General features: G+C 69.1%; 51 protein-coding genes (1 of these 51 running past the window's edge). 30 read left to right on the top strand and 21 right to left on the bottom strand.

The genetic code is table 11. From position 1 onward, the window contains the following. On the bottom strand, positions 1–418 hold the start of the coding sequence (locus AC3EGR_RS19535) for a PAS domain S-box protein (RefSeq protein WP_488548187.1). Its footprint begins 2213 nt before the window's first position; the window shows 418 of its 2631 coding nt (coding positions 1–418); its start codon is at positions 416–418; its stop codon lies off the left edge, out of view. A gap of 337 nt (positions 419–755) precedes the next feature. On the opposite strand from AC3EGR_RS19535, the gene AC3EGR_RS19530 reads away from it, so the two are divergent. From AC3EGR_RS19530 to AC3EGR_RS19520, 3 genes are all read left to right on the top strand, one after another. Beyond that, a complete protein-coding gene (locus AC3EGR_RS19530) occupies positions 756–2786 on the top strand; it encodes a hypothetical protein (RefSeq protein ID WP_488548186.1) in 2031 nt (676 codons plus the stop codon). Beyond that, a complete protein-coding gene (locus tag AC3EGR_RS19525) occupies positions 2783–4132 on the top strand; it encodes an MFS transporter (RefSeq protein WP_488548185.1) in 1350 nt (449 codons plus the stop codon). Before AC3EGR_RS19530 ends, AC3EGR_RS19525 begins: the two co-directional genes overlap by 4 nt. A 145-nt stretch (positions 4133–4277) precedes the next feature. Beyond that, entirely contained in the window at positions 4278–4688 is a 411-nt protein-coding gene (locus tag AC3EGR_RS19520; RefSeq protein ID WP_488548184.1) for a bactofilin family protein, read from the top strand. Between the two features lie 8 nt (positions 4689–4696). Here the strand turns inward: AC3EGR_RS19520 and AC3EGR_RS19515 are convergent, their stop codons facing one another. From AC3EGR_RS19515 to AC3EGR_RS19485, 7 genes are all read right to left on the bottom strand, one after another. Beyond that, a complete protein-coding gene (locus AC3EGR_RS19515) occupies positions 4697–5914 on the bottom strand; it encodes a PQQ-dependent sugar dehydrogenase (protein ID WP_488548183.1) in 1218 nt (405 codons plus the stop codon). A gap of 111 nt (positions 5915–6025) precedes the next feature. Then, positions 6026–7210, bottom strand: a complete 1185-nt coding sequence (locus AC3EGR_RS19510; RefSeq protein ID WP_488548182.1) for a serine hydrolase domain-containing protein — start codon at positions 7208–7210, stop codon at positions 6026–6028. 19 nt (positions 7211–7229) lie between these two features. Beyond that, the gene (locus AC3EGR_RS19505; protein WP_488548181.1) at positions 7230–7970 is read right to left on the bottom strand and encodes an ABC transporter ATP-binding protein; all 741 of its coding nucleotides are present in this window, start codon (positions 7968–7970) and stop codon (positions 7230–7232) included. Further along, positions 7967–8719 carry an ABC transporter ATP-binding protein gene (locus AC3EGR_RS19500; protein WP_488548180.1) on the bottom strand — a complete coding sequence of 251 codons (753 nt, stop codon included), beginning with the start codon at positions 8717–8719 and terminating at the stop codon, positions 7967–7969. Before AC3EGR_RS19500 ends, AC3EGR_RS19505 begins: the two co-directional genes overlap by 4 nt. Then, positions 8716–9666 (bottom strand): branched-chain amino acid ABC transporter permease, encoded by a 951-nt coding sequence (locus AC3EGR_RS19495; protein WP_488548179.1) that lies wholly within the window; start codon positions 9664–9666, stop codon positions 8716–8718. The genes AC3EGR_RS19500 and AC3EGR_RS19495 overlap by 4 nt, the downstream gene beginning before the upstream one ends. Continuing rightward, positions 9663–10559, bottom strand: coding sequence for a branched-chain amino acid ABC transporter permease (locus AC3EGR_RS19490; protein ID WP_488548178.1), 897 nt, complete (start codon positions 10557–10559; stop codon positions 9663–9665). Before AC3EGR_RS19490 ends, AC3EGR_RS19495 begins: the two co-directional genes overlap by 4 nt. A gap of 59 nt (positions 10560–10618) precedes the next feature. Beyond that, positions 10619–11833, bottom strand: coding sequence for an ABC transporter substrate-binding protein (locus tag AC3EGR_RS19485; RefSeq protein ID WP_488548177.1), 1215 nt, complete (start codon positions 11831–11833; stop codon positions 10619–10621). Positions 11834–12001: 168 nt separating this feature from the next. Between AC3EGR_RS19485 and AC3EGR_RS19480 the strand changes: the two genes are divergently transcribed. The 10 genes from AC3EGR_RS19480 (at position 12002) to AC3EGR_RS19435 (ending at position 21444) form a co-directional block, all read left to right on the top strand. Next, positions 12002–12529, top strand: a complete 528-nt coding sequence (locus AC3EGR_RS19480; RefSeq protein WP_488548176.1) for an ureidoglycolate lyase — start codon at positions 12002–12004, stop codon at positions 12527–12529. Between the two features lie 47 nt (positions 12530–12576). Further along, positions 12577–13512 (top strand): LysR family transcriptional regulator, encoded by a 936-nt coding sequence (locus AC3EGR_RS19475; RefSeq protein WP_488548175.1) that lies wholly within the window; start codon positions 12577–12579, stop codon positions 13510–13512. Positions 13513–13613: 101 nt separating this feature from the next. Next, the gene (locus AC3EGR_RS19470; RefSeq protein WP_488548174.1) at positions 13614–14123 is read left to right on the top strand and encodes a GAF domain-containing protein; all 510 of its coding nucleotides are present in this window, start codon (positions 13614–13616) and stop codon (positions 14121–14123) included. Between the two features lie 5 nt (positions 14124–14128). Further along, positions 14129–15103, top strand: coding sequence for a Bug family tripartite tricarboxylate transporter substrate binding protein (locus AC3EGR_RS19465; protein WP_488548173.1), 975 nt, complete (start codon positions 14129–14131; stop codon positions 15101–15103). Positions 15104–15149: 46 nt separating this feature from the next. After that, complete coding sequence (locus AC3EGR_RS19460; protein ID WP_488548172.1) at positions 15150–16127, top strand: Bug family tripartite tricarboxylate transporter substrate binding protein; 978 nt, start codon at positions 15150–15152, stop codon at positions 16125–16127. An 11-nt stretch (positions 16128–16138) separates the two neighbouring features. Further along, positions 16139–17329: a M24 family metallopeptidase gene (locus AC3EGR_RS19455; protein WP_488548171.1), complete on the top strand. Its 1191-nt coding sequence runs from the start codon at positions 16139–16141 to the stop codon at positions 17327–17329. Positions 17330–17435: 106 nt separating this feature from the next. Then, complete coding sequence (locus AC3EGR_RS19450) at positions 17436–18542, top strand: cyclase family protein (protein WP_488548170.1); 1107 nt, start codon at positions 17436–17438, stop codon at positions 18540–18542. An 87-nt stretch (positions 18543–18629) separates the two neighbouring features. Continuing rightward, a complete protein-coding gene (gene dctP, locus AC3EGR_RS19445) occupies positions 18630–19601 on the top strand; it encodes a TRAP transporter substrate-binding protein DctP (RefSeq protein WP_488548169.1) in 972 nt (323 codons plus the stop codon). Next, positions 19598–20128 (top strand): TRAP transporter small permease, encoded by a 531-nt coding sequence (locus AC3EGR_RS19440; RefSeq protein WP_488548168.1) that lies wholly within the window; start codon positions 19598–19600, stop codon positions 20126–20128. The genes dctP and AC3EGR_RS19440 overlap by 4 nt, the downstream gene beginning before the upstream one ends. Next, positions 20125–21444, top strand: a complete 1320-nt coding sequence (locus tag AC3EGR_RS19435) for a TRAP transporter large permease (protein WP_488548167.1) — start codon at positions 20125–20127, stop codon at positions 21442–21444. Before AC3EGR_RS19440 ends, AC3EGR_RS19435 begins: the two co-directional genes overlap by 4 nt. Positions 21445–21490: 46 nt before the next feature. Here the strand turns inward: AC3EGR_RS19435 and AC3EGR_RS19430 are convergent, their stop codons facing one another. Continuing rightward, entirely contained in the window at positions 21491–22210 is a 720-nt protein-coding gene (locus AC3EGR_RS19430) for a hypothetical protein (protein ID WP_488548166.1), read from the bottom strand. A gap of 220 nt (positions 22211–22430) precedes the next feature. On the opposite strand from AC3EGR_RS19430, the gene AC3EGR_RS19425 reads away from it, so the two are divergent. After that, positions 22431–24305 carry a hybrid sensor histidine kinase/response regulator gene (locus AC3EGR_RS19425; protein ID WP_488548165.1) on the top strand — a complete coding sequence of 625 codons (1875 nt, stop codon included), beginning with the start codon at positions 22431–22433 and terminating at the stop codon, positions 24303–24305. A gap of 43 nt (positions 24306–24348) precedes the next feature. Here the strand turns inward: AC3EGR_RS19425 and AC3EGR_RS19420 are convergent, their stop codons facing one another. From AC3EGR_RS19420 to AC3EGR_RS19395, 6 genes are all read right to left on the bottom strand, one after another. Continuing rightward, complete coding sequence (locus AC3EGR_RS19420) at positions 24349–25182, bottom strand: isocitrate lyase/PEP mutase family protein (protein ID WP_488548164.1); 834 nt, start codon at positions 25180–25182, stop codon at positions 24349–24351. Positions 25183–25249: 67 nt separating this feature from the next. Next, positions 25250–25519 carry a hypothetical protein gene (locus AC3EGR_RS19415; RefSeq protein WP_488548163.1) on the bottom strand — a complete coding sequence of 90 codons (270 nt, stop codon included), beginning with the start codon at positions 25517–25519 and terminating at the stop codon, positions 25250–25252. 241 nt (positions 25520–25760) lie between these two features. Further along, positions 25761–26444 carry an SCO family protein gene (locus tag AC3EGR_RS19410; RefSeq protein ID WP_488548162.1) on the bottom strand — a complete coding sequence of 228 codons (684 nt, stop codon included), beginning with the start codon at positions 26442–26444 and terminating at the stop codon, positions 25761–25763. After that, positions 26428–28146, bottom strand: coding sequence for a multicopper oxidase family protein (locus AC3EGR_RS19405; RefSeq protein ID WP_488548161.1), 1719 nt, complete (start codon positions 28144–28146; stop codon positions 26428–26430). Before AC3EGR_RS19405 ends, AC3EGR_RS19410 begins: the two co-directional genes overlap by 17 nt. 469 nt (positions 28147–28615) lie before the next feature. After that, the gene (locus tag AC3EGR_RS19400; protein WP_488548160.1) at positions 28616–30100 is read right to left on the bottom strand and encodes a response regulator; all 1485 of its coding nucleotides are present in this window, start codon (positions 30098–30100) and stop codon (positions 28616–28618) included. Next, entirely contained in the window at positions 30100–31602 is a 1503-nt protein-coding gene (locus AC3EGR_RS19395; RefSeq protein ID WP_488548159.1) for an ATPase domain-containing protein, read from the bottom strand. The genes AC3EGR_RS19400 and AC3EGR_RS19395 overlap by 1 nt, the downstream gene beginning before the upstream one ends. Before the next feature lie 324 nt (positions 31603–31926). Here AC3EGR_RS19395 and AC3EGR_RS19390 point away from each other — a divergent pair, with 324 nt between their 5' ends. The 5 genes from AC3EGR_RS19390 (at position 31927) to AC3EGR_RS19370 (ending at position 36109) form a co-directional block, all read left to right on the top strand. Continuing rightward, entirely contained in the window at positions 31927–32211 is a 285-nt protein-coding gene (locus AC3EGR_RS19390; protein ID WP_488548158.1) for an HU family DNA-binding protein, read from the top strand. Positions 32212–32334: 123 nt separating this feature from the next. Continuing rightward, a complete protein-coding gene (locus tag AC3EGR_RS19385) occupies positions 32335–33171 on the top strand; it encodes a serine hydrolase (RefSeq protein WP_488548157.1) in 837 nt (278 codons plus the stop codon). Next, positions 33168–33776: a hypothetical protein gene (locus AC3EGR_RS19380; protein ID WP_488548156.1), complete on the top strand. Its 609-nt coding sequence runs from the start codon at positions 33168–33170 to the stop codon at positions 33774–33776. The genes AC3EGR_RS19385 and AC3EGR_RS19380 overlap by 4 nt, the downstream gene beginning before the upstream one ends. Next, positions 33777–34982 (top strand): hypothetical protein, encoded by a 1206-nt coding sequence (locus AC3EGR_RS19375; RefSeq protein ID WP_488548155.1) that lies wholly within the window; start codon positions 33777–33779, stop codon positions 34980–34982. A gap of 143 nt (positions 34983–35125) precedes the next feature. Beyond that, on the top strand, positions 35126–36109 hold the full coding sequence (locus AC3EGR_RS19370; RefSeq protein ID WP_488548154.1) for a VTT domain-containing protein: 984 nt from the start codon (positions 35126–35128) through the stop codon (positions 36107–36109). 36 nt (positions 36110–36145) lie between these two features. Here AC3EGR_RS19370 and AC3EGR_RS19365 read toward each other — a convergent pair whose 3' ends face one another. Together AC3EGR_RS19365 and AC3EGR_RS19360 are read right to left on the bottom strand one after the other, a co-directional pair. Then, entirely contained in the window at positions 36146–38335 is a 2190-nt protein-coding gene (locus AC3EGR_RS19365) for an FUSC family protein (RefSeq protein ID WP_488548153.1), read from the bottom strand. Between the two features lie 474 nt (positions 38336–38809). Next, the gene (locus AC3EGR_RS19360) at positions 38810–39769 is read right to left on the bottom strand and encodes a Gfo/Idh/MocA family protein (RefSeq protein ID WP_488548152.1); all 960 of its coding nucleotides are present in this window, start codon (positions 39767–39769) and stop codon (positions 38810–38812) included. Between the two features lie 105 nt (positions 39770–39874). Here AC3EGR_RS19360 and AC3EGR_RS19355 point away from each other — a divergent pair, with 105 nt between their 5' ends. Genes AC3EGR_RS19355 through AC3EGR_RS19345 form a run of 3 tightly spaced genes read left to right on the top strand, consistent with a single transcriptional unit; the run spans position 39875 to position 41848 of the window. Beyond that, the gene (locus AC3EGR_RS19355) at positions 39875–40618 is read left to right on the top strand and encodes a glutathione peroxidase (RefSeq protein ID WP_488548151.1); all 744 of its coding nucleotides are present in this window, start codon (positions 39875–39877) and stop codon (positions 40616–40618) included. A 26-nt stretch (positions 40619–40644) separates the two neighbouring features. Then, positions 40645–41460 carry a HipA family kinase gene (locus tag AC3EGR_RS19350; RefSeq protein WP_488548150.1) on the top strand — a complete coding sequence of 272 codons (816 nt, stop codon included), beginning with the start codon at positions 40645–40647 and terminating at the stop codon, positions 41458–41460. Next, positions 41438–41848, top strand: coding sequence for a DUF3037 domain-containing protein (locus AC3EGR_RS19345; RefSeq protein ID WP_488548149.1), 411 nt, complete (start codon positions 41438–41440; stop codon positions 41846–41848). The genes AC3EGR_RS19350 and AC3EGR_RS19345 overlap by 23 nt, the downstream gene beginning before the upstream one ends. Before the next feature lie 7 nt (positions 41849–41855). Here the strand turns inward: AC3EGR_RS19345 and AC3EGR_RS19340 are convergent, their stop codons facing one another. The 3 genes from AC3EGR_RS19340 to AC3EGR_RS19330 all read right to left on the bottom strand — a co-directional run bounded on the left by AC3EGR_RS19340 (position 41856) and on the right by AC3EGR_RS19330 (position 45463). Next, positions 41856–42872, bottom strand: a complete 1017-nt coding sequence (locus tag AC3EGR_RS19340; protein ID WP_488548148.1) for a hypothetical protein — start codon at positions 42870–42872, stop codon at positions 41856–41858. A gap of 67 nt (positions 42873–42939) precedes the next feature. Beyond that, complete coding sequence (locus AC3EGR_RS19335) at positions 42940–44337, bottom strand: iron-containing redox enzyme family protein (protein ID WP_488548147.1); 1398 nt, start codon at positions 44335–44337, stop codon at positions 42940–42942. Between the two features lie 124 nt (positions 44338–44461). After that, on the bottom strand, positions 44462–45463 hold the full coding sequence (locus AC3EGR_RS19330; RefSeq protein ID WP_488548146.1) for a methyltransferase: 1002 nt from the start codon (positions 45461–45463) through the stop codon (positions 44462–44464). Between the two features lie 159 nt (positions 45464–45622). Between AC3EGR_RS19330 and AC3EGR_RS19325 the strand changes: the two genes are divergently transcribed. Both AC3EGR_RS19325 and AC3EGR_RS19320 read left to right on the top strand, forming a co-directional pair. Continuing rightward, positions 45623–46432, top strand: coding sequence for a Crp/Fnr family transcriptional regulator (locus AC3EGR_RS19325; RefSeq protein ID WP_488548145.1), 810 nt, complete (start codon positions 45623–45625; stop codon positions 46430–46432). 393 nt (positions 46433–46825) lie between these two features. Continuing rightward, positions 46826–47086 (top strand): HNH endonuclease signature motif containing protein, encoded by a 261-nt coding sequence (locus tag AC3EGR_RS19320; protein ID WP_488548144.1) that lies wholly within the window; start codon positions 46826–46828, stop codon positions 47084–47086. Positions 47087–47354: 268 nt separating this feature from the next. On the opposite strand, the gene AC3EGR_RS19315 is transcribed toward AC3EGR_RS19320, so the two are convergent. Further along, positions 47355–48617: an MFS transporter gene (locus tag AC3EGR_RS19315; protein ID WP_488548143.1), complete on the bottom strand. Its 1263-nt coding sequence runs from the start codon at positions 48615–48617 to the stop codon at positions 47355–47357. 329 nt (positions 48618–48946) lie between these two features. Here AC3EGR_RS19315 and AC3EGR_RS19310 point away from each other — a divergent pair, with 329 nt between their 5' ends. The 6 genes from AC3EGR_RS19310 (at position 48947) to AC3EGR_RS19285 (ending at position 56550) form a co-directional block, all read left to right on the top strand. Next, positions 48947–49705 carry a FadR/GntR family transcriptional regulator gene (locus AC3EGR_RS19310; RefSeq protein ID WP_488548142.1) on the top strand — a complete coding sequence of 253 codons (759 nt, stop codon included), beginning with the start codon at positions 48947–48949 and terminating at the stop codon, positions 49703–49705. Between the two features lie 61 nt (positions 49706–49766). Then, a complete protein-coding gene (locus tag AC3EGR_RS19305; RefSeq protein ID WP_488548141.1) occupies positions 49767–50963 on the top strand; it encodes a fumarylacetoacetate hydrolase family protein in 1197 nt (398 codons plus the stop codon). Beyond that, positions 50963–52522, top strand: coding sequence for a UxaA family hydrolase (locus AC3EGR_RS19300; protein WP_488548140.1), 1560 nt, complete (start codon positions 50963–50965; stop codon positions 52520–52522). Before AC3EGR_RS19305 ends, AC3EGR_RS19300 begins: the two co-directional genes overlap by 1 nt. Positions 52523–52569: 47 nt before the next feature. Next, entirely contained in the window at positions 52570–53532 is a 963-nt protein-coding gene (locus AC3EGR_RS19295) for a Bug family tripartite tricarboxylate transporter substrate binding protein (RefSeq protein WP_488548139.1), read from the top strand. After that, a complete protein-coding gene (locus tag AC3EGR_RS19290) occupies positions 53532–54599 on the top strand; it encodes an Ldh family oxidoreductase (RefSeq protein ID WP_488548138.1) in 1068 nt (355 codons plus the stop codon). Before AC3EGR_RS19295 ends, AC3EGR_RS19290 begins: the two co-directional genes overlap by 1 nt. Positions 54600–54762: 163 nt before the next feature. After that, entirely contained in the window at positions 54763–56550 is a 1788-nt protein-coding gene (locus AC3EGR_RS19285) for a UGSC family (seleno)protein (RefSeq protein ID WP_488548137.1), read from the top strand. The last annotated feature ends 122 nt before the right edge of the window (positions 56551–56672 follow it).

The raw sequence follows: 56672 nt of genomic DNA, 5'->3' as shown, positions 1-56672 counted from the left end.
CCGTGGAGTCGCCGAGGTCGAGGACGGTGCCGGCAACGACGACGGGCGCGCCGCGCTCGTCCAGCGAAACCACTTCGCCGTCGCTCTTCAACCTCCTGCGGGCGCCGCCAGGGTTGGTGAAGGCGTATTCAAAGCTGAAGGTACGCTGCCCGCCGCGCACCGCTTCCTCCAGCGCGGGCAGTTTCCCCGCATCTGCGGGATCGACGCCACGCAGCCACGACTCGAACGTCAACTGCGGCCCGGGTCCTCCCAGGATTCTTTCAGCCTCCGCGGAGAGTTCCATCACCCCGGTCGACAGGTTCCAGGTCCAGCAGCCGAGCCCCGCGATCCGCAGCGCGCTTTTCAGGAGAGTGTGGGTCGTGGGATCGCCGGACGCCTGTGGAGTGGCGCCCGACCGAGGTGTCGGGTGGTTGCGCATCGTCGTGATTCTTGGCCGGCTGGCTGCGCGTGGGTCGAGCCGTCCAACAATTCTGGTCGCGGCCGCGCGCTCCTCCGGCCGCAGGTGCCCCTCGGTTGATGCGCAGGAGGTGCCGGAAGGGCCCACATCATAGTCCGGTCGGATACGACGCGCGCCTCGAGGTGCTCGAGCCGAAGTGTGCGCTGGCCAGGGTGTCCTGGAAAGGAGCAGATCCTGCAAAGAGGACCGGATCAGATGGCCCGGCGAGGTGACTGCCGCGACGTCCGACCGGCCAATCAGGCAAATTCTGTGAACTTCGGGTCGGCGGCGCTGCAGGCTCTGTTGCTACAGTCGGACCATGCACCGCCTGCCGGCCGCCATCCTGATCGCACTCGCACTCGCAGGGCCTGCCGGCGCGCAGACGCCGCTCCGGCCGCCGCTGCCGGAGCTGCTGGAGCGGGCCGGAGCCGCGACCAGCCGCGGCGCCCCCGACCTGACGGGGCTCGACGCCTCCCCGGCGCGCGACCAGCAGCTGCCGTTCTTTCGTGCGGTGATGGCAGCGCCGCTCGATGCGCCGTACCGCGCCGGCGTGCTGGGTGACTCCTTCCGGGGCGCGGTCGGCTCGCCGCATGAACTGATCGGCTGGGCTGGAGCGCTCGCGGGCGTGCGGCTGCAGCGTCCGCTCGATTTCGGAATGGCGGCCATCGAAGCGCGGTTGCGCGATGCGCCAGACCCGCTGGCGGCCGGCCTTGCCTGGATGGCTTCGACGAAAGCCGGTGCCGGCTGGGTGCCGGTGTTGCCCGATCAGGCACAACTGCCCAACCCCCTGCGCTACGAGCTCGCGCGCGTTCTCGCCGCCATGGCGCAGTCGCACGAATTCCTGCAACGCGCGTTCGAGCGCTTTCCGCCGGGCGTGACGCCGCAACTGCTGCGCCGGCAGGCGCTCGAAGGCCGGCTCATCCCGTTCGAGAAACCGGACTATCGCCAGCTGCTGCCGCTGGTCGAGCGCGAAGCCGTCCTCGGCGGCATGTTCGACCTGGTGGGCGCCGTCGAACACCTGCAACGTTTCGTGAAGGCCGAAGCGGCGCTGCCTTCGGTGGCGTGGTCGCTGCAGACGCCTTTCGGCTGGATCGTCGTCGACACGACCCGCCGCAACAACCGCCACCAGCTGAAGGATCCATTGCTGGTGCTCGATGTCGGCGGCGACGACGAATACGAGTTCCTGGCGCCAAGCGACACGCACACGATCAGCGTGCTCCTGGACCATCGCGGCAACGACCGGTATGCGACGGCCGCAGCCGGCGCGGACCCCTCGAGCGCGACGCTCGGCTACGGCATCCTCTGGGATACCGAAGGCGACGACCGCTACCAGGGCACCGAGCAAGCGCAGGCCTCCGCGCTGTTCGGCGCGGCGTTGCTGGTCGATGGCGGCGGCAGCAACCGGTTCGAGGCCAGCAGCCGTTCGCAGGCGCACGCGATCGGCGGCGTCGCGCTGTTGGTCAGTGGCGGCGGCGACGACGAGTACATCGCCCAAACCTACTCGCAGGCGACCGGCGGGCCGCAGGGCGTCGCGGTGCTGGTCGACACCGGCGGCAACGATCACTATGCGCTGACCAATGCGCCGCTGGTCCGGCCCTCTCCGCAACTGCCGGACCGCAACACGTCGATGGGGCAGGGCGCCGGCTACGGAATGCGCGGAGTGTTCTTCGACGGCCGTTCCACCTCCGGCGGGATCGGCATGTTGCTGGACCTGGCGGGGAACGATCGCTACGAGGCGCAGCTCATGGCGCAGGGCTTCGGCTACTACGAGGGCCTGGGCATGTTGCTGGACGACGGCGGCAACGACCGTTTCGAAGCGGCCTGGTACGCGATGGGCGCCGGAGTCCACTCCGCCGCGGGGGTCCTCCTCAAGCGCGGCGTCGGCAACGACAGCTACCGCTCGACCCACGAGATCGCGCTGGGCTCCGCGAACGACCTGTCGGTCGGCGTGTTCGTGGACGAGGGCGGGGACGACGAGTACGCAGTTGGCCAGCTGAGCCTGGGGGCAGCGCACGCGAACAGCACCGGCATCTTCGTCGACGCGGCGGGGAATGATCGCTACACCGTCGCCTCGACGACCTGCCGCGCGCTTGGCGGCGCGTACCTGCACGAGTGGGGCACCGCGCGCGAGAACGTGCCTGGCCTCGGCCTCTTCATGGATCTCGGCGGTGTCGACAGCTACCCGGCGCATTGCGCGCGCGCGGGGAACAACAGCTTCTGGGCCGGCCCGCGCGCGTGGCCGCTGCTCGAGCTGCGCAGCGAGACAGGCGCCGGAGTGGACGGTGAATGGCCGCTTCCGTTCGCACTGCGCCTGCTGACGCGGCCCATCACACCTGCCGCAGCCCGATGAGCACGTCCGCGGTCGGAGGTCGCCTGATCGAGAAGCTCGCTCGGCGCCTGCCGTTCTTCTACGGGTGGATCGTGGTCGGCGTCGTTTTCGTGACGATGGCCATCTGCGTCAACGCACGCACGGCGTTCTCGCTGCTGTTCCCCCCTATCCTGGACGAGTTCGGATGGGAGCGTGGCGTGACCGCCGGCGCGTTCTCCTTCGGGTTCATCGTCTCCGCCGTGCTGAGCCCGCTGCTCGGGCGGCTCATGGACCGCCATGGGCCGCGCTTCGTCATGGAGATCGGCATCGCCGCCACGGCCGCGGGCCTGCTGCTCGCGACCTTCGCGGGCGAGCCTTGGCACATCTACATCACGCTGGGCATGCTGGTTGGCGCCGGCTCCACGTTCACGGGCTACACCGGCCAGGCTCTGTTCCTGCCGAACTGGTTCGTGCGGCGCCGGGGGCTCGCGATCAGCATCGCGTTCGCCGGCGTGGGCTTCGGCTCGATCGTGATGCTTCCCGCCCTGCAGACGTTCGTGGAGCGAAGCGGCTGGCGTGCCGCGTGCACGCTGCTCGGCGTGACGGTGCTCGCCGTCCTGGTGCCGCTGAACCTGCTGCTGCGGCGCCGGCCCGAGGAGATCGGCCTGGCCCCGGACGGCGACCCCGACACGCCCGCGGCGGCGCAGGCGCGCCGGGTGAACGTGGTCGACGCTGCGTGGGCTGCCGTCGACTGGACGCTCGCACGCGCGCTGCGCACGGCACGGTTCTGGTGGCTCGCGGTGGCGTACTTCACTGCGCTCTTTTCCTGGTACGCGGTGCAGGTGCACCAGACCAAGTACCTGGTGGAGACCGGCTTCAGCGCGCAGGAGGCGGCCTGGGCCCTCGGTGCCGTGAGCCTGGCGGGCGTGCCGGGACAGATCGCGCTGGGCTGGCTCTCCGACCGGATAGGACGCGAGACCGTGTGGGCGATCGGCAACCTGGGGTTCTGCCTGACCTATGCCGCGCTGCTCGCATTGCCTGCGTACCCCGGGGTCCCGCTGCTGTACGCGATGGTGATCGCCCAGGGCGCGCTCGGCTACGGCCTGACGTCGGTCGTCGGCGCCATCCCCGCCGAGATCTTCGAAGGCAAGCACTATGGCCCCATCTTCGGGACCGTGATGCTCGGTGCCCTGGCTGGCGGCGCGGTCGGCCCGTGGTTCATGGGCTTCGTGCACGACCGCACCGGCAGCTACACGCTGGCGTTCTGGGTCGCGATCGGCTGTTCCCTCGTGTCGTCGTTCGCGATCTGGCGTGCCGCGCCCGGCGGCGTGCGCGCGGTTGCCGGGCGGGTGGGGCGGCGCAAGGCTGAGCCTGGGCCGGCGGAGTGAGGCTTCCGCGGTTGGCGGACTGCGGCCAGGCAGGGAGCCGTCCGACATGAACTTGCACGACTGCCGACCGCGCGAGCCGCGCCGGTGCCGCAGCATTCTCCCCATCTGCCTGCCCGCGCAGGCCACACCATTCGAGGAGCATCCCATGTTCGGCAAGAAGGACCACTCTGCCATCAAGACCCTGATCGCCCAGGGCACGCGTATCTCCGGCGACCTGAAATTCGAGGACGGGCTGAGGGTCGACGGCGAGGTCTACGGCTCGATCGAGGCCAGCTCCGAAAGCCGCAGCCTGTTGGTCATCTCCGAGGGCGCGGTGGCCGATGGCGGCATCAAGGCGGACCACGTCATCATCAACGGCACCGTCAAGGGGCCCGTGGAAGCGCGCGAGGTGCTGGAGTTGCAGCCCAAGGCCAGGATCGAGGGCGACGTGCAGTACGCGGCGCTGGAGATGCACCAGGGCGCCACCATCTCCGGGCAGTTGCGGCCCCTGGGGTCGGCAGCCGCCGCTTCCGCGGATGAAAAGCCCGTCGTCCGGCTGGCGGCGAAGAGTGCCTGAACCCGGCGCTACTGCGATGCGCGGTTGATCCGCAGCACCTGTCCTGCCGCGGTGAGGACGTACAGCTCGCCCTGGCCGTCCTCCCCGAACGAAAGCACCGTGCCCATGTTGGCGATGAACTGTCGCGGGTCGCTTGCAGCGCTGCCGCTGAGCACGAAGCTGCGCAGCCAGCCGCTGCAGAGGTCGGAGTAGAAGTACCGTCCCTGGATCTCGGGGATGGCACTGCCGCGGTAGACGAAGCCGCCGATGACCGAGCATCCGCCGCTCGCGTCGTGCCCATACTCCAGCACGGGCAGGGTGACGCCGGCCTGGTTGCAGGAAGCTGCGCCAAAGCATGACGTGCCTTCGGTGACGTTCCAGCCGTAGTCGAGCCCCGCGCGGTCCGCGGCGTTCGCGTCCACTTCTTCGAAGCGATCCTGCCCGACGTCGCCGATGTACAGGCGGTTGGTGGGAGCATCGAATGCATAGCGCCACGGGTTGCGCAAGCCGTACGCCCAGATCTCGGCGCGCCGGTTCGGCTGGCCCACGAAGGGATTGGTGGCGGGGATGGCATAAGGTGCCGCGGCGCTGGCGTTGCTCACGTCGATGCGCAGGAGCTTTCCCAGCAGCGAACTCAGGTTCTGTCCGTTGCCGAGTGGGTCGCCGCCGCCGCCGCCATCCCCTGTCCCGAGGTAGAGAAAGCCATCGGGTCCGAACCGGACCAGTCCGCCCTTGTGGTTGGCGAACGTGCGGTGGGGGATCGTCAGGATGCGAAGCGGCGCGGGGTCGGCGACATCGGGGTCTGTCGCGGAGACCCGGAAGCGCTCGATCGCGACGTCGCCGCCGGCGACGGTGAAATAGACATAGAAGAATCCGTTGCGCGCATATTGCGGGTCGAACGCCATCGAAAGCAGCCCGCCTTCGCCGGTCGTGTCGACCCGCGCCGAAATGTCCAGGAAGGGCGTGGCCGACCTGGCGCTGCCCCGGGCGACGACGATGCGGCCGGCGCGCTCGACAACGAAGAGGCGTGCGTCACCTGCGGGCGCCGTGGCGAAGACGGGTTCGCTCAAGCCCGTCAGTGCCACGGACGTGGCGAGCGCAAGGGGCGGCAGGGAGGGCTGGGGGGACGGCGCCGGCGCTGGTGGAGGGGAAGGATTGCCGCTCCCACCCACGCCAATGCCACCGCCGCCACCGCCACCGCCGCACGCGGCCAGCATCGCGCCCAGGAGCAAAGGGGCCAGTTTCATCACAACCTCCGCGGTCGACGGCGGGCGGGGCCGCTCACGGGAGGAGCGGACGCCGCTCCCTCGCTTTGTACGCCATCTGCCAACGCAGAGTTGGCGGTGGGAGAGGGTCCTTCACCCGAACATCGCGCGCAGCCTCTCGACGCCGGCGAGCGTCACCGACAGGAACGACGGGTCCAGCGGGAGCGGTTGCGAGGAGCATTTCGCAAGCACGAGGTCGGCTGCCGGATCGATGAACACGTGCTGGCCGAAGACCCCCACCCCGAAGACCATGGGCCGCTGGCCGCGCAGGACGTACCACTGGCTTCGGTAGTGCATCTGCGCGCGCTCGAAGAGGTCGAAGAAGTCGCCGGCGTTCCAGGCCGCGACGCCGTCGAAGCCGACGATGTCACGGATCCAGCTTTCCGGCACGACCTGCGCGCCGCCGTGGCGGCCTCCGGTCACGAACAGACGGCCGATCCGGGCCATGTCGCGCGGGGTGGCACAGAAGCCTCCCGCGCAGCGCGGCGCGCCGAAGCGGTCGACCGTGATGTAGGCGTCCCGCTCTGCCTGGATCGGTTGCCAGAGCGTCTCGCTCACGAGGTCGGCATACCGCGTTCCGGTCGCCCGCTCCAGGACCCAGCCCAGGAGGTCCGTGTTGGGCGACACGTAGTGGAAGCGGCCGCCGTGTTCTCCATCGCGGTCGCCCAGGGTGAGCAGGAAGCTTCTGAGGTCCGTGGGAGGCTCGCCGACCGGCACCGGATCCCATAGATGGGACTTCCTGTACTCGATGATGGCGCCGCCGGTGGCGTGGTAGTCCTCGTCGAAGCGGATGCCCACGCGCATGTCGAGCGCGTCGCGCACGGTCGCGCCCCCGAACGCCGTTCCCGCCAGCTCGGGAACCAGTTGCGTCAGGGGGGCACGGACGTCCAGCTGGCCGCGCCCGGCGACGATCCCCGCAACCAGTCCCAGGATGGACTTGGACACCGACATCCAGATGTGGGGGATGGCGGGACCCTGGCCTTCTGCATAGGTCTCGAAGACGAGCTTCCCCTCCTTCAGCACGACGAGGGAATCCGTGCAGGTGGCATCCAGCCAGTCGTCGAAGCCGTAGCTGCGACCGCCATGGGACAGCCGGAAGTCAGCCAGGCTGCGGCCATCGGCTTGCAGCAGCGGCGCGCCCGGCGCCGACCGGACGAATGCGCAGGGAACGAGTTCGCTGACGTGGTGGAACGCCCATCGATTGAAGGGAGGCGTTCGCCAGTTCGCAAGCGTCACCAGCCTGTCCGGTGGCGGCGGGAATCCCGTCATCAGCTCCATTGGGTCCCTCCGGGGCGGGCTAGAAGTGCAACCCCAACCACTGCTGCACCTGCTGGTGCAGGTCCCCCTGGAAGTCGGCCGCCGCGCCTTGCGCGGTGATCCGCCCCAGGCTGAGCACGCAGACACTGTCCGACATGCGCACCACGCGCCGGACGTTGTGGTCGATGAGCAGGATGCCCATGCCGGCGGCCGCGAACTTCTCGATCCAGGTGAAGATCTCTTCCGAGACGCGCGGCGACAGCCCGATGCTCGGCTCGTCGATCAGGCAGACCTTGGGCTGCTGCAGCCAGGCCTTGCCGAATTCGAGCTGCTTCTGCTGGCCGCCGGAGAGGCTGCCGGCGGCGTCCGAACGCTTTTCGTGCAAGGCGGGAAACTGCGCGAAGACCTCCTTGAGGCGTTCCCGCAGCACGCCGGCGAAGCGCGCCCGGCGCCCGAGCAGCGGCAGGGTCAGGTTGTCCTCGACCGACAGGTGCGGGAACAGGCTCGATTCCTGCGGGATGCAGCAGATGCCCAGGTCGATCAGCCGGTGCGGGGCGATGCCCGAGATGTCCGCCGACTCGAAGGTGACGCTTCCCAGCTTGGGCGGCAGGAAGCCGCAGATGGTCTTGACCAGCGTGGACTTTCCCGCGCCGTTCAACCCGACCAGTCCCGTGATCTCGCCGGCGTGCACGCGCAGTGACACGTCGCGCAGCACGTCGATGTCCTGCGCATAGCCGGCCGTGACCGACCGCAACTCGAGCAGCGGCGCCTTGTCGCTCACGCGGGCACCTCCAGCGTCGGCGGCTCGTCGCCCGCGGGCGTCTCGCCCAGGTAGGCCTCGATGACTTCGTGGTTGCGCAGCACGTCGTGCACGCCCCCCACCGCGATCACGCGGCCGGCATTCATGCAGACGGCGCGCTGGCACAGGTCCACCACGATGGGCATGTCGTGGCTGACCAGCAGGAAGGTGGCGCCCTGCGCATGCCGGGCGCGGATGAATTGCGCCATGACTTCGCGCATGACGGGGTGGACGGCGGCGAAAGGCTCGTCCAGCATCGCGACGCGCGGCGCCTCGATGAAGCACATGCCGAATTCCAGCAGCTTGCGCTGGCCGCCCGAGAGCTGGCCGGCATCCAGGTGCTGCACGGGACCCAGCGTGAGCTCTTCGATCAGCGACTCCGCGCGCCGGGTCGATTCGGCCTCGCTCAGGCCGCGGGCCATCCCCGCCGTGAGCAGGTTGTCGAAGGCGCTGGTGCGCGTGAACACGCGCGTCATCTGGAACATCCGCAGGATGCCCGCTTGCGCGAGCGCCGCAGGCGGCATGCGCGTGACGTCCCGCTCGCCCATCAGGATGCGGCCTGCGTCCGGCGGCAGGAAGCCGGACAGCATGTTCAGGACGGTGGTCTTGCCGGATCCGTTCGGGCCGATCAGCCCGAGGATCTCGCCCTCGCGCACCTCGAAGCCCACGCGATCCACGGCGGCCACGCCGCCGAAGCGTTTCGACAATCCGTCGACGACCAGCAGGTTCATGCTTTCCTGCGTCCGATCCGCGCAACCGCCGCGCTCCACAGGCCGCCCGGCACCCAGCGCGCGAACAGGATCACGAGCAGCGCGAAGACGATCACCTGCACGTTGCCCAGGCCGCGCAGCCATTCCGAGCCCAGGTAGACCAGCAATGCGCCGACCACCGACCCCGTCAGCGAGCCCATCCCGCCGATCACCACCATGGCCAGCACCAGGCCCGTCTGCTGGAGCAGTCCGAGCTCCGGGCTGACCAGCTGGCTGAAGGTGCCGTAGAGCGACCCCGCCAGGCCGCAGATGCCGCACGAGGTGCAGAACACGATCATCTTCACGCGCACCACGTCGATGCCGCGGCTCTCCGCGCCGATGGCGTCGTCGCGCACGGCCGTCATGAAGCGGCCGAGCCGGCCCCGCAACATGAAGTACAGCACCGCGAGCACCAGCACCAGTGCCGCCAGGAAGATGTAGTAGTAGGCCAGCCGGCTTTCGGTGAGCGTGGCCACGTGCATGCCCTGGTCGCCGCGGGTGAACTCGTGCGAATTGCCGATCACCACGCGCGCGATTTCCGCGAAGGCGAGCGTGGTGAGCGACAGGTAAGGGCCGCTCAGGTTCAGCACGAGCTTGCCCAGCAAGGCCCCGAGGAGGGCGGTCGACACGATGGCCGCGGGGATGGCGATCGCGAGCGGCACGTGCCAGTAGAAGTCGAGCAGCGCCGTGGTGTACCCGCCCAGCATCGCGAACGCCGCCGGGGCGAGCGAAAACTGGCCCGTGTAGCCGGCGAGCGCGTTCCACGCCAGCGAGAGGATGGCGAAATACATGCTCACGAGGAGGATGCCTTGCGCGTACGGCCCGGTGACCAGCAGGGGGAGGGCGGCCAGGCCGGCGCAGAGCAGGGCGGCCGCGCGCGCGTCGAAAGCAAGGCGGTCGCGCCAGAGGGTGGCCTTGCCGGCGCTCATACGTCGCGGCCCTTCTGTCCGAGCAGGCCCTGCGGGCGCAGCAGCAGCACGAGCACCAGGATGGCCAGGCCGAACGCGTCGCGGTAGTCGTAGGAGCCGTACACGGAAAAGAACGCCTCGCTCACGCCCACGATCAGCGCGGCGATCATGGCGCCCCACACCGACCCCATCCCCCCGAGCACGACGATCACGTAGGACTTGATGGCGGGGAAGGAGCCGACGTCCGGCGAGGGGTTCACCAGCGGCGCCAGCAAGGCGCCCGAGAGCGCCGCCAGCATGCCGGAGATCGCGAAGATGAGGCTGGTCGTGCGCGTGGCGTCGATGCCGGCCAGGGACGCGCCCAGGCGGTTCTGCGCGACCGCCTGGATCTGCTTGCCCCAGACGGACTTCTTCAGGAACAGGGCCAGCGCGATCATGATGAACACCGCCACGACGGTGGCGATGGCCTTCTGGCCGGTGAGCATGACGGGCCCGAGGGCAAAGCGGCTGGTCTCGATCAGGGCCGGGCCTTTGTACGAGTAAGGCCCCACCACCTTGTCGACCAGGTTCACCAGCAGCAGCGACAGGCCGAAGGTGACGACGACCGCGTACTCGTCCTTCATGAAACCCCAGCTCGCATAGCCGGCGTACAGCGGCCGCATGAGCAGCCGCTCCACGATCCAGCCGAGCGCGGCGCCCGCGATGGCGGCGCTCGGCAGGGCGAGCCACGGCGAGACCGAGAAGTGCAGGGCGACCAGCACGTAGGTGTACGCGCCGATCATGAAGAACTCGCCGTGGGCGAAGTTCACGATCTTCAGCACGCCGAAGATCATGGCCAGGCCCACGGCCATCAGCGCATAGAAGCAGCCGTAGATCAGCCCGTTGGCGAGCAGGTCCAGCGAGAGCAGCAGCACCTCGGAGTCCAGTCAAGGGGGACGGAGCAGTCGCTGCGCGCCGGGTCCATCCCTGGAAATTATTTGGGGCGGACGATCTTGGCGGGGTCGAACTTCTGTCCCGGCGCCTGGATCAGCACCGTTTGCGCCACGGGTTGCTTCTCGGCGGTCAGTTCGTAGTTGACGAACGGGATGTCGAGCCACTGCTGGTAGCCGTAGCCCGGCTGCGAGGAGAAGTTGGAGACGCCGCGCAGGCTCTCGAACTTCATCGTGCGCATCGCCGCGGCGACCTTCTCGGGTTCGTCGCTCTTGGCCTGCCGGATGCCCTCGACGACCAGGTGCAGCGAGTCGGCGGCCTGCAGCACCAGGCGGTTGACGTCGTTGCCGGTGCGCTTCTTGTATTCGGCCGCGACGTCCCTGGCCAGCTGGGTCTGCGGCATCGCCGGGTGGTACAGCGCGAACGACAGCAGGTACTTGCCGCCTTCCTTCACGTTCTGCCAGAAGTCGGGGTAGTCGGCGAGCCCGCCGCCGTCGTACAGGATGGTCTTCGCGCTCGGGGCGAGCCCTTGTTCGTACACCTGGTTCATGACGATGTAGGCGGCCGGCGGCAGCATCGACATGACGATCACGTCCGGCGGGTTCGCCCGCAGCGGCAGGATGGCGGCCGTGAAGTCCTTGCTGGAGCGGTCCAGCGTCTCGTACTTGTATTCGATGTTCGGCGCCTTCTGCTTGAGCAGCTCGCCGGTGAGCTTGGCCTGGCCGATGCCGTAGTCGGTGTTCTCCGCGAAGGCGACGACGCGCTTGACGCCCATGGTCGCGAGCGTGGTGGCCATCGACGAGGACACCAGGGTGTTGTACGGCGAGGTGTTGAACACCTCGGGGTAGCCGCGCTTGCGCACGTCGTCCGACCAGCAGTTGGTGTTGACGTAGGGCACCTTGTAGCGGTGCGCCACTTCGATTTCCGCCAGGCACACCGAGCTCTGGTGGCCGCCCGCGAGGGCGACGACCTTGTCCTTCGAGATCAGTTTCTCGGTGGCCGCGCGCCCCTTTTCCGGGATGCCCTGGTTGTCCTCGTACAGGACCTTGATCTGCCGGCCGAGCACGCCGCCCTTGGCGTTGACCATGTCTTTGAGGATCTCCATCCCGTCCTTGACCTGCGTGCCCTGCACGACGGACCCGGGCGGCGATTGCGTGATGCTGGCGCCGATGAGGATGGGGTCTGCCGCGAACGCGGGCAGCGAGCTCAGCGTGGCGCCCAGGCAGGCGATGCCGGTGGCAATCTGGCGGAACTTCATGGCGTGCTCCTGTGGAAAGCAGGATGCAATGTAGCCGCACACGGTGGCGCCGCACGCCCCATGAACGCCCGGGGAAACCCGAGCCCGCCACCGGCCGAAACGCTTTTAGCATGCCAACGTATTCATTCCGGCCGGTCGCTGCGCGATGGCTCGGAGCAGACTCTGTCCATGACATCCACCGCAAGGTCCTCCCGCCACTGGTTGCCCGTCGAGCCGCTGGAGGCGCACGCCTTCGCGCCGTTCGGCGACGTCATCGAAGCCGGCGGATCGGCTCGACACTGGACCATCAACGAAGGTTTCGCCGAGCGCTTCGACGATCTCGCGCGACTGGACACGCTGCGCCAACAGGGCCGGCCCGTCCTCAGCCTGTTCCGCGCCCGTCCACGCACGCTGCCCTTGCAGTTGCGCCTGGTCGAACGCCACCTCCTCGGCAGCCAGGCCTTCGTGCCCCTGCTGCCCCAGCGCTTCCTGGTGGTGGTCGCGGCTGCCGGCCCGGCGCCCACCGCCGACGGACTGCGCTGCTTCATCACCCGGCCGGGCCAGGGCGTGAACTACGCCGCGGGGACCTGGCACCACCCGCTGATCGCCCTGGACGCAGGCGGCGACTTCCTCGTCATCGACAGGGCCGGCCCGGACGCGAGCGAGGACTGCGAGGAGCAATCGCTGCTGGAAGCGGACGTGTGGGTGCGGGGATGAGCCTGGTGCGACGACGCGGCCTTTACCCATCCATTTAGGATCCGCCCATGGATCCGGATCTCAAGCGCGTCCCCTGGGCGCGGCGATTGAAGCTGCGCCACCTGGAGACCTTCCTCGTGCTCGATGGCGCGGGGAGCATCACGGCGGCTGCGGAGCGGATGCACATGACGCAGCCCGCCGTCTCCCACTGGCTCGCCGACATCGAGGAGGTGATCGGTTCCCCCTTGTTCGTTCGAGGCCGCAAGCTCAAGCTGACGCCTGCGGGCGAGATCCTTCGACGCCACGCCGAGCGCATGCTGGGGGATGTCCAGCGGGTCGACGAGGAATTGAAGGCGCTGCGGTCGGGCCTGGTCGGCCGGCTGCAGATCGGTTGCATCCATTCGGCGGCATTGACGATGGTGCCGCGCGCCATCGCTGACTTGCAGGAGAGGCACCCGAACATCGTCGTCCATGTCGAGGAAGGCACGATGGTCGACCTGCTCGATCGGCTGGGCAAGCGCGCGTTCGACCTCGTGGTGGGAACGATCGATGTTCGCGCGCACCAATACGGCTTCACGACCGAGGTGCTGATGGAAGATGTCGTGCGCATCGTCTGCAGGCCGGAACACCCCCTCGCGCGCAAGCGCAAGCCGACCTGGCAGGAAGCTGCCGCGTATCCGTGGGTGCTGCCGCCGGCCAACAGCTTGAGCCGCGTGCGCGTGGAAGAGGCTTTCGCGCAGCAGAGGGTTGCACTTCCCAGGCCGCGGGTGGAAACGGTTTCCGTGGCCGCGATCCAGGCGCACCTGCGCGAGACGGATTGCCTTGCGCCCCTGTCTGGCCTGGTCGCCGACTTCCATACATCGCTCAAGCTGCTGTCCCGCGTTGCACTGACGCCCGTCAGCCGCTTTGCGGAGCTGGGCATGGTCTGGTCCCAGGCCAGTTCCAACGGGTTGCTCTGCGAATTTCTCGCTTCCCTGAGGAAGCATCCCAGGCGGCCCGCCTGACCTGGTCTCCAGGGGCAAGTCGCCGAACATGAGCGATTCCTGATGGATCTCCCGGTTTTTTTTCATTTGCGCTTATCCCTGCGCGCTCCCCAGAATCGGGAATGTTCATTTCCAGCGCCGCCCCGCTCGTGCTCACGGCCTCGTCTCTGGGCGAGGAGGACCAGCCCGACGCGGCGCTGCGCGCCCTGGACCAGGCGCTGCAACAGCAACCCGGCCACAAGTTGTTCACCGTCCTGGCGATCGATGCGCAGCGACAGGAGAACAGGCGGATCTATTCGAGTGCGCCAGAGGCGTACCCCTGCGAGGGCACGAAGCCCCTGCGGCGCGACAGCGCCTTCTATCGGACGGTCTTCCTCGCCGGCGAGCCCAGGGTCTGCCGTGACAAGGAGGAATGCCGGGCGGCCTTTCCGGACCACGCGTCCATCGAGGCCCTGGGGTGCGAATCGGCGGTCAACGTCCCTGTGCGCTGGAACGGGGTCACCCTCGGCTCGCTGAACCTGCTCCATGAGCGGGGGTGGTACGACGCATCTTCCCTGCCGATCCTCGCCGTCTATGCGGGCCTGGCCGTGCCGGTCCTGCTGCACGCCATCAACACCTCCCGCCACCCCTGAACGCCATGAATACCATCACGCGACGCAAGCTGCTCGCCGGACTCGCCCTGGGCGCCACCGCGGGTGGACTGCGGGCTGCGGCCACCTACCCCGAAAAGCCGATCACCATCATCTACCCGTACGCCGGCGGCAGCGCGTCGGACGTGATGACGCGGCAATTTGGCGAGATTCTCTCCAGGGCCCTCGGCCAGCCGGTCGTGGTGGAATCCAAGCCGGGCGCCGGCGGGTCCACGGCCCTGGAGCAGGTCACGCGGGCGCCCGCGGACGGACACACCCTCGTGCTCACCGCCAGCGGAACGATGAGCGTGAACCCGCACATCTACAACCTCAAGTACAGCCCGGTCGACGATCTCGCATCGATCGCCATCCTGGTGGACATCCCGTTCATCGCCGTGTCCAACCTGGCGTTCCCGGCGAAGAACCTCAAGGAGTTCATCGCGGTGGCGAAGGCGCGCCCCGGGGGTGTGTCGTTCGCCAACGCCGGCACCGGCACGCAGGCCCACCTCACGCAGGTGATGTTCATGAAGGCCGCCGGCATCGCCGCGAACATCGTTCCGTACAAGGGCGGGGCGCCGATGACCACCGACCTCCTGGGCGGCCACATCGACGCTGCGTTCGACAACGCGGCCGCGCAGGTGGCGAACGTGCAGGCCGGGAAGGTCCGCCCGCTGTTCGTCACGACGCAGACGCGCAGTCCGACCCTGCCCGACGTGCCAACGGCGGAGGAGGCGGGACTGCCAGGCTTCGTCGCATCCGGCTGGTTCGGCCTGGCAGCTCCGAAGGGAACGCCGCAGCCGATCATCGAGAAGTTGAACCGGATTGTCGTGGCCGCCATGAAGGAGCCCGCCACCCGCCGCAAGCTGCTGGAGGCCGGGTGGATGCCGGTGGGGAGCTCGCCGGAAGAGGCAGCGGCGCGCGCCCGTGCCGACCTCGTGAGCTTCGGTGCCATCGTCAGCCAGCTCGGCCTGAAGCCGAATTGAGCAAACCGCAGAAATCCCCGTGGCACTCACTCTCGAAAACACCCTCATGAATCGTCGAATCGTGACCGCGCTGGCGGCCTCCTTGCTGGCAGCAGCCTCGCTGCCGGTTGCCTCCCAGACGGCAGGCTGGCCCGCCAAGCCCATCACGCTGGTGGTGCCGCAGGCTGCCGGCGGCGGCACCGACGTCCTCGGCCGGCTCTGGGCCGACTACGTCGGCAAGTCCCTGAAGACCACCATCGTGGTGGAAAACAAGGGTGGGGCCAACGGCGTCGTCGCCTCCAGTCATGTCGCCAAGCTGCCGGGGGACGGGTACACGTTCATGGTCGCCGGCATTTCGTACCTCGCCTTCAACCCGTTCACGTACAAGTCGCTGCCGTACGACCCGGAGAAGGACTTCGAAGGCGTGGCCCTGCTCGTCAACACGCCCTTCCTCCTGGTGGCGAGTCCCGACTCCGGCATCAAGTCGCTGGAGGACCTGGCGGCGCAGGGCAAGGCGAAGCCGGGCCAGCTGAATTTCTCGTCGGCAGGGAAGGGCAACTCCACGCACCTCATCATGGAGATGCTGGGGGAGCGACTGGGCGTGAAGCTCACGCATGTTCCGTACAACGGCGCGGCCAAGGGGCTCACCGCGGTGATGGCAGGCGAAGTCCAGCTGATGTCCGACGTGCTGAATACGGGGGCGGTGCAGGCCAAAGCCGGAAAGGTGACGCCGATTGCCGCCGTCGCGTCGAAGCGGGCTGCCGGCCTGCCTGAGGTGCCGACGATCGCCGAGGCAGGGCTCAAGGATTTTCCCCAACCCGGCTGGTACGCGCTCGTCGCGCCCGCGGGCACGCCGCGGCCCATCGTGGAGCGCGTGAATGCCGAGACGCAGAAGTTCTTCGCCGACCCCGCCGTGCGGGCCAGGCTCGATGCCCTGAACTACGAGCCGCTGCCTGCGGGCCCGGAGGCCGTGAAGGCCTGGATGCGCCGCGATGCGAAGTTGTGGGGGCCCGTGATCTCCCGCCTGGGCATTTCGAACGACTGAGGACACAGACCATGCCCAAGCTCACCCAGACCACCTGGAAGTACCGCCGCGACAGGATGCAGCGCCTGATGGACACGCTGCAGCTGGACGCACTCGTCTTCACCTCGGCGGATTTCTTCCAGTTCGCCACCAACTTCCACACGGACGTCCAACCTTGGGAGCGGCCGATCTTCGCGGTATTTCCGCGCAACGGCGATCCGTTCCTGATCATGAACGAGCTGTCGACCAACCATGTCCGCTTCTCCATCGAGAAGGCGAAGCTGTGGGTGAGCGACATCAGCTTCTACGCGGAGCATCCGAAGGTGAGCAATCGCCTGCCGCTGTACACGCAGATCCATGAGCTGCTCGCCGCGCGCCTGGGCGCGGCCGGGCTGGCGCGCGCACGCATCGGCGTGGAAGGCACCAGCGCGATTCTGGCGGCGGTGAACCGCATGTTGCCGGAACTGCAACTGCGCCCCTGCACGCCCGAGATGCGTTCGCTTCGCTGGCAGAAGAACGACGAGGAGCTGCAGATCATGCAGGCTGCGGCGAGCATCGCCGACTGGCTGCAGGATCGGTACCGCGAGAACATCCGTCCGGGACGCCTCGTGCAGGAGCTGGATTTCGCGATGGGGGCGCTGTTCGTGCAGGAGGCTGCGGAACGGTTCCCGGGAGAGCACTTCGAAGTCATCCGGACGTGGACCTTGAGCGGCCCCGCCTCCGCCTCGCCCCACGGTGACGGCGCGTCGTGCGGCCAGCGCATCCAGGAAGGCGATGTGCTGGTGAACATCGTCATCCCGCGCCTGAATGGCCTTGCCATCGAGAACGAGCGCACCTGGTTCTGCGGCAAGCCAAGCCGGGAGCAGGCGGCGCTCTGGACGGCTGCCAAGGACGCCAACGAAGCGGCCGTGGCGGCCGCCAGGACCGGCAACCCCGTCAGCGCGATCGACGCGGCCGCCCAGGCCGTGATCGAACGGGCCGGATACGCGGAGTACGTCAAGCATCGCACCGGCCACGCCATCGGTGTCATCCACCACGAGTATCCCGAGGACATGGCCTTCTCGTTCCGGCCCTTGCTGGACAACGAGGTGTATTCCGCGGAGCCGGGACTGTACGTGTACGGGATCGGCGGCTTTCGGCTCGACGACACCGTGGTGGTGGGCCCGCAGCCACGCACGCTGACACGGACGCCGCGCACCCTCGAATACGCGACGGTGGGCTAGTGCGGGCGAGGGCCGCCAATCGGCGCCCCGCCAGTCGCATGGGCCGGACAGGCGCATCCACTGCCGCTACCATTCCTTGCCGAAACGAGGCATCGGGAGGACAGCGGTGAGACCATCCATCTTCCAGCACGCACCCCTGGTTGCTGCCGCCATGCTGGCATTGGCTGCGCCCCTGGCGAGCCAGGCTTTCGAGCCGGTCGACATGCGAACCGAGGCAGCCCGCACGCCGGCGCCACCGTGGCCCGCGGGGGACGAGCGCGGCATGGCCAACGTGCTCGGTGCCGCAACGACCCGCCGCTGCGGCTGGCACATGTCCCGGCCCGGTGCGCGCACCTACGAGGCCTCGTTCGAGCGGTCGAACACCATGCCGAAGTCGCCGTTCGCGCCGCCCTCCCTGAGCAAGCCGAAGCCGACCGCGGGCGTGCCGTTCTCGGCGCATGCCTTCAACAGCGAGGCCTTCGAGGCCGGCGCCGAACCGCAGCAGCAGGGCACGCAGATCGATGCCCTGGGCCACTTCGCCTCGATCAAGGCGCCCTGGGACCCGAAGAACCCCTTCGCGGCCGACTACGCCAGCTACTACGGCGGCTACAAGCAGCAGGACGTCAAGCCCACGCCCGACTCCCCCTTGCTCAAGCTGGGCATCGAGAAGATCCCGCCGCTGGTGACCACCGCCGTCCTGCTGGACGCCAGGGCCCATGTCGGCAAGGGCAGGGCGATGGCCGACGGGCAGCTGGTCACGGCGGCCGACATCGAGGCCATGCTCAGGGCGCAGGGGCTCGCCAGGCGCGGCCTGCTGCCCGGCGACATGGTCTGGATCTACACCGGCTGGAGCGAGAACTGGAAGGACCCGGCCGACCCGAACAGCCCGTACTACGCGATGGCCCCGGGACTGTCGGTGGACGCGGCCAGGATGCTGGCCGGCAAGCGCATCGTCGCCATCGGCCTGGACGCGCCCTTCATCGATCCGGTGCCCAACGGCATGCTGCAGGGCAAGGCGCCCCCGGCGGCCGGCACCGACCCCGGCCTGCCGTTCTCCATCCATCACTACATGTTGTCGGTCTTCGGCATCCACCACCTCGAGAACCTGAACCTCGCTGCCATGGCCGCCGACAAGGTGTGGACCTCGTGCGCCATGGTGCTGCCCTCGCGCGACAAGGGCGCTGCCGGCGCGGTGGTCCGGCCGGTGGCGATCGGGGTGCCGAACCAGCGCTGAGGCCCCCGGGGCAGGTGTCTGCCTGAATTGACCCTCCTGCACGAACCCCGTATGTTCGGTCCCCACGCATCAAGTGGAGACCGGAACATGAAGCTGACCACCCTTCGCAAGGCGGCCGTGATGATGATCGCCCTGGGCGCGGCCGCGGGTGCCGCGGCGCAGGAGACGACCCTGCGCCTGGTGAGCGCCTTCGCCGAGAACGGCATCTACGTGCAGCGCCTGCAGCCGTGGATCCAGAAGTTCAACGCCGAGGGCAAGGGCGTGCTGCAGATCAACTTCATCGGCGGCCCCAAGGCCATGCCGCCCTTCGAGGTGGGCAACGCGGTGAAGACCGGCGTGGTCGACATGGCGATGGCCACCGGCGCGTTCTACACCAACGTGATGCCCGAGGCCGACTTCCTCAAGCTCACGCAGGTGCCCGTGGCGGAGCAGCGCAGGAACGGCGCCTTCGACGCGATCAACAAGGTGTGGAACGAGAAGGCCAACATGCAGTACCTGGCCCGCATGGTGGAGAACCAGCCGTTCCACATCTACACCAACAAGAAGGTGGACAAGCCGGACCTCTCGGGCCAGAAGATCCGCATCACGCCGGTGTACCGCGACTTCTTCCAGGCGCTCAATGCCACGGTGATCACCACCGCGCCGGGTGAGGTGTACACCGCGCTGGAGCGTGGCGTGGTCGACGGCTACGGCTGGCCCATCGGCGGGATCTTCGACCTCAAGTGGGACGAGAAGACCAAGTTCCGCATCGACCCCGGCTTCTACGACGCCGAGGTCTCGCTGGTCATGAACCTGCCCGCGTACAACAAGCTGACCAAGGCGCAGCACGACTACCTGCAAAAGCAATTGCTGGCGCTGGAGGCGGAGAACACCTTCTGGGCGAAGTACACGGCCGATGAAGTCGCCCGGCAGCAGAAGGCCGGCATCGAGGCCATCAGGTTCGACGCGGCGACCACCAAGGCCTTCACCGAGAAGGCCTACCAGGTGGGCTGGGCCAGCGCCGAAAAGCAGAGCCCGGACATCGCCAGGCGCTTCAAGCCGCTGTTCGCGCCCAAGTGACGGGGCGCCTTTCCGGCGCCTACGCGGGGCTGCTCGCCGGCCTCGCGCTGGGCGGCTGCGCGGTCATGTTCGCGATGATGCTGGTCATCGTGGGCGACGTGGCCTTGCGCAACATCGCCGTCCCCGGCCTGCCGCGCGGCCTGGCCTGGAGCAACGAGGTGTCGGAGCTGATGCTGTACCTCACCACGGTGCTGGTCGCGCCCTGGCTGCTGCGCCGGGGCCAGCACATCCGCGTCGACATCCTGCTGACCGCCATGCCGCCGCGGCTGGCGTGGTACTTCGAGTGGCTGGGCGACATCATCGGCTTCGCCTGCTGCGTGTTCATGGCGTGGTACGCCACGCGCGCCGCCTGGGCGAGCTACACGGCCGGCGCGCTGAACATCAAGACGCTGGTGACGCCGGAGTGGTGGTCGCTGGCGCCCTTGCCCGCGATGTTCGTGCTGCTGGCCATCGAGATGGTGTTCCGCATGCACAGGCTGCAAAGCGGCGAACGGGCGCCGCGGCAGGATGCGGTGAGCGCGTCATGAGCAGTTGGGCCATTGCGGCGTGGCTGATGCTCGGCGGCTCCACGGTGCTGCTGTTCATCGGCATGCCGGTGGCGCTGACCTTCATCACCGTCAACATCATCGGCGCTTTCCTCTACATGGGCGGCGAGGTCGGGCTGGCGCAGCTGGCGCGCAGCAGCGTGGGGTCGGTGACGTCGTTCTCGCTCACGCCCATTCCCCTGTTCGTGCTGATGGGGGAGATCCTCTTCCACACCGGCCTGGCGCTGAAGGTGATCGAGGGCATCGAGCGCCTGATCCGGCGCGTGCCGGGGCGGCTCGCCGTGGTGGCGGTGGTCGCCGGCACGGTGTTCTCCGCGATCTCGGGCTCCACCATCGCCACCACGGCGATGCTGGGCTCGCTGCTGCTGCCCGTCATGCTGTCCAAGGGCTACCACCCGACGCTGGCCGCCGGGCCCATCATGGCCATAGGCGCGGTGGACATGTTGATCCCGCCCTCGGCGCTGACCGTGCTGCTCGGGTCGCTTTCGGGCATCTCCATTTCCAAGCTGCTGATCGGCGGAGTGCTGCCGGGCGTCATCCTGTCGGTGGCCTTCGTGCTGTGGATCGTGCTGCGCGTGCGCATCACGCCTTCGCTGGCACCGGCCGCCGAGGAACAGCAGCCGTACACCGGCTGGCAGCGCTGGCAGCCGTTCTTCGCCTACGTGCTGCCCACTCTGTCGATCTTCGGGGTGGTGGTGGGCGCGCTGGCGGCGGGCTGGGCGACGCCGACCGAATGCGCGGCGCTGGGGGCCTTCGCGACGCTCTTGCTGGCGCTGCTCTACCGGGCGCTCAGCTTCGATGCGCTGCTCAAGGCGCTCAAGGGAACGGCGGGCATCTCGGGAATGATCCTGTTCATCATCCTCGGCGCCACCACCTTCGCGCAGATCCTGTCCTTCTCGGGCGCCAGCAACGGGCTGGTGCAGATGATCACGGGCAAGGGCTGGTCCCCCGGCATGATCGTCGCCGGCATGATGCTGGTGCTGATCTTCCTGGGCATCTTCGTCGACCAGGTCAGCATGATGATGATCACGCTGCCGATCTTCATGCCCGTGGTCCAGAGCCTGGGCATCGACGTGGTCTGGTTCGGCGTGATGTTCCTGATCTGCATGCAGATGGGCCTGCTGCTGCCGCCGCACGGGCTGCTGCTCATGACCATGCGCGGTGTCGCGCCACCCAGCGTGACCATGGGCCACATCTTCCAGGCCGTGGTGCCTTACGTGGCGATGAGCCTGCTGCTGCTGGCCGCGGTGTTCTGGATCCCGGCCATCGCGACGGCCTTGCCGCGGTGGATGGGATGAGTGCGCTGCGAGCCGGCCGCGGCAGGCCGCGGCCGGCCCGTGGGCATCAGCGGTTGCCGCCGCGGTCCAGTTGCGCCATGACGCGCTGGTCGCCCGTGCGCAGCACCGCCCGCGCATCGGCGAAGGCCTGCGTGTCGTCCTGGCGGCGGATCGTGTAGCTGCCGACGTAGTGGCCGGGGCGTTCCTCGCGCAGTTCCAGCCGGTCGACCACGCCCGGCACGCGCACGGATGCGCGCGCATTCGGCGTGCCTTCCAGGCGGAAGTGCACCACGCGGCCAGGCTCCAGGCGCTCGCCGCGCGGCCACATGGAGAAGTTGTTCACTTCGGCGTTGGCCATCGCGGCGGCATTGCCCATGGCGCGGGCCTGGAACGCAGGCGGATAGCTGTACGCGGCGACCACCGGGGCTTCGCTCCAGGCCGCGCGCAGCTTCATGTCGCGAGTCGGGTCGATCCGGTCGCTGCGACGGATCACGTACGAGCCCACGTACTCGCCGGGCGAACGCTCGCGCAGCGGGACGCGCACGTCGTCGGCCAACGCCAGGTTGGCCCAGCGTGCGCCCGGCGTGGCGCGGACCGAGATGCGCAGGGTGGAGCCAGGGCGCAGGCCGGAGTCGGAGTCGATCGTCATGCCGTTGATGGTGCCCTGGCGGGTCTCCGCCACGCGGTACTGGGGCTGCTGCGCGGACGCGGGTTGAGCCACCATCGCACCGAGGGGCGCGAGCAGCAGGACCGCGGCGGCCACCTTGCCTTGAAGAGTTCGTTTCATGCCATGCTCCTTAGTTCGACATGCCCACAGGCTAGGCGCTTCCGGATGAACCGGCGCTGAACGCGCTTGGCACTGAAGGTAGGACGAGAGCCATAGTCCAAGCGGGACACGACCGGCTCTGCCGGGCGCGATGTAAACAAGGCAACACCGGCCACGCGGCAAAACCGTGCCATCGATAATCGGGGTCTCGAACCAAGTGACAGCGGCTGGCTGGAGCGCATTGAATTCTTCCCACGAAGCAGAACGGCTTCGGCTTTTCATCTCCCGGATCACCGACTACGCGATCTACATGCTGGCGCCGGACGGCACCGTCGCCAGCTGGAACGCGGGGGCACAGAGGTTCAAGGGCTATGCCGCCGATGAAATCATCGGCCAGCATTTTTCGCGCTTCTACACACCCGAGGACCGCGCTGCCGGTATCCCGGAGAAGGCGCTGAGGCTCGCGCGCGAGACGGGCAAGTTCGAGGCGGAAGGCTGGCGCGTGCGCAAGGACGGGACCGAGTTCTGGGCGAGCGTCGTCATCGACCCGATCCGGGACGAATCCGGCGAATTGGTCGGGTTCGCCAAGATCACCCGCGACATCTCGGAAAAGCGCGCGGCGCAGGAAGCCTTGCGCGAGAGCGAGGAGCGCTTCCGCTTCCTCGTCCAGGGTGTCACCGACTACGCCATCTACATGCTCTCCCCGACGGGCGAGATCACCAACTGGAACGCCGGGGCCCGCCGGATCAAGCAGTACGAGCAGGAGGAGGTGCTGGGCACGCACTTTTCGCGCTTCTACACCGAAGAAGACCGGGCGCGCGGCATGCCGGCGCACGCCCTGGCGGAAGCGACGGCCAATGGCCGCTACGAGGTCGAAGGCGTGCGCGTGCGCAAGGACGGGACCCGGTTCCTGGCCCATGTGGTGATCGACGCGATCCGCAACGAAGCCGGCGAGCTGATGGGGTTCGCCAAGATCACGCGCGACATCACGGAGCGCCAGCAGGCGGCGCAGGCGCTGGAACAGGCGCGCGAGGTCCTGTTCCAGTCGCAGAAGCTGGAAGCGATCGGAAAGCTCACCGGGGGCGTGGCGCACGACTTCAACAACCTGCTGAGCGTGATCACGAACGGGCTGGACCTGCTGCGTCCCGCCCTGAAGGATCCCGAGGCGCTGGGCCTGGTCGAAAGCATGGAGAAGGCGGCCATGCGCGGCGCCTCGCTCACCAACCAGCTGCTCACCTTCGCGCGCCAGCAGCCGGTCACGCCGGAGCCACGGGAGTTGAACCGGGTGATCACGGGGTTCGAACCCGTCCTGAGGCGGGCGACCAGGAGCTCGGTGAAGTTCGAGGTCGAGACCAGCGGCGAATTGCCGGCGGTGATGATCGACATGGCCTTGTTCGAAAGCGCGCTGCTGAATCTGGTGGTCAACGCCAACGACGCGACCCTGGACGGCGGGAGCATCCGGGTCACCACGCACGTGAGCGAGGTCGACGCCGGCCAGATCGGCACCCTGGCCAAGGGAAGGTACGTCGTCGTCTCCGTGCAGGACACGGGCTCGGGCATGAGCGACGAAGTCATCGCCCGCGCGGTCGAGCCTTTCTTCACCACCAAGGCGATGGGGAAGGGGACCGGCCTCGGCCTGAGCCAGGTCTACGGGATGGTGCAGCAGTTCGGCGGCGAGCTGAAGATCACGTCCCAGCTGGCCCAGGGCACCACCATCTCGCTGTACTTCCCTGTTTCGTCGAAAGAGGCGATCCACGAAGCTGCGCCGCCTCCCAGCGACAAGGTCCTGATCGTCGACGACCAGCCCGATGTCCTCGACATGGCGTCGGAGATGTTCCGCACGCTCGGCTTCCACGTCATCACCGCGACCTCGGGGCGGCAGGCGCTGGAGATCCTCTCCCGGATGCACGACATCCACCTGCTGTTCTCCGATGTCGTGATGCCCGGCCTGAGCGGGGTGGAACTGGGCAAGAAGGCCCAGGAAGTCTCGCCGCACACCCGCGTCCTGCTCGCCTCCGGCTACACCACGCCCGCGGGCAGCCTCAAGGGCTTCGAGTTCCTCCCCAAGCCCTACCGGATGGCGGACATCCTCAAGAAGTTGCGCGCCCTCGGTTAGCGGGCGCCATCCCCTCGGGACCGAGGCCGGCCCGGCAGGGGCGTCACGGCTGGGTCCGGAACAGCGCGTTGAGCTCTGCGCCGGAGGCGGCATGGGCGAAACCGTCGAAGCGTCCCCCCGACGCGATCTGCTGCGCGGCGGCCATGAAAGCGCCCCACGCCGTGCGCGCCAGCGCACCTCCCACGCTGACCCGACGCACGCCCATCGCCGCGATGTCCTGCAGGGTGAATTCCGATGCCGCGCCCACCAGCAGGTTCACCGGCTTGGGCGCCACCGCGGCCACCACGGCCTCGATCTGCGCACGGGTGCGGATGCCCGGCGCATAGAGGCAATCGGCGCCTGCTTCGGCGTAGGCCCGCAGGCGCCGGATGGTGTCCTCCAGGTCCGGCCGCCCCGCGAAGAAGTTCTCGGCGCGGCCCACCAGCAGGGTGTCGCCGCCCGCTGCGTCGATGGCGTGCCGTGCTGCGCGCATGCGCTCCGCGGCCTGCGGGATGTCGCGCAGGGGCGCATCGGGATTGCCGGTCGAATCCTCGATGGACAGCCCCGCCACGCCGGTCGCGACCGCCAGCGCAACGTTGCGTGCGACGCCGGCGGCGTCGTCCGCGAAGCCGGCTTCGAAATCCGCGTTCACCGGCAACTGCGTGGCCGCGACCATCTCGCGCAGGTGCAGCAGCACTTCTTCGAGCGTCATCAGGCCGTCCGCCTTGCCCTGGCGCCACGCGGCCCCCGAACTGGTGGTGGCCAGGGCCTGGAAACCCAGTCGTTCCAGGTAAAGGGCGCTGCCCGGATCCCAGGGATTGGGGATCACGAAGCAGCCCGAAGCGTGCAGCTGGCGGAAGGTCCGCCGTCGGGCGCTGGCGTCGTGGGATGCGGACATGGGAACTCCGACAGGAGAAGGACGGCCGGGCGGCCGTCCCGCCGCCCGGGGCGGGCGGGTGGTCCCGCTACTTGGCCGAGGTGGAGACCAGGGGCACGTGCTTGGTCTGCACTTTCACGATCGGCGTCACGGGGCTTGCAGCGGCCCTGAGTTCGGCCTGGTCCGCGCCCACGGTGCGGTTGAACCGGTACACACCCGCGGCGGCCAGCAGCGCCAGCACCAGCAGGTAGCGTTTCTCGGACTTGCTGTTGCCGCTGAAAAGCGCCAGCAGCACGCAACCCGCAATGCCGACAACGAGCATCTTCAGGTCCAGCGGGAGTGAATTGAAGAAGTCCATGTTGGGAGCGATAGGGCAGGAGCTCCCACTTTAACGAAGCTCGACAGATGCGGCCAGCGTTCGACGGTTTGCCGGGCCGCCAGTGTTGCTCCGCCGCCGCCCCGCCACGAGAACGTCTTGTTACCTGTTGACGCGCGGGGGGACGGGTTGGCACCTTGCCGCTTCTTCCCGGTGCAGCGCAGGAACGGCAAGGCTCCCGAGGCAATGGACGCAGCGACGGCGCGCTGCCTTCCGCCGTGGCCTAGCCGACCGGCGTCGGGAGCGCCTCGCGCGATTCCGGATCGATGCCGCGCAGCCTGTCCAGCAGCCGCTCCGGCCTGAGCAGCGCCGGCGACATGCTCCAACGGTCCAGGGCGGCGTTTCCGATGCGCACCAGCCCGGTGTGCTGCGTGATGTCGCTGTCCACGGCCGGATCCCGGTCGTAGAAGCCCAGGGCCCAGCGCAGCTTCTCCACCTCCGCCCTGGCCCCGGTCAGGAAGGTCCAGCCAGGCAGGTCGGCTCCTTGTTGGCGCATGTACGCCCGCAGGTCCTGCGGCCGGTCGAACTCCGGCTGCAGGCTGATGGAGTACAGGAAGACGTCGCGCCCGGGACGGTCTCCGAGCAGGGCGTGCAGCTGCTTGAGGTTCTGGGTCATCGGCGGGCACCGGTTGGTGCACTGGGCATACATCATGTTGATGAACACGATGCGCCCGCGCACCAGGTCGGTGTAGAACCGGACCGGCTTCCCTTCGTGCGTGAGCAGCGATACATCGGGGATGCCGTAGGCCGCAGCCCCGGGCTCGGCGGGGGAGAGTCGCTCGCGCGTCGCGAACGCGGCAGCGGCGACACCCACGGCTGCCGCCGCGGGGCCGAAGATCCAGGCGCGGCGCGCCTGCACGTTCCGTGGATCGGCGGCCACGGTCCGGGTGTCATTCGTCGATGTCATAGCGAATCATCATTCCGTGGTCTTCGTGGATGGTGTTGTGGCAGTGCATGACATAGCAGCCCGTGAAATCGCGGAAGCGCAGGAACACGCTGACGTTCTCGTTCGGGCCCAGGAAGTACACGTCCTTGCGGCCGCGCTCCCAGGGCGGCGGGGTGGCGCCATTGCGCTTGAGGATGCGCCCCTCCTCGAAATGGATGTGGACCGGGTGCGCCCATCCGCCGCTCTCGTTGCGCAGGTTCCAGATCTCCGCGCTGCCTTTCTTGACCACGACCTCCCGCTTGTTCTCGAACAGCTTGCCGTTGACCGTCCATGCGCCCCCGTCCCGGGCAAACGAGAAGGTGCGCGTCTTCTTCACCTCGGACAGGTCGATCTCCGGCTGCTTGCGCAGCCAGTCGCGCACGCGGCTGTTGTCCGCGTACCGGAGCGGCTTGTCCACGATGAACTTGAGCAGCTGCACGGGCGTCGCCAGGAACTCCCGCTCCGGCTTGCGGCCGTCCAGGTGCGCCAGGCGATTGGTGAGGAACAGCTCCGCGCCGGCCGGAAACTTCGAGAAGTCGACCACGATGTCGGCGCGTTCGGCGGCACCGAGTTGCACGTTGGGTCGCAGGATCGGCTCGGCGAACACGTTCCCGTCGGCGGAGATCTGGGTCAGGGTCTGGACCTTGTCCTGGTAGCGCAGCTGCAGGTCGAAGACGCGCGACGTCGACGCGACCAGGAGCCGGAAGCGGTACTTCCGGGGCGCGACATGGAAGTAGGGCTGGATCTTGCCGTTGACGAGGAACTTGTCGCCGATGAACCCGTCGTTGTCGAACTGGTTGAACACCAGATAGCCGCTGCTGTCGAATTGCTTGTCGCCGATCATCAGCGGCACGTCGAACTCGCCGCTGGGCAGCCTCAAGGCCTCCTCGTTCTTGTCGTTCTCGTCGCCGGAGTCGATGTCGTCGAAGGCCAGGAAGAACCCCGCCATGCCGCCATAGACGTTTCCGGCCGTGAAGTCCTCGCGGTGGTCGTGGTACCAGAGCGTCCCGAGTGCCTCGCGGGGATCGCCGTTGGGCGAGTACTTGTCGAGCCCGGCATAGACCATCGGGTAGTGATGGTCCTTGTAGCGGCCGGGGCGGGTCAGCGAGCCGCCGACGGCATAGGCGCTCCACCAGTCCACCGGAAAGCCGTCGCTTTCGGAAGGCGTATGCATGTTGTGCAGGTGCATCGACACCTCGGGCGAGCCGTAGCCGCGTTTGAGCCTGGGCAGGTTGTTGCGCAGTCGCACGAGAACTGGCGTGCCGTAGCGCGCGTGGAACAGCGGTCCCGGGATCTGGCCGTTGTAGGCATACACCTCCTGGCGGGGCAGTTCAGGATGGAACTCGTGCCAGCCCCTGGACACGTCGATCTCGTAGAAGTCCTTGGGGGCGAAGTCGTCGAACGCCGGATGCGTGGCGCGTCCGCATTCCTCCCGGTCGTCCTTCCTGATGTCGCGTACCGCTTCCGGGGTCAGGCTGGAGGCCGGTTTCAATGGCATCTGCACCGGCAGCGGCTGCGCCCAGGGCGTCGTGTACGGACTTTTTACGGCGGCAAGCTGCGCGCCTGCGTTGCGCGTCACGCCCAGGGTGGCCGCAGCGGCGGTCCCGGCAGCCTTCATCAGCGATCGGCGCGTCGGACTCGATGGTTCCGCGGCGCCGGTCGCGTCTCTGTCGACAGATTGCATGGCAACTCCTTCAGGAAGCAGTCACGTGGAAAAAAAAGCGATTGCCGCTCGCGCAGGCACGCCACGGGTCGTCGTGCAACGACCCTGCATGCAGAACGGATGGAGCGCGACTAGCTCAGGTCACGACCTTGCGGCCACGACCGGCGCCGATCTGGCGGTACGGATGCGGAAGGCTGGACCGTCAACGGTCCCGGGCCGGGCCCGAGGTGGAAGGTCGAGGCTAGGCAGGACTCGCGCGCGCGAGTTCGGAAGAGCACGGGAGGGAGGGCGAGCAGGCGCCAGGCTCGTCGTCGAGGTCAGCGGTCTTGTTCGTCATGGCGGCACTCCCGGCGACGCTTACCACTTCCTCGAACTGCTTGCACTGGATGCTGGTTGTTCTCAGATTGAGAATCAGTTTCGTATCACTTGTTGGTGATTGCAAGTTCTTTTTATTGCAGCGCTGCGCCGGACCGCATGTTCACGCGAGGCCCTACGCGCGCAGCACGCCGATGATCGTCGCCAGGTCGACCGGTTTGACGAAGTGGTGGTCGAAGCCCGCCTGCTGCGCCTTGACCTTGTCGAGGGCCTGGCCCCAGCCCGTCAGGGCGATCAGGCGCACCGGCCGTCCCGCCGCACGCACCTGGCGTGCCGCTTCGTAGCCGTCCATGCGCGGCATGCCGATGTCCATCAGCACCACATCGGGCGCGTGCGTGTGCACCTTCTCCAGCGCCGCGGCGCCGTCGTAAGCCACGGCGACGCTGAAGCCTTCCATCGTGAGAAACGCCTCCAGCGTGTCGGCGGCGTCCCGGTTGTCGTCGACGACCAGCACCCGGCGGCCGGCGGCGCCGTCGAGGGCGGCTTGCGAGCCGCTGCCGGTCTCCGGCTGTTCCACACCCACCACCACCGGCAGCGTCAGGATGAACTCGCTGCCCTGGCCCAGGCCCTTGCTGGTTGCAGTGATGGAGCCGCCGTGCATCTCGGCGAACTTGCGCGCCAGGTTCAGCCCGATGCCCAGCCCGCTGAGCGGCTCGTCGGGAGACTTGGCCTGGGCAAACAGTTCGAAGATGCGCGTCAGCGATTCCGGCGCCAGCCCGCGGCCGTCGTCGCGCACGCGGAAGGTCACCACGCCGCCTTCGACCGAGGCGGTCAGCCAGATGTGCCCGTGCGGCGCCGTGTACTTGGCGGCGTTGACCAGCAGGTTCGCCACGCTCTGGACGATCCGCGCGTGGTCCGCGTCCAGCGCGAAGTCCTGGGGCGGCTGCACCACCTGGAGCTCGTGCGCCTTCTCCTGCACCGAGGACGCCGCGATTTCCAGCGCATGGGTGATGACCGCGGACAAGCTGGTGTGCGTCGGGTTCAGGGCCACCTTGCCGGTGGTGATGCGCGCCACGTCGAGCAGGTCGTCCACCAGCCGCGTGAGATGGACGACCTGGCGGTCCACGATGTCGGTCAGTTTCAGGACCTCGTCCGACGGCTGCCGGCGGCGGAGGATCGACATCGAGGTGCGGATGGGCGCCAGCGGGTTGCGCAGTTCGTGCGCCAGCGTCGCCAGGAATTCGTCCTTGCGCTGGTCCGCCAGGCGCACCTGGTATTGCCGGTCGCGGGCCCGCAGCGCCGAATGCACGGCACTGACCAGGGCGATGGTGCGCACCGGCCGCTCCAGCAGCGTCACGTTGCCCAGGTGCTCCACGGCGCGTTGCGCCTCCACCGAGTCGGCGCCGCGCCGGGTCAGCACCAGGATGGGGAGATCCGACCAACCGGGCTGCGCATCGACGAAGCGCTTGAGCGGCTGGATCGCGGAGCCGGCGATGACTTCTTCCACCACGAGCAAGGCGCCCGCGCCTTCGGCGAGGGCCGACAGCACCGCCTCGCTGCCGCTGCAGACCAGCGACTCGAACCCGACGGAGGCCAGGACCTTGCTGGCGAGGAGCCCGTCCTGCGCCACCGCCGGATAGATCAGGATGCGGTGTTCCACTACCGGACCTTCTGCGGCTCGTCCTGGTTCGCGGGCGTGGCCCTCGGCACCGGCACCCCGGTCAGGATGCCGCGGTAGCCGCGCAGCACCTCGCCGACCTCGATGCCCGCCTTGGACATGGTGAACCGGCGGATGGTGCGTTCGTGGATGCTGCCGCGCTTCTTGAAGACGGACACGGCCTGCCTGACTTCGCCGTCGTCCTCGTAGTAGCGCAGCATGAGCACGTTGTCGGCCAGGTAGCTGGCATCCATGGCGCTGGACATGGCGCCGCCCAGCATGCCTTGCTGGATGCCCACCAGGATGGTGACGACCCCGCGCTGGCCCAGGTAGGTCAGCAACTCGTGCATGTGGGTGGTGAGGAAGCGCTCGTCGGGCACCGCGTTCAGGTAGCCGTTGAGGCTGTCGATCACCACGATGCTGGCGCCGTCGTGCACCGCGTGGATCACCGCGGCGGCGAACTGGCCGGGCGACAGCTCCGCGGGATCGACCTGCTGGATGGTGAGCCTGCCCGCGGCCATGGCGCCCCGCAGGTCCATGTTCAGGCCGTCCGCGCGATTGAGCAGGTTGCTCTTGGACTCCTCGAACAGGAACATCGCGGCCTTGCCGCCCGCCTTGTTCACGGCCGAGACGAACTGGGCGGCCAGGGAGGACTTGCCGGTGCCCGGCGGGCCGACGATCAGCGTGCTGGAGCCCTGTTCGAGGCCGCCGCCCAGGAGGGTGTCCAGCGGCTCGAGACCGCTCGTGAGCTGGTCGGACGGCCGGAGCTCGCGCGACGCGGCGGCGACCAGGCGGGGGTGCACGACGATGCCGCCGTGGGTGATGTTGTAGTCGTGCATGCCCCCGATGGCATTGCGGCCCCGGTACTTGATGACGCGCACGCGGCGACGCTCCGCGCCGTAGTCCTTGACCGCCAGGTCGAACTGGATCACCGCATGGGCGATGCTGCGCACCTGGAGATCGGCCGACGCAGCCGTGCGGTCGTCCAGCAGCATCACGGTGCAATTGCGCTTGGCGAAGAACTGCTTGAGCGCCAGCACCTGGCGGCGGTAGCGCAGCGCGGAGTCGGCCAGCAGCTGCAGCTCGGACAGCGAATCGAGCACGACCCGCGTGGGCTTGTTCACGTCGATGGCGGAGAGAATGAGGTGGATGGTGTTGGCCATCTCCACCTCGGACGGATGGAACATCGTGTACTGCTGGTCGTCCCTGAGCAGGTCCTCGGTGGGAAGGACCTCGTGCAGCTGGATGCCTTCGAGCGTCCAGCCGTGGGACTCGGCAACCGCGCGCAACTCCTCGCCGGATTCGGCCAGCGTGATGTAGACCACCGTCTCGCCGCGGGCAACGCCCTCGCGCAGGAAATGCAGCCCGGTGGTCGTCTTGCCCGTGCCGGGCTCGCCTTCGATGAGATAGATGCGGTTCGGGCTGAGGCCCCCACCCAGGACGACGTCGAGGCCGGGAATGCCGGTCGACAGGAGTTCATTGGACGAGTGCGTTGTCTGGCTCATGCTCCATCTCTCCAAACGCGGGACTGAAATGCCGCACCCGGACCGGCATGCTGCGCGAGACGGAATCGTAGGGAGGGTGGCTGCGGCGGGTTCGCCCGCCAATGGCTGAGCCCGGAGTAGGAGAGCTTTGACATGGAATGCGGGCCGGTGAAGATTCGCCCTGTCCCTCGCAGGCCCCATGCGTCGGATGCAATCGTGCGCTCGCGTCAGCCGGTTCCTACGAAAAGCCCGGCGCCCGCGTCCGTCGTCGTGCGGCACCCGCCGGGACCCAGCGCCGATTTGCGCCGCCTACACTCGGGGCCTTTCCGATACCCACGACCACAGATGAACAAGACCGAGCTCATGCAGTCCCTCGCGGCTGCCACCGACCAGTCCCAATCCGCCGCCTCGAGAAGCCTCGACGCCTTCATCAGGATCGTTTCGGAGGAACTCGCCAAGGGCGGGGAGGTGGTGATCCCCGGCTTCGGCAGCTTCAAGATCGCGGACCGCGCGGAACGGTCCGGCCGCAATCCGCAGACCGGCGAGGCGATCACCATCGCCGCGTCCACGACCGTCAGGTTCGTGCCCGGCTCGGCCCTCAAGGCGGCGGTGAACTCCAGGAGCAAGTGATCCCCTAGCCCGCGCCGCGCAGCCGCCGGAAGCTCGAGCGAACCGGGCGCGTCCGCGGTCTTGCCGCCACTTTGGCCCTAGTCCGACGCGGCGCGTGCGGGTCTTGCCGCACCATGGGCCCGCATGACCGACGCATCGCTGCGCGAAACCGTCCTCAGGATTGGCGAAGAAGCCGGGGCCTCCGCCGTTGCCGTGGCGGCCTACGACTTCGAGCACCACACGACGTGGTCGCTCAATCCCGCCCGCTGGTTCCACGCCGCCAGCACCATCAAGGTGCCGGTGCTGCTCGGCGTGTACGAGGCCATCGCGCAGGGGCGTCTCGAGCCGTACTCGCGCGTGCACGTGCGCAACCGCTTCCTCAGCGTCGTCGACGGCAAGCCGTATCGCGTGGCGCAGGAGCGCGAGGCGAACGCGCAGGTGCACGCGGCCCTCGGACGCATGCTCACGGTCCATGAGCTGGCCGAGCACATGATCGTGACCAGCAGCAACCTGGCCACCAACGTGCTGCTCGATCTGGTCGGCGTGGAGGCAGTGCGGTCTTCGCTGGCGCGCCTGCACCTGGGCGGCATCGACCTGCAGCGCGGCGTGGAGGACGAGGCGGCGTGGGAGGCGGGCCTGAACAATCGCGTGACGGCCGCGGGCCTGTGCGATGCGATGCGCCTGATCGAAGAGGGCAAGGCCATCTCGCCCGAGGCGTCGAAGGCCATGCTGGACATCCTGCACCAGCAGCGCTTTCGCAGCGGCATTCCCGCCGGCCTGCCCGAGGACGCGCGCGTCGCCCACAAGACCGGGGAGATATCCACCGTCGCCCACGATGCGGGCATCGTGTATCTCGACGGCCGCGACGCGTACGTGGTGGTCATCCTCACCGAGTGGGCGCCGGATGCCGGCGGCCGGCAGGAAACGATCGCGCGCATCTCGCGCGCCGTGTACGAGTACATGACAGGGGGGAAGCGATGAGCATGCCTCTGCCCGTCGTCCTGCCCGAGGCGCTGCCGCGCGAGGTGCGGCAGGTGCTGCGACCGGGGGAGACGCTGCGGGATCGCTCGGGCGCGGCGCGCGTGCTGCCCTCCGCGTTCCTGCGGGTCGACTCCTGGAACCAGGCGCGCGAGACGCTCCTGACGCCGCATTTCTCCCTGTGGGAACTCATTGGCGTGGACGTGCGCGAGGCCGCGCTTGCCCGCGCCTTCCCGCGCTACGTGCCCTGCGCGTTGGTGCTGCTGGCGGCGGGGCTGGAGCTGTTCCGGCTCGAGGTCGGCACCCTCGTGCACGTCGCCGCCAACGGCGGCTACCGTTCGCCGGGGCACGCCCTGACGCGCCATGCCTCGCGCCACTGCTGGGGCACGGCCGCCAACATCTACCGCATCGGCGACACCTATCTCGACACCCGGGAAGAGATCGAGAAATACGCGGCCATCGCCCGCCGCGTCATCCCCGGCGCCTGGGTGCGGCCCTTCGGGCCGGGCGACGGCGAGGCGGACGACCACCTGCACATCGACATCGGCTACACCGTGCTCGACCCGGTGGGCGAGCAGGACGGCAGCAACGCGAGGGAAGCAGGCTGAATGGCGGACCGCAAGAAGCTGGAACGACCGTCCGCCCCCGGGCGCCTGCGCCTGGCCGCCATGGGGCTGGAGGCAGAGTGCTCCCTCGTGCTCGACGACGAGCCCACGCGGCCGGAGGACCTGTTCGGCAGCCCGCGCGATTTCATCCGCGGAGAGCTGATGCATCGCCAGGGCACCTCCTACCACCTGCCGACCGGCGGGGCCGTCTACTTCGACACCGGCGTCATCGAGGTGGCCACACCAGTGGTGGAGATCGAGCCTGGCTGTGCGGCGCGCGCGGGCCGCTCGCTGTGGGAAGCGCTTCACTTCATCCGCAACGAACTCGACGCCTGGGACGCGCGCAACGGACACGCGACGCGGCTGGTCGGCTTCAGTGCGCACTACAACGTGTCCTTCGAGCTGCCGGCGGGGGAGCCGGCGAACGGACGCAGCATCGGGAAGCTGGCCAAGCTGCTCTCGTACATCCTGCCCGCGCCGGTGATGCTGCTGGCGACGAACCGGCGTTCCACCGGGGTCGGCGTGCGGCCGCGCACCGACCGCATCGAGATCACCTCCGACTTCACGCCCAGCCCCTCGCTCATGATCGCGGCCGCGACCTTGATCGTGGCCGTGGTGCGCGAAGTCATGGCCTGGCCGAGCTACGAGCCAGCCGAGCTCGCCGCCCATGGCATCCCCGTCATCAGCGGCTTCCATCCCATGCCCCACACCTCGCGCAAGGGGTGGCTCGCGCGCTTCGACTGCTATCCGAAGAACCCCTTCGCCTGCGACATCGATCGCGACATGTGGCAGACCGAAGGGCACGGCGAGCTGAGCCTGCGCGGCATCGCCGGGCACACCGTGCGCCACTTCTGGCGCTCGATCCGCGAGCTGTCCGACCCGTTCACGTCGCGCCTCATCGCCTCCGTCATGCGCGGACAGAGTCCGTCGCTGCTCGAACTGGAGGACCGCCCGGAAGAATACGAGGACGTGGGCAAGCTCTGTGCCTGGGACGAGGTGGCGCCGCCCGCGCAGCTGGGCCGCTCGCGCTACGAGCGCGTGGTGATCCGCGCCATCTCGGGGCAGCGCCTGCGCATGAACGGCCAGCGCCTGCGCCCGGTCGGCATGAGCGGCTGGTCGGCCATCGTGTTCCAGCGCGAGGACAACCGCCGCGAGGTGATCCCGATCGATGACCTCATCGGGCACCTGGGCGAGTGGGAGCGGCAGTAGGCCGCGCCTGAAACGCTGCGCGGCGCTTCAACGCACGCGCAGGGGCGGGGGGCCGCGGATGGGCTGACGCAAGGGCTTGCGACCGGTGCGTGAATTGCCCCGCGGCGATTCCACCCGCTTTGCGCCGGCGGACAATCCCTTCCATGTGGGACTGGTCCACGCTCCTCCAGACGCACGGCGTTCTTGCCGTGTCGCTGGCGCTGTTCCTCAAGCGCATGGGCGTGCCGATCCCGGCCTTCCCCTTCCTGCTGCTCGTCGGGGCGCAGAGCGCACGCGACGGCGTGCTGGCCGTGGGCGCGCTGGCCGCGGCCACTTTCGCGTCCATGGTGGCGGACACCGCCTGGTTCCTCGCCGGCCGCCGCTACGGGCGCGCCATGCTCGGCCTCATGTGCCGCATCTCCATGTCCCCGGGCACTTGCATCCGCCGCAGCGAAATCAGCTTTGCCGAGCGCGGCGACACCGCGGTGCTGCTGGCGAAGTTCATCCCCGGGGTCGCGGGGCTCGCGCCGCCGCTGGCGGGAGCGCTGGGCATGCGCTCGGGCCAGTTCACCATGCTGAATCTGATCGGCACCGTGCTCTGGACCGGCACCGGGCTCGCCGCCGGCCTCCTGTTCTACCGCGAGGTCCTGCTGGGGGTCGGCTGGGTCCAGCGGCTCGGCGTCGCGGCGCTGCCCTTCCTCGTCACGCTGTTTGCGCTGTACATCGCCTGGCTGGTCACACGCCGCGTGCTGATCACGCGGGCGGCCAGCCGCGCCCCGCGGATCGCCCCGCTGGAGCTGGCGGAACGCATGGCGCGTGGCGAGGCCATCCTCCTGGTCGACGTGCGCGGGACGGACCTCCTTCCGCACACGCGGCTGCCGGGCTCCCTGCACGCGCCTCCGGGGAGCGAAGCCTTCGACGGGCTGGCGGCCCGGCAGGGGCACTCCGAACTGGTGACGTACTGCGACTGCCCCGACGACGTGTCCGCCGCACGCGCAGCGCTCGAACTTGCCCGCCGCGGTCTGCAGGTGCGCGTGCTCGCTGGTGGCTTCGGAGCCTGGCGCGCGGCGGGCTTGCCGCTCGATCCGCCTTCGGCCTCCGTGTCGCAGCTGCATGGCGATGCCGCCGTTGCCGGGGTTGCCCAGTAGCAGGGGACGGCAGCCGCCGGGAAGTGCCGCCGTGCGTCAGCCGACGGCGGCCTTGCGCGCATCGGCCTGCAGCTCGCCGGCGATGTCCACGGCGAGCTGCAACCGCCGCTGTACCCAGGGCGTCAGGTCCTGGTCGGACACGTCCGGCAGGTCGAGCATGGAGGAGGGCTCCTCGCGGGCGGGGTCGGCGGCTGGCTGCGTTGCGCCTTGCCTGAGGGCGCGGGCGATCGCTGCCTTGGCCTGCTCCAGGGGCGGCTGCAGCCGTGCGAAGTCCAGCCGGTCGCGCCGCTGCAGCAGCATGGTCTTGATGGCCGTGAGCTGGGCGAGCAACTGGTAGCCATGTCCCAGCAGGCGCTCGAGCTCCTGCAGCGGCGGGCGCACCGCGCGCGGCTCCGACAGCGAGCGCTGCACGGCCTGCACCAGGGCCGACAGGCTGTCGTAGGCCTCGCGGCGCGCCAGCCGCCAGGCCAGTTCGGACTGGTTGTCGGCCGCTTGCGGCGCCGCCAGGCCGAGCGCGAGCTGCGCGTGCTTCTCCTGGGCCTGCAGGGTGCGCGCCACCAGGGCGCCGACCTGGGTGCGTTCCCAGGAAGGCAGCACGTAGCTGAAGATCCACGCGATGGACACGCCGATCACCGTGTCCAGCACGCGCTCGGCCACCTCGAACGCGGGCGAGATCTCCGGTGCCAGCTGGTGGGCCTGCACGAGCGCGAGCACGGTGGCCGCGACGGCGGTCACCAGGTAGCGTTGCAGCGCGAAGGCATGGGCGACGCCTTGCGCGAACGCCACCAGCAGGAGCAGCACCGGCGGCGGCAATTGCGCATTCAGCAGCGCGCCGGCGATCACGCACCCGAGCAGGGTGCCGGCGACGCGGCTGTTGCGCCGCTCCAGGGTCTGCGCCAGGCTGCCGCGCAGCACGACGACGATCGTCAGCAGGATCCAGTACTCGTGCGAACCCCAGGGCAGCGCCCAGCCGACGGCGTAGCCGGCCGCGATGGCCAGCGCCGCGCGGATGGCGTGGCGCAGGGGCGGTGCGTCCCAGCGCCACAGCGACAGGAAGGGCCGCCAGGTCCATTTCGTCGGGCTCACGAACAGGTCCCAGGCGGTGCGCACGACGGCGACGTCCGGCGTGGCCTCGCCGCGCGCGAGCGTCACCAGCCGCACCACCTCGTCGTGGACATAGCCGACGCGCCGCGCCAGCGCGCCGCCCAGCAGCTCCGGCGGTGGCGCGTGGATGTCCTTGCCCGCGGGGGCAGGGGCTTGCGCCGCCGCGACGGCCAGCGCCGGCCGCCGGTGCCTGAGTGCTTGCGGCTTGCGACCCAGCATCAGGGACTCGGCAAGCTGCTCGAGGTCGCCCGCCAGCGCCTGGAGTTCGACCCCCAGCTCCTGCAGCAGGGGCTGCTGGCCGGGCGCCGCGCGCAGGGCATCGAGGTCCAGTGCGCAGGCGACCAGGTGGTCGCGCATGTCCAGCACCTGCATCAACATGCCCGCCAGCTGCAGCCGGCGCTCGGTGACCGGCGATTCGAGGAGGATGTTGCGGGCGGCCTGCAGCTGGTCGGCCAGGGCCGCCTGCTGCTTCATCAGGCGGCCCACCAGTGCCGTGCGCCGCTGCGCGTCCGGCGGCATCGTGAAGTGCAGGCCCTGGGTGCGCATGAGGTCGGCCACGGCGAACAGCGAGTCCGACAGCGCCAGCACGCGATAGCGCTCATTCAGCAGCGAGTTGGCCACCGTCCCCCACAGGATGTAGCACCAGGCGCCCAGCGCGAAGACCAGCGTCTCGCGCAGCGCCTGGTCGAAGTCCGCGGGCGCCGGCGCTGCCAGGGCGAACACCATGGAGAACATCACCGAGACCGAGACCGGCAGGCCACGCCGGCCCCACGCGGCGCCGAGGAAGGCGAAGAAGGTCGCGCCTGACAGCAGCAGCATCAGCGCGAGGGGGGATTGCCGCAGCACGCTGGTGGCGAGGAACAGCGGAGTGCCGATAAGCACGGCCGGCAGGAAGTGCGTGAACTTGCCGCGCCGCGGCGCAGGCTGGTCCGGCGGCGTGACGACGATGGCGCCCACCGTCGCGGCAGCGGCTGCCGCCGGCCCGAGGAACAGCTGGACGAGGACGGTGACGAACAGCAGGCCGGTCGCGGCGACGGCGCCGTTGGCGACGTACGGACTCAGGACGATGCGCCGGGCCGAGCGGAGCACGTCGCGGAACAGGACACCCGGGTTCTTGCGCATCGCGTGCGGATTCTTGAGGTGGGGCGCATTGTTGCATCCGGCCGCCGCAGCCGGGCTGGAATGCATCGGGTCGGCGGCCACCACGCCATCGTTGCCGGGGCCAGGCCATCGGCTCCTTGCGGGCGTGCTCGGGCAGTGTTGGCGGGACCTGGTGAAAAGTCAGCCGCTTCGTTCAAGCCGGCAAGGGCGCCGCTGCGCAGAATTCATTGCACGGACCGACCGGTTCGCAACCCCCCAATTCCGGAGATTTCCATGAACCATTCCGACACTTCCTCCTGCTCTTGCATCCAGTGCCCCGGCAGCGCTTGCGCCTGCGGTTGCCAGCACCGCGCATCGGGCGAACAGCAAGCCGGCGCGGCCTGCACCTGCGCCGGCGGCTGCGGCTGCGAGGGCGCAGAGGCCGGCTGCCTGTGCGCCTCGCCTGCAGCGGCCTGAGCGGCGGGTCGCCGCGGGCGCCGGCCAGGCGGGCCGACGTCAGCCGGCGCTGGCGAACGCGGCGTCCACCATCGCCTGCGTGCCCCGGGAGAATTCCAGGGGACAGGGATAGTCCCCGCCTTCGCGCACCGTGCGGTTGAAGGCGGCCGCCTGCAGCTCGTAGTGGTTGGCCGCGGGCCACCGTTCGATGACGGTCTCGGTGCCGCGGTGCAGTTCCAGCCTCGCTTCGCCGAAGACGCGCGCGTTGAACGGCACCGGCAAGCGCAACACCCCCGCGTCGCCATGGAAGGTCAGCTCCTGGCGGGGATGCATGCGGATCGACGTGACGTTGACGAAGTCCGCATCGCCGAACCTGGCGGAGATGGCGGCATAGACGTCGACGCCGTTCTCCCACTGGATGCGAGCCTGCACCTCGGTCGCCTCCAGGCCGGTGGCAAAGCGGGCGCTGCCCATGACATAGCAGCCGATGTCACGCAGCGCGCCCCCGCCCATGCGGGCCTGGTTGCGGATGTTGCCCGCGTCCCGGTTGTTGAAGGTGAACGCGCCGTCGATGCGCCACAGCCGCCCGACCGCCCTCTCCGCCAGCAGCTTGCGGGCGCGCTGCCATTGCGGATGGTGCACGATCATGAAGGCTTCGGCGGCCAGCACACCGGCCGCATCGCGGGCAGCGATCAGCTGGTCGAACTCGACCGCCTGCATGGTCATCGGTTTCTCGCAGAGCACGTGCTTGCCCGCCCGCATCGCCTTGAGGCTCCATTCCACGTGCATCGTGTTGGGCAGCGGGATGTAGACCGCGTCGATGGCGGGATCGGCGAGCAGCGAGTCGTAATCCGCATGCACGCGCAGCCCCGGGGCGAGCGAGCGGAATGGCTCGGCCTTGGCCGGGTCCGAGGTGGCCAGTGCAGCGACATGGCCGCCAGGCGCCAGCGTGAGGGCTGGCGCCATGAACTCGCGCGCGAACTTCGAGGCACCCAGAATGCCCCAGCGAACATCCGACATGATCCGCCCCTCCATGACTGGAACGCGAAGACCAGCATACCCCGGCCCACAAGCGGCCGCTTCCGGCGCAAGATGCGCGATCTGCCACAGCACGAGAGCGACGCCATGCCACAGCCGACCCGCGAAGGGAAGCCGGTTCCCCAGGTCAAGTTCCGCTACCGCGCGGACAACGAATGGAAGGAGATCACCTCCGACGCCCTGTTCAAGGGGCGCACGGTGGCCGTGTTCTCCCTGCCGGGCGCCTTCACGCCCACCTGTTCCAGCACCCACCTGCCGCGCTTCAACGAGCTGGCCCCGACCTTCAAGGACAACGGCGTCGACCAGGTGGTCTGCATCGCCGTGAACGACCCCTTCGTGATGGAGGAGTGGGCGAAGAGCCAGGAAAGCGACAACATCTTCATGCTGCCGGACGGCAACGGCGCCTTCACCGAACAGATGGGCATGCTGGTGGACAAGAGCGACCTGAACTTCGGCAAGCGTTCCTGGCGCTACTCGATGCTGGTGCGCGACGGCATCGTCGAGAAGATGTTCGTCGAGCCCGACGAACCCGGCGACCCGTTCAAGGTGTCCGACGCCGACACGCTGCTGCACTACGTCAACAAGGACGCCCGGGAGCCCGACCAGGTCGCGCTGCTCTCGCGCGAAGGCTGCGCCTTCTGCGCCAAGGCGAAGAAGCTGCTGGACGAGGCGGGCGTGACCTACGCGGACGTGTCCTTGCCGCACAGCGTGCGCACCCGTGCGCTGGGCGCCATCGCGAAGGCGAAGACGGTGCCGCAGCTGTTCGTCAACGGCGAGCTGATCGGGGGCAGCGACGCCGTCGAGAAATGGGTGAGGCAGCGGCAGGGCTGAGCCCGCCATGGCGTCACAATGGCGCCATGTCCAACTCGACCATCGCGCCACGCCTGCCTGCGCCCCTGCGTTCGGTGGCGACGGCCCGCTACGTGACGCCCTTGCGCGAAGGCGGCTCCATGCCCGCCGTCGTGGAAGGCGACGACGACGGGCTGTACGTGCTGAAGTTCAGCGGCGCCGGGCAGGGCCGCAAGGCGCTGGTCGCGGAGCTCGTGGCCGGCGAACTGGCGCGCGCCCTCGGCCTGCTGGTGCCCGAGCTGGTGTTCATGGACCTGCACGCGGACCTGGCGCGCACCGAGGCGGATCCCGAGATCCAGGACCTGATCCGGGCCAGCGTCGGCCTGAACCTGGGGCTCGATTTCCTGCCCAGTGCGGCCGCGTACGATCCGCTCGTGTACCAGCCGGACGCGGCGCTCGCCTCGGACATCGTGTGGCTGGACGCCTTCGTGATGAACGTCGACCGTACCGCGCGCAACACCAACATGCTGCTGTGGCACCGGCGGCTGTGGCTCATCGACCATGGGGCGGCGCTGTACTTCCAGCACCAGTGGGACGGCTACATGGAGCGCGCTGCCTCGCCGTTCGCGCCGATTCGCGACCACGTGCTGCTGGCGTTCGCCTCCGACCTGGAGGCGGCCGATGCGCGCTGCCGCGAACGCCTGGACGGGGGCGTCATCGCCGCGGTCGTGGATCTCGTTCCCGACGACTGGCTGCGCGATACGGAGACCTTCGCCACGCCGGCGGACCAGCGCCAGGCCTACTGCAACTTCCTGCAGGCGCGCCTGGCCGCGTCCCGCGTCTTCACCGAGGAGGCCGTCCGTGCACGATCCCTGCGCGTATGACTACACGCTGATCCGCGTGGTGCCGCACGTGGAGCGCGGCGAGTGCATCAACGCGGGGGTTCTCGTGTGCAGCACGGCCCGCGCCTTCCTCAAGGCGCGCATCGAACTGGACACCGAGCGGCTGCTGGCGCTGGACCCGGCCGCGGACGTTCCCACGGTGCTGGCCGCCTTGCAGGCCATCGAACGCATCTGCGAAGGCGGCCCGCAGGCCGGCCCGATCGGCGCCTTGGGGCTGCGCGCGCGCTTCGACTGGCTGACGGCGCCGCGCAGCACGATCGTGCAGACCTCCGCCGTGCACACGGGCCGCGGGACCGACCTGGAAGCAGCGATGGAGCGGCTGGTGCAGAGGATGGTGCGGCGGCCGGCCCCGGCCAGGAAAGCAGGGTAGGAAGCGGTCACCTGCCAGGCTTGGCAGTCTCCCGCAGCCAGCGCTTGGTCTCCTCGACGTCGAGCAGCACCTTCGCCTGGGCCCGCAGGAGCAGCAATTCGCCGCGCAGCCTTTGCGCTTCCGAGGAGATCAACCGGTCCGCCTTGCGCGGCTGCATCCCGGAACCCGGCGCGACGCCCGTGGCTGCACGAAACCCGGCTTCGAGGCGCCGCGTCTCCGCCTGCAAGTCCGCCAGTTGCTCCTGCAGCGTGAGGATGTAGTGCTCCAGCCGCTGCTGGTTGGCGGCGGCCAGGTGCGCCGCATCGACCTGCTCGGCTTCCAGTTGCAGTTCCAGCAGGGCCAGCAGGTTGGCCTCGGCGTAGGCCTGGTTGGCCTGCTGCATGAGGGCCGTCTTGCGCGCACGCTGCTGCGCATCGGGCTCGCGGTCCGGATGCAGACCGCTGGCGAGCCTGCGGTACACCGCGCGCACGGACTGGGACGCCTCCTGCGCCGCCTGCGCGCGCTTTTTCACGCCCGCGGCGGCACGCCGTTTCGCTGCGCGCTCGAGGCGCTGGGCGGCGGCGGTGGCGGCCTGTTGCTCCCAGTCCTGCGCCAGGTCCTCCAGCAGGGTCGCATCGGTGGCCGCGTGCTCGACCTCTTCCTGCGTGGCACGCGCGGAGGGTGAAACGTCCTCGTGCCGCGCGACGACGGCGGCGATCTCCGCATCGTCCTGCACCTGCAGGAGGGCGCTGGCTGCTTCGCGCAGCAACTCGTGCAGCTGCCCGCGTTCGGCGCGTGTCAGTCCGGACTGCAGGCTGGCGTGATCCAGCGCCAGGACCCAGTGCCGCCAGGCCGCATGGAGTTCCCGGTGGACAGGCTCGACGGCCTGGTGGTAGCGGGCGATGCGCTCCGTCCACTCGGCGAGTGCGGCGCGCCAGAGCGCAACGTCCTGCACGAGGGAATTGAAGCGGGCCTGCTGCTGCGCCAGCACGGGGTCGGCGCCATCCGGCCGGATCTGCAGGGACTGGAGGGTGGCGTTCGACATCCAGGCATTGTCCCGTGGCCGGCACGACCACTGCACGACAAGCGCTTGGAGGACACGCCGCGGCTTGCTAGCGCGTGAACTCTTGCCAGAAGGTCCTCGTGGCCTCCATGCCTGCGGGCGTCCAGTGCACTGCCGGCGACATTGCGCGCACCAGCAGGTCGTTGCGTTCCTGGGCATCGGCTGCGAGCAACTGCGCGCGCAGGTGCAGCAGGTCCGGATCCAGCGTGTCCTGCCCTTCCTGCGCAGGATGGGGCGCGGCGCCCCTGAGCGCGGCACGGAAGCTGGCGCGGCGCCGGCGGGGCGCGGCAGGCTGCGCTTCGAGGTAGGGCTGGCCATCGGCGCTGGCTTCGCCGCGGATCCAGTCGTGCAGCACCTGCAGCTCGTAGCTGCTGAAGACGCCGAACATTTCGGCGCGGTCGCCCTGCAGCAGCTTCCAGAAGCGGCTGTTCTCTGCCGGCTCGCCGAAGCGCACCCAGCCGGCGGCGGCGAGGGCATCGACAAAGCTCCCCATTTCCTCGGGGCGTGCGAGCCAGTCGTTGATGCTGCGGCCCGCCACGCGGCAATAGTCGGAGTGCGCCCCCTGGCCCGAGCGCGCCTTGCGCGCCAGGATGCGCAGGGCCTCGCCGCGCAGGTCGAAGCCTTCCACGATGGCCGTGGTGCCCAGGCCGGTACAGGCCAGCTTGCTGCCCGCGCGCACGCGCTTCCAGAACGCGCCACCGTCGTCGAGCCGCGGCAGCATGTCCAGCACGGCCTGGCACGCGCGCCGGGCGTGGCCCGTGTCCGCGTTGTCCACCGTCACGTGCAGGGTGAAGTAGTAAGGGTCGAGACCGAGCTCGTTGAGCTCGTACGCGGTGACCAGCAGGTGCAGCGGGAGCTGTTCGTAGGCGAGGTTGAAGCCGATCACCTCCGGCAGGAAGGCCTGTGCGTTCCACCCCAGGGCGAGCTGGATGACGCCTTGTTCGTAGACGGCATCGGGCAGGTCGTCCAGCGGGTCCAGCGCGTAGCGCGCGAGAAGGCTCCGGTACAGCGCCACGTGGTTCTTGTCGGGCGCGCCTTCGCCGAGCTCCTCCACGTAGGTGCGCACCAGGTCGCCCAGGCGCGGGTTGGTCCAGTGCGGCAGCAGGCCGTAAAGCCAGGCGCCGTCCACCAGCTTGGTGGGCGCGACGTTGCGCAGCACGTACAGGGCCTGTGCCCGGTTGGCGAAGAAGCGCCGCGGCGCACCGGCCGCGCGTTCCTGCAGGTACGCCTGGTAGCGCCCGTGGACGCCGCGCATGTTGCCTTCCATCCAGGACAACAGCTCCTCGGGGGTTTCCGGAAGTTCGGCTGGCAGGTCCTCCACCTCGCCGAGTCTCGCGTGGAGAAAGGAGCTTGCGTCCGCGCGGGTGGCGGCGTCGGGTTCACGGTCGGCGAGGCGGTGGTACAGGCTCTGCAAGGGGCCGCTGCTGAGCGCCTGGACCTGGCGCATTTCTTGTTGTCCGATGTGCATCGCACGATCCTGACGAGTGCGCCGGCGGGGCGCCAGCAGGTCGCGCCCCCCAAGTTGGTGCGCGATCTCCTACCAGTTGCAGGACAAGGCCTTGTGCGCGCGATCAGGCGCGGACGGAATGCACGCCTGGTCCTCCGGACGCGGCTTCGCGCTGGACCACCAGGGCCGTGACCGCGATGCGTTCAACCTCTGCATAGGACGCGTTCTCCAGCTCTTCGCCAAAGACATCGGGGTCGAGCTCGCGGTAGCTCCACTGCCAGCCCCGGGCGGCCAGGAGCGGAAGCAGCGCGGGCAGCAGCGGGTCCTGTCCTTGCACGATGGCCACCCCCGTGTAGAGGACCAGCCGTCCACCGGGTGCGAGCCGGGCCAGCCCCTCGCGCACGATCCGCTCGGACAGTGCCTCGCCCCAGCGCCCGCCCCCGTGGCGGTACAGGCGCTGGCCCTCATCGTTGAGGTAGGGCGGGTTCGCCAGGATCAGGTCGAACTCCCCCCTCACCGGCGCGAACAGGTCCCCCTGCACGAGGCTGGAGTCCGGGACGCCCACGGAAGCCGCGTTGGCGCCGGCAAAGCGCAGCGCGCGCGCATTGATATCGGCCAGGACCAGCTCGGGCCGGCACGCGCTGCTCGCGAGGGCGGCCATGATCCCGCCGGCCCCGCTGCCACACCCCACGTCCAGGATGCGGGCGCCCTGGCGCAGCGGCCGCCGCGCAAGCTCCTGTTCGACCAGGGCAACGAAGCGGTAGGTGTCCGGGCCGAAGAACACGGCATCGGGTTCGTCGGTCGGGTAGGCCGAATGGGCGAAGAGGCCGCTGCCCAGGGTGGAGAATCGCACCGCGCTGCGGTACAGGCCCTGGCCCAGCTCCTGCAGCAACCCGGCACCCTGCATCGCCTGCAGCTGCGGGGAGGGCAGCAGGCCTGCGGGGAAGGGCAGGCTCCAGCCGAATGCGTCGCGCAGGTCGCGCGCAGGCTGTCCCTTGCGACGCCCGAGGATGCGGGCGTGCGTGGCCGGCGTCACGGTCACGAATGCATAGGACTGTTCGCGCAACCAGGCGGCCAGATGCAGCAAGGTGGGCGGCAAGAGGTCCGCGTCGGCAACAGCATTCATCGGCCGAGATTACAGGGCAGTGAGTGCCGCGGGTGTCGGCCGACGCCGACGCTGCGTGGGCGGGCGCAGGGCGCCCCGCCAGGGTGTGTCGAGGGGCGACGCACCTGCGATGGGCGGCTGACGTCAGGGCCGGGTGGCTTCGTCTGTACACTTCCTGCGATGGCGCCAAAACTTCTGCGCACCCAATCAACGCCTCCGGGTGAACCGTCCCCGCATCCCACGCAAAACCAGCTGCTCGGCGCCCTCTCGCCGGAGGTTCAGGGGCGCCTGTTCCAGCATCTCGAATTCGTGGAGCTTCCCCTGCGGGCGCTGATGTACGAGTCGGGCCGGCCGATGCGGCACGTCTACTTTCCGACGGATTCCATCATCTCGATGCAGTACCTGATGGCGAACGGCGCATCGACGGCCATCTCCGTCGTGGGCAACGAGGGCCTGCTCGGCATCACCCTGTACATGGGCGGGGAGAGCACGCCCGTCCGCTCCCTGGTGCAGAGCGCGGGATCCGCTTATCGCCTGCCGAGACCGCGCGTGAAGGAGGAGTTCGAGCGCCACGGCGAGCTGCTGCTCCTGATGCTTCGATACACGCAGGCCCTGATCACGCAGATCGGGCAGACGGCGGTGTGCAACCGGCACCATTCGATCGACCAGCAGCTGTGTCGCTGGCTCCTGCTGTCGCTCGACCGCCTGTCGCACAACCGGCTGACCATGACGCAGGAGTTCATCGCCAACATGCTTGGCGTGCGCCGGTCAGGCGTCACGGACGCCGCCGTCAAGTTGCAGAAGCTCGGCGTGATCTCGTACGAGCGCGGCTTGATCGAGGTGCTGGACCGCGAACGCCTCGAATCCCTGAGCTGCGAGTGCTACCGCGTCGTCAAGACGGAAACGGACGTCCTGCTGCGCTACCAGCCGCAAAGGCAACTCATCCAGGACGCCAGCAGCATCCGGACCGTGGCGCTTCCTCAGGGCTGACGGCCGTCAGGCCGAGTCCCTGCGATCCTGCTGCTCGCTCTCGTGCGGGTACTGCGCGTGCGAGTCATCGCTGGATCGCGCCTGGGGCTCCTGCTCCCGGCGCTGGTAGTCGTCCTGCATGTGATTCCACAGGCCGGCAGGGCCTTCGCCGGAGCGTTGGCCCTGGGGGTGTGATCCGGACATCTTCCGCTTTCGATTCCTGCTGCTATTGACCGCCCATTCTGGGGCCAGTCCCGGGTGCGAATCTGTACGGTTGCGGACAGTCGGGGGCAGGGAGTCGCGCTAGGGCGTTGCTCCACGCCGGCCCTTTCTTCCCTTACCTTGCCCGCAGGCCCGCGAATCCCGTCGGTTACGATGGCCGGCGGCAGTCCCGAAATGCAATTCGCACGCCCCATGAGCCGCCTGTCCCTGACCCGCACCAAGATCTACCGCACCGTCGCCCGCCAGCTGCACGGCGTCGTTCCTTGCTGGGTCTGCGGCGATCCGGTGGCGCCGGAGGAGGCCACGCTGGAACACATCACCCCCTTGTGCGAGGGCGGCAGCAGCCACATCGAGAACCTGGCGATCAGCCATGGGGTGTGCAACAACCGGCGCCACGCCAGACGTGCGGCGGATGAGGTGCCGCCCTTGAGCCCCGCGGCGCCTTCGATCTAGAGTGGGGCACCCTGGAGGTGCCCGATGAACAGGACAAAACTCTTGCTCGGCGCGGCGGCGCTTCTCGCCGGCTGCGCGACCCCACCCGACAAGGTGCTCTCTTCCGATGCCAGGACCATCAGGCTCGAATGGCGGCCATGGCAGGTCAGCGAAGGGGTCGTGCGCGGGCACGCGCTCCTGTACTGCAACGGTTACCCGATCGAGGAAGTGCAGGCGGAGGCCTCCGCTTCCGGCCTGAAGCGCGCGAAGACCTGCGCTGCGTCGGAGCCTAGGTCGGTGGGGCCGCCTGCGGGTCGGCGGCTTCCACGGGCGGCAGCGGGAGTTCGACGGTGCGCGCCGCGAGCATGGCAATTGCGGCGCTGAGCGCCGCCATCGCGTAGCAGAAGACCGCCACGGCGCGACTCAGGCCGAGGTGGTCGGCCAGCCAGCCCACCGCCACGATGGGAACGATGGTGCCCAGGTAGCCGACGATCATGTACGAGGCCAGCAACCCGGCGCGCTGCCTGGCAAGCGTGAGCTTGCCGATCACCGACATGCCGGCGACGTTGGCGAGGCCATGGCCGAAGGCGGTCACCAGCACGCTGGCTGCGAACAGCGACGCCGTGCGGCTGGAGGTGGTCCACGCGAGCAGCAGGTTGCAGGCGACGAGCGCCGCGCCGCCGACCACGACCACCGTCTTGGTGCGCCAGTTCCGCACGAGGAACTGGAAGCCCGAGGACAGGAACAGGATCGCGGCGATCGTGGATCCGCTCACGGCGGGGCCGTGCCAGGGAATCAGTTCGCGCATGAGGCTGGGAGCCAGCGAGGCATACAGGCTGAACATCCCGAAGGCGCTGAACGCGCCCAGGCTGGCGATCCAGAAATGGCGACGCCCCCTGCGCGGCGGTCGCGCGAAGCGAGGCATCCACTGCGCGATGGCCGCCCGCAGCCCACCGACGGGCACCGCGTGCCCCGCCGCCGCGGGCGGCGTGGGGTCACGCAGCTGGAACAAGGCATACACCGCCAGCAGGCCCATCGCAATGGACGGAACGTAGGCGGTCACCAGGGGGCGCGGCAGCCATTGCGCGACCAGGCCGCCGGCCAGCGGGCCCATCCCGAAGCCCAGCGTCATCGCCACCGTGGTGATCGCCGACACGCGCCGCGGATCGCGTCCCGCACCGGTCTGCACGAGGCCGATCGCCGCCGAGGTGCTGATCATCCCCGAAGCGATGCCGATCACCAGGCGCGCGGCCATGAACACGGGGACGTTTCCCGCCAGCGCGGACAGCACGATGCCCAGGGTCATGAGCACCAGGCCGAGCCGCAGGTTGGCCAGGAAGCCGAAGCGTGCAGTGAGCCGGCCCATGAACAGCAGGCTGGCCAGCACCCCGAACATGTAGACCACGAAGATGTGGGTGATGTCGCTGGCGCGCAGGTTCCACGTCACCTGGTACAGGGGATACAGCGGGCTGGCGAGCGCCGTCCCCATGACCCCCACGCACATCGAATAGCAGATCCAGAAGAAGGGCGGCCAGGAGCGTCGCACGGGCATGGGGAGGGAAGGGGTGCCGCGCCGGGCGGCAAGGGACGGGGCAGGGGCCGATGCTAACCGTGCGCCCGATCCGGCCGCGAAGGAGGAACTGCCGGTACTTCTTGTCGAGGTCGCCGTACTTGATGAAGTCCTCGCCGGCAAGACCTTCGCTGCCCGCCAAGCCCGCGAACACCGGGGGAGTTCGAGTCGCCGCGCCGCACGAACACCTGGGCCAAGGCATGAAGGCCAGGATTAAGCCTTTCGTACGGGTAAACCCCCGTGCCAACACCCCATCCTGCGCCTAAAGTCCGCTTGGTCCGGTGGCCTGACCACCCGGCCACCCAACCTCCATGCCCATCGAAGCCATCAGTTCCAAGCGCCTCTACCGCCAGATCGCCGACCAGCTCGGCGACCTGGTGCGCCGTGGCGAGTTCAAGCCAGGCGACCGGCTGCCGTCCGAGCGCGACCTCTCGCAGCAGTTCAACGTCAGCCGCGCCTCGGTGCGCGAGGCGCTGATCGCGCTGGAAATCGACGGGCTGGTCGACGTGCGCGTCGGCCTCGGCGTGTTCGTGAACGCCGCGCCCGCTGCCAATTCGCAGACGGCTGCCATGGGCGAGCCGGGCCCGTTCGAGGTGCTGTCCGCGCGCTACCTGATCGAAGGCGAAACGGCCGCACTCGCGGCGCGCGACGGCAGCGCCCGCGACCATGCGCGCATCCGCGAAACGCTGCAGCTGATGGCCGACGAGATCAAGGACCGCGGCATGGGCCTGGACGCCGACGCGCTGTTCCACCTGCGCATCGCCGAGGCCTCGGGCAACAGCGCGCTGGTGCACCTGGTGCACCAGCTCTGGAACTTCCGCTACAGCGCCATGTTCCGCAAGCTCGACGAGCACTTCGACAGCCTGGAGCGCCACGAGCAGGCCATCGAGGAGCACCGCCGCCTCGTCGAGGCGATCGAGAAGCGCGACGTCGAAGGCGCGCGCGCGGCCATGAACCACCACCTGGACACCGTGCGCGCCGCGCTGGAACGCGGCTGGGAGCTGGCCAACGTCAATGGCGACGCCCCCGCCAATCCGCCGCGCGTGGCCGGCGCCACCGCCTGGTCCTGATCGCCCACTTTCACGAGCGGCTGCCGTCCCGGCGCCTCGCTCCCAAGGAGTTTCCCTGCCCATGCATCCGCATCCCCTGAACCTGTCGGCCAGCCGCTTCCTCCCCGACGATGGCTATGTCGGCACCCTGGTCGCACGCGTCTGGCGCCCCGACGTGCAAGGTCCTTCCGTGGTCGCGCTGCGCGAACACGGGGTCTACGACCTCTCGGCCGAGTTCCCGACCATGAGCACGCTGCTGGACCTGCCCGAGCCGGCCCGTGCGGTGCGCGAGGCCACGGGCGAGCGCCTGGGCAGCCTGGAAGAGATCCTCGCCAACAGCGACGAGTCGCAGCGCAAGGCAGGCCAGCCCTTTTTCCTCGCGCCCTGTGACCTGCAGGTGGTGAAGGCGGCCGGCGTGACCTTCGCCACCAGCCTGATCGAGCGCGTGATCGAGGAACAGGCCGACGGCGACCCGGGCAAGGCGCAGGAGGTGCGGGCGCGCGTCGTCGCCCAGATCGGCACCGACCTCTCGGCGGTCAAGCCGGGCTCGGAGCAGGCCATGCGCCTGAAGTCGCTGCTGCAGGAGCAGGGCCTCTGGTCGCAGTACCTGGAAGTGGGCATCGGCCCGGATGCGGAGGTGTTCAGCAAGGCGCCGGTGCTGTCCTCGGTGGGGACGGGCGCCGACATCGGCATCCGCTCCGACTCCACCTGGAACAACCCGGAACCCGAAGTCGTGCTGGCGGTCGACAGCCGCGGCCGCATCGTCGGCGCCGCCCTGGGCAACGACGTCAACCTGCGCGACCTCGAAGGCCGCAGCGCGCTGCTGCTGTCCAAGGCCAAGGACAACAACGCCTCCTGCGCCATCGGCCCCTTCATCCGCCTGTTCGACGCCAGCTTCGGCCTCGCCGACGTGCGCCGCGAGAAGGTGGACCTGCGCGTCGACGGCCCGGAGGGCTTCGTGCTGGAAGGACTCAACTCCATGGAGTTCATCAGCCGCGAGCCGCAGGACATCGTCGACCAGGCGGTCGCGGCGCACCAGTACCCGGACGGCTTCATGCTGTTCCTGGGCACGCTGTTCGCGCCCACCCAGGACCGCGACGCGCCGGGCGCAGGCTTCACGCACAAGGTGGGCGACCGCGTGTCCATCCGCAGCGCCCGCCTGGGCGAGCTGTGCAACCGGGTGACGCACAGCGAGCAGGCCGCGCCCTGGACCTTCGGCCTGCGCGCCTTCATCGCCAACCTGGCGCAGCGCGGGCTGCTGGCGAAAGGCAGGATCTGATGGACGCGTCGACCAGCACCCCGGTGGGGCCGCTCACCATCCGCCTGCACGCGGACGACGACGTCGTCATCGCCCGCAAGCAGCTCGTCTCCGGCACGTCCTTGCCGGAGGAGGAGGGCGTGCGCGTGGCGGGACTCATCCCGCCCGGCCACAAGATCGCCGTGCGCGACATCGCCGCCGGCCAGCCCGTGCGCCGCTACGGCCAGATCATCGGCTTCGCCTCGCAGGCGATCCGCTGCGGCGCCCACGTGCACGTGCACAACCTGGCGATGGGCAGCTTCGACCGCGACGCCGCCGGCGTGGCCGGCGTCGATGCGCGCGCCACCGAAGCCGCGGCCCAACCCGCCACCTTCATGGGCATCGTGCGCGCCGACGGCCGCGTGGCCACGCGCAACTACATCGGCGTGCTCACCTCGGTGAACTGCTCGGCCACGGCGGCACGCGCCATCGCCGACCACTTCCGCCGCGACATCCGGCCGCAAGCGCTGGCCGACTTCCCGAACGTCGACGGCGTCGTCGCCCTCACGCACGGCGCCGGTTGCGCCGTCGATTCGGAAGGCGAGGGCCTGCGCGTCCTGCGCCGCACCCTGGCCGGCTATGCGCGCCACGCGAACTTCGCCGCCGTGCTCGTCATCGGGCTGGGCTGCGAGACCAACCAGATCTCCTCCTGGATCGAGCACGAGGGCCTGGCCGAGGGCGCGGCGCTGCAGACCTTCAACATCCAGGACAGCGGCGGTACCGCGCTGGCGGTGCAGCGCGGCGTGGAAGCCGTGCGCGCGCTGCTGCCGGAGGCCAACCGCGTCGAGCGCGTGCCGGTCCCCGCCAGCCACCTGGTCGTGGGCCTGCAGTGCGGCGGCTCGGACAGCTACTCGGGCATGACCGCCAACCCGGCGCTGGGTGCGGCGATGGACCGGCTGGTGCGCCACGGCGGCACCGCCATCCTGTCGGAGACGCCGGAGATCTACGGGGCGGAACACCTGCTGACGCGCCGCGCGCAAAGCCGCGCCGTGGCCGACAAGCTGCTCGATCGCATCCGCTGGTGGGAGGCGTACTGCGAGCGCATGGGCGCCGACATGAACAACAACCCCTCGGCGGGCAACAAGGCCGGCGGCCTCACGACCATCCTGGAGAAGTCGCTGGGCGCCGTCGCCAAGGGCGGCAGCACCAACCTGGTGGAGGTCGTCGAATACGCGCAGCCGGTGCGCTCGCACGGCCTGGTCTTCATGGACACCCCGGGCTACGACCCCGTCAGCGCCACCGGCCAGGTGGCGGGCGGCGCCAACCTGATCTGCTTCACCACCGGCCGCGGCTCCGCCTACGGCTGCGCGCCCACGCCCTCGCTGAAGCTGGCGACCAACACCACGCTGTGGCAGCGCCAGCGCGCCGACATGGACATCAACTGCGGGCCGATCGCCGATGGCGAGCTGTCCGTCGATGCCATGGGCGAAGAGATCTTCCAGACGCTGCTGCGCATCGCCTCGGGCGAGAAGACGCAGAGCGAGCTGCATGGCTACGGCCAGAACGAATTCGTGCCCTGGCAGCTCGGCGCGATCACCTGAACCCTGTTCCCCTCATTCACTTTCACGCAACCCGACCCGGAGACAACATGAACTTCCCGAACCGCCGCCACCTTCTCGGCCTGATGGCCCTCGCCACGCTGCCCCTTTCCACGATGGCGCAGCCGCCCGCGTACCCGGCCAAACCGGTCGAACTGGTGGTGCCCTACCCGGCGGGCGGCGGCACCGACGTGCTCGGTCGCGCCTTCGCGATGGCGGCGATGAAGCACCTGTCGCAGCCGCTGATCGTGATGAACAAGCCCGGCGCCGCCGGTGCCATCGGCTGGGCCGACGTCCTGAACGGCAAGGAGCCCGGCTACAAGGTGGCCCTGCTGGCGACCGACCTCATGACGCAGCCGAACATGGGGCTGACCAAGATCACCTACCAGGACTTCACGCCGATCGCCCGCCTCAACTACGACCCGGCGGCGATCACCGTGCGCGCCGACGCTCCCTGGAAGACGGTGGAGGAATTCGTCGCGGCCGCCAAGAAGGGCGAGTTCCGCATCGGCAACGGCGGCAACGGCTCCACCTGGCACCTGGCCGCCGCCGCGGTCGAGGACAAGACGGGCGCGAAGTTCACCCACGTCCCGTTTGCGGGTGCCAATCCCGCTGCGCTGTCGCTGCTGGGTGGCCACATCGAAGCCATCACCGTGAGCGCCGCCGAGGTGTACCCGCACGTCGCCGCCGGCAAGCTGCGCGTGCTGGGCGTGATGTCGGACCAGCGCATCAAGGGTTTCGAGAACGTGCCCACGCTGAAGGAGCGCGGCCTGGACATCCAGATCGGCACCTGGCGCGGGCTGGCCGTGCCCAAGGGCACGTCGCCGGAGATCGTGGCCGCCCTGCGCACCATGGCCGCGGAAACCGCGAAGGAACCCAGCCTGCGTGAAGCGCTGGACAAGCAGAACATGGGCTACGCCTATGCGGACGGCGATGCGTTCGGCGCCGTGATGGCGCGCGACCACGCCTACTACGGCGCGCTGATCCAGAAACTCGGCATCAAGGGCCAGTGATGGCAGGGAACGTGCGGCTCTCCGCCGCGCAACTCACCGACTTCGCCGGGGCCCTGCTTGCGAAAGCGGGGATGCCGGCGGACAAGGCGCAGGCCGTCGCGACCGTTCTGGTCGACGGCGACCTGATGGGGCACACCACGCACGGCCTGCAGCTGCTCGCGCCGTATCTCGCCGAGATCGAGAAGGGCGGCATGGCGCTCGAGGGCGAGCCCAAGGTGCTGTCGTCGCGGCCGGCCGCGCAGCTGTGGGACGGCCGCCGGTTGCCGGGACCGTGGCTGGTGCTGCGGGCCCTGGAAGAGGCGACGCGGCAGGCACGCGAGCAGGGCACCGGCACCATCGTGATCCGGCGCAGCCACCACATCGCCTGCCTGGCGAGTTACCACCGGCGCGCCGCGGAGCAGGGCCTGGTGCTGCTGCTCACCTGTTCCGACCCCAACACGGCCAGCGTCGCGCCCTTCGGCGGCCTGGACCCGGTCTTCACGCCGAATCCGATTTCGGCGGGCTTCCCCACGGGCGGCACGCCGGCCTCGGTCGACATCTCCACGTCGACCACCACCAACGGCATGACGGGGCGCCTGCACCAGGAGGGCGGCAAGCTGCCGGCGCCGTGGTTGATCGATGGCCGGGGTCAGCCGTCGAACGATCCGGCCGTGCTGTTCAACGAGCCGAAAGGCACCATCCTGCCGCTGGGCGGGCTCGATTCGGGACACAAGGGCTACGGGCTGTCGCTGCTGGTCGAGGCCCTGACCGGCGGCCTCGCGGGCCATGGCCGCGCCGACGCGCGCGAAGGCTGGGGCGCCACCGTGTTCCTGCAGGTGCTGGACCCGGCGGCCTTCGCCGGGCTCGACGCCTTCGAGCGCCAGATGGGCGAGGTGGCACGCCAGTGCCGCGCCGCCAGGCCCGTCGACGCGCAGAGGCCGGTTCGCCTGCCCGGCGAACGAGGCTACCAGCTGGCCGCCAGCCAGGTGCAAGAGGGCGTCCTGCTGCACGAGGGCATCCTGCCTGCGATCACGCCGTGGGCGCAGAAGTACGGGGTGCCGTTGCCCAAGGGTGTGGGAGCGCACTGAGGCACTTCGTCGCCGGCGCGGCGGGCTGAAGTCGCGAGGACCACGACAACCCGTGGTCCTCGCGGGCGAGCACGCGTTACCCGCAGGTTAACTGCGGCGAAGATCTTTTCAATTTACGGCGGGGCCGGGGCGTTGAAGAATGCCGCAACTACCCGGAGCCGCCGTGAGCAACCTGTCCCCGCCTGATCCCGCCAGCCCGGCCGTCGCACCGGCGGAACTCGACGCCCTGGTCGGCGCCTGTGAGCTCGAAGCCTATCCGGGCGAGGTGATGGAGCGGCGCATCGCGCGCGGCGATTTCGATCCGCGCGGCAAGCGCGTCCGTGTGCTCAACCCGCGGGGCACGGCACCAGCGATCCGCCTGCGCCCCATGGCGGCGCGCCGCGGCGGGCTTGCAGGGCGCACCGTGTACCTGGTGGACGTGCGCTTCATGAACGGCAAGGCCTTCCTGGAGGAGATCCAGGGCGTGTTCGCCGAACGCTTTCCGGACGTGAAGACCGTGGTGCGCCAGAAGCGCGGCGGCTATACCGAAGACGACCCGGAGCTCTGGAAGGAGATCGAGGCGAATGCGGCCCTGGTGATCATGGCCATCGGCCACTGCAGCACCTGCGCGCCCGCGGTGGCCGTGCACTGCATGAACCTGGAGGAGCGGGGCATCCCGACGGCGCCCCTGGTCACCTCCGCCTTCCCCGACCTCGTGCGGGCCGTCAGCCGCAAGGCCGGCATGCCCCGCCTGCGCTTCACCTTCGTTCCGCATCCGGTGAGCGGCAAGACGCCCGCGCAGTTGCGGGACTACGTGCGCGGGCCCGACCCGGTGGCGGGCACGCCCGTGATCGACGGCATCGTGCAGGCACTGACCGCGCCGCTGACGGCCGAGGAGTCGGCCACTGGGCAGGTCGAGCGGCCGGTGCCGCGCATGCTGGGCGCCGACGCGGAAGACGAACTGCACGCCATGTTCCGCGAAGCCTGGTGGTCCGACGGGCTGCCCGTGGTGCTTCCCACGCCCGAGCGCGTGTCGGCGATGCTGGCGGCGACGAGCCACGACCCGGGCGAGGTCGTGGGGCAGATGCGCCCGACACAGACGCAGGAAGACTGGACGTACACGGTGGAGCAGGTGGCCGCCAACGCCGTGATGGCCGGTGCCCAGCCCGAACACTTTCCGGTCATCCTGGCGCTGGCCGCCAGCGAGGTCACGGCGCTGCACAGTTCCACCAGCGGCTTTGCAACGATGGTGGTCGTCAACGGACCGATCCGCCACGAGATCCGCATGAACGCCGGGCTGGGGGCGCTGGGCCCCTTCAACCACGCGAACGCGGCGATCGCCCGTGCCTACCATCTGCTCTCGCGCAACCTGGGGGGCGGCGCCGTGCCGGGGATCACTTACCTGGGCTCGCAGGGCAATCCGCTCAACTACGCGGGAATCTGCTTTGCCGAGAACCAGGAGCGCAGCCCCTGGGAACCCTTCCACGTGCAGAAGGGCTTCGATCCGGAGGAGAGCACCGTCAGCATCTTCCGCGGCCGCACCTTCAGCCACATGCTGGAGATCCGCGCGAAGACCTGGCGAGAGCAACTGCTGAACATGGTGGCCGGCTACACGCCGGTGCCCTCCACCGGCCTCACGCTGCTGGTGGAACCGCTGGCAGCACGTGCGTTGGCGGAACGCGAGGGCTTCAGGTCGAAGGACCAGCTCGCCCAATGGTTCCACGAGCACTCGACGCTGCCGTACGAGACCTACTGGGACTACCAGCTGGTGGTCAACTACATCGAGCCGCTCGCGCGCAAGGGCACCGAGCCCTTCGCCTCCTACCTCGCGCAGCCGCCCGGCTCGCGCGTTCCCCGCTTCGCGGATCCCAAGGCCATCAGCACGCTGGTGGTCGGCGGCGAAAAGAACGCGTACTGGTACACGACGGACTTCCAGTACATGAAGACGGTGCGCATCGACGACTGGCGCTAGGTGTGAAGGTTCAATAGGTTCTTGCGGGTGTTCACCCGGAGAGGTTTTGAGAGACTGGGAATCGCCAAACCCCCAGTGAACTCAACTTTCCAAACCGGATGAACACCCATAAGAATGCCCGA

The sequence above is a fragment of the Ramlibacter sp. G4-7 genome, assembly GCF_057784995.1.
This window is presented reverse-complemented; position numbering and strand designations above follow the sequence as displayed.

Bases quoted from the DNA above. Each gene is read 5' to 3' on its own strand.
- AC3EGR_RS19305 (WP_488548141.1), top strand. From the start codon at position 49,767: ATGCATCCGCATCCCCTGAACCTGTCGGCCAGCCGCTTCCTCCCCGAC.
- AC3EGR_RS19510 (WP_488548182.1), bottom strand. From the start codon at position 7,210: ATGGAGCTGATGACGGGATTCCCGCCGCCACCGGACAGGCTGGTGACG.
- AC3EGR_RS19315 (WP_488548143.1), bottom strand. From the start codon at position 48,617: ATGCCCGTGCGACGCTCCTGGCCGCCCTTCTTCTGGATCTGCTATTCG.
- AC3EGR_RS19430 (WP_488548166.1), bottom strand. From the start codon at position 22,210: ATGAAACGAACTCTTCAAGGCAAGGTGGCCGCCGCGGTCCTGCTGCTC.
- AC3EGR_RS19360 (WP_488548152.1), bottom strand. From the start codon at position 39,769: ATGTCGGATGTTCGCTGGGGCATTCTGGGTGCCTCGAAGTTCGCGCGC.
- AC3EGR_RS19415 (WP_488548163.1), bottom strand. From the start codon at position 25,519: ATGGACTTCTTCAATTCACTCCCGCTGGACCTGAAGATGCTCGTTGTC.
- AC3EGR_RS19325 (WP_488548145.1), top strand. From the start codon at position 45,623: ATGGCGCCAAAACTTCTGCGCACCCAATCAACGCCTCCGGGTGAACCG.
- AC3EGR_RS19310 (WP_488548142.1), top strand. From the start codon at position 48,947: ATGCCCATCGAAGCCATCAGTTCCAAGCGCCTCTACCGCCAGATCGCC.
- AC3EGR_RS19380 (WP_488548156.1), top strand. From the start codon at position 33,168: ATGAGCATGCCTCTGCCCGTCGTCCTGCCCGAGGCGCTGCCGCGCGAG.
- AC3EGR_RS19295 (WP_488548139.1), top strand. From the start codon at position 52,570: ATGAACTTCCCGAACCGCCGCCACCTTCTCGGCCTGATGGCCCTCGCC.
- AC3EGR_RS19465 (WP_488548173.1), top strand. From the start codon at position 14,129: ATGAATACCATCACGCGACGCAAGCTGCTCGCCGGACTCGCCCTGGGC.
- AC3EGR_RS19410 (WP_488548162.1), bottom strand. From the start codon at position 26,444: ATGACATCGACGAATGACACCCGGACCGTGGCCGCCGATCCACGGAAC.
- AC3EGR_RS19475 (WP_488548175.1), top strand. From the start codon at position 12,577: ATGGATCCGGATCTCAAGCGCGTCCCCTGGGCGCGGCGATTGAAGCTG.
- AC3EGR_RS19420 (WP_488548164.1), bottom strand. From the start codon at position 25,182: ATGTCCGCATCCCACGACGCCAGCGCCCGACGGCGGACCTTCCGCCAG.
- AC3EGR_RS19480 (WP_488548176.1), top strand. From the start codon at position 12,002: ATGACATCCACCGCAAGGTCCTCCCGCCACTGGTTGCCCGTCGAGCCG.
- AC3EGR_RS19405 (WP_488548161.1), bottom strand. From the start codon at position 28,146: ATGCAATCTGTCGACAGAGACGCGACCGGCGCCGCGGAACCATCGAGT.
- AC3EGR_RS19385 (WP_488548157.1), top strand. From the start codon at position 32,335: ATGACCGACGCATCGCTGCGCGAAACCGTCCTCAGGATTGGCGAAGAA.
- AC3EGR_RS19395 (WP_488548159.1), bottom strand. From the start codon at position 31,602: ATGAGCCAGACAACGCACTCGTCCAATGAACTCCTGTCGACCGGCATT.
- AC3EGR_RS19470 (WP_488548174.1), top strand. From the start codon at position 13,614: ATGTTCATTTCCAGCGCCGCCCCGCTCGTGCTCACGGCCTCGTCTCTG.
- AC3EGR_RS19500 (WP_488548180.1), bottom strand. From the start codon at position 8,719: ATGAACCTGCTGGTCGTCGACGGATTGTCGAAACGCTTCGGCGGCGTG.
- AC3EGR_RS19330 (WP_488548146.1), bottom strand. From the start codon at position 45,463: ATGAATGCTGTTGCCGACGCGGACCTCTTGCCGCCCACCTTGCTGCAT.
- AC3EGR_RS19350 (WP_488548150.1), top strand. From the start codon at position 40,645: ATGTCCAACTCGACCATCGCGCCACGCCTGCCTGCGCCCCTGCGTTCG.
- AC3EGR_RS19370 (WP_488548154.1), top strand. From the start codon at position 35,126: ATGTGGGACTGGTCCACGCTCCTCCAGACGCACGGCGTTCTTGCCGTG.
- AC3EGR_RS19530 (WP_488548186.1), top strand. From the start codon at position 756: ATGCACCGCCTGCCGGCCGCCATCCTGATCGCACTCGCACTCGCAGGG.
- AC3EGR_RS19375 (WP_488548155.1), top strand. From the start codon at position 33,777: ATGGCGGACCGCAAGAAGCTGGAACGACCGTCCGCCCCCGGGCGCCTG.
- AC3EGR_RS19460 (WP_488548172.1), top strand. From the start codon at position 15,150: ATGAATCGTCGAATCGTGACCGCGCTGGCGGCCTCCTTGCTGGCAGCA.
- AC3EGR_RS19335 (WP_488548147.1), bottom strand. From the start codon at position 44,337: ATGCGCCAGGTCCAGGCGCTCAGCAGCGGCCCCTTGCAGAGCCTGTAC.
- AC3EGR_RS19290 (WP_488548138.1), top strand. From the start codon at position 53,532: ATGGCAGGGAACGTGCGGCTCTCCGCCGCGCAACTCACCGACTTCGCC.
- AC3EGR_RS19340 (WP_488548148.1), bottom strand. From the start codon at position 42,872: ATGTCGAACGCCACCCTCCAGTCCCTGCAGATCCGGCCGGATGGCGCC.
- AC3EGR_RS19525 (WP_488548185.1), top strand. From the start codon at position 2,783: ATGAGCACGTCCGCGGTCGGAGGTCGCCTGATCGAGAAGCTCGCTCGG.
- AC3EGR_RS19515 (WP_488548183.1), bottom strand. From the start codon at position 5,914: ATGAAACTGGCCCCTTTGCTCCTGGGCGCGATGCTGGCCGCGTGCGGC.
- AC3EGR_RS19355 (WP_488548151.1), top strand. From the start codon at position 39,875: ATGCCACAGCCGACCCGCGAAGGGAAGCCGGTTCCCCAGGTCAAGTTC.
- AC3EGR_RS19520 (WP_488548184.1), top strand. From the start codon at position 4,278: ATGTTCGGCAAGAAGGACCACTCTGCCATCAAGACCCTGATCGCCCAG.
- AC3EGR_RS19435 (WP_488548167.1), top strand. From the start codon at position 20,125: ATGAGCAGTTGGGCCATTGCGGCGTGGCTGATGCTCGGCGGCTCCACG.
- AC3EGR_RS19320 (WP_488548144.1), top strand. From the start codon at position 46,826: ATGAGCCGCCTGTCCCTGACCCGCACCAAGATCTACCGCACCGTCGCC.
- AC3EGR_RS19495 (WP_488548179.1), bottom strand. From the start codon at position 9,666: ATGAGCGCCGGCAAGGCCACCCTCTGGCGCGACCGCCTTGCTTTCGAC.
- AC3EGR_RS19365 (WP_488548153.1), bottom strand. From the start codon at position 38,335: ATGCGCAAGAACCCGGGTGTCCTGTTCCGCGACGTGCTCCGCTCGGCC.
- AC3EGR_RS19300 (WP_488548140.1), top strand. From the start codon at position 50,963: ATGGACGCGTCGACCAGCACCCCGGTGGGGCCGCTCACCATCCGCCTG.
- AC3EGR_RS19390 (WP_488548158.1), top strand. From the start codon at position 31,927: ATGAACAAGACCGAGCTCATGCAGTCCCTCGCGGCTGCCACCGACCAG.
- dctP (WP_488548169.1), top strand. From the start codon at position 18,630: ATGAAGCTGACCACCCTTCGCAAGGCGGCCGTGATGATGATCGCCCTG.
- AC3EGR_RS19485 (WP_488548177.1), bottom strand. From the start codon at position 11,833: ATGAAGTTCCGCCAGATTGCCACCGGCATCGCCTGCCTGGGCGCCACG.
- AC3EGR_RS19455 (WP_488548171.1), top strand. From the start codon at position 16,139: ATGCCCAAGCTCACCCAGACCACCTGGAAGTACCGCCGCGACAGGATG.